The sequence below is a fragment of the Burkholderia sp. AU30198 genome (assembly GCF_020419825.1).
Lineage (GTDB): Bacteria > Pseudomonadota > Gammaproteobacteria > Burkholderiales > Burkholderiaceae > Burkholderia.
In genome coordinates, this window is the sequence record NZ_JAIZSA010000016.1 from 57,305 (window position 1) to 114,975 (window position 57,671).

Annotated in this window: 51 protein-coding genes and 1 pseudogene (2 of these 52 running past the window's edge); 42 read left to right on the forward strand and 10 right to left on the reverse strand. The window is 62.7% G+C overall.

Features of this window, described 5'->3' with window-relative positions; translation table 11 throughout:
• From LGN19_RS29280 to LGN19_RS39840, 8 genes and pseudogenes are all read left to right on the forward strand, one after another.
• On the forward strand, window positions 1–492 hold the 3' end of the coding sequence (locus LGN19_RS29280; protein ID WP_226218609.1) for an adenylate/guanylate cyclase domain-containing protein. Its footprint begins 696 nt before the window's first position; 492 of the gene's 1,188 nt are visible here — the last part of the coding sequence; its start codon lies off the left edge, out of view; it ends in the stop codon at window positions 490–492.
• 379 nt (window positions 493–871) lie between these two features.
• Complete coding sequence (locus LGN19_RS29285; RefSeq protein WP_226218611.1) at window positions 872–4,318, forward strand: adenylate/guanylate cyclase domain-containing protein; 3,447 nt, start codon at window positions 872–874, stop codon at window positions 4,316–4,318.
• A gap of 75 nt (window positions 4,319–4,393) precedes the next feature.
• Window positions 4,394–5,443 carry a patatin-like phospholipase family protein gene (locus LGN19_RS29290; protein WP_175221979.1) on the forward strand — a complete coding sequence of 350 codons (1,050 nt, stop codon included), beginning with the start codon at window positions 4,394–4,396 and terminating at the stop codon, window positions 5,441–5,443.
• A gap of 63 nt (window positions 5,444–5,506) precedes the next feature.
• Complete coding sequence (locus LGN19_RS29295; RefSeq protein WP_226218613.1) at window positions 5,507–6,121, forward strand: hypothetical protein; 615 nt, start codon at window positions 5,507–5,509, stop codon at window positions 6,119–6,121.
• Between the two features lie 140 nt (window positions 6,122–6,261).
• Window positions 6,262–6,561 (forward strand): annotated as a pseudogene (locus LGN19_RS29300) (MFS transporter); the annotation flags it as partial.
• A 339-nt stretch (window positions 6,562–6,900) separates the two neighbouring features.
• Complete coding sequence (locus LGN19_RS29305; RefSeq protein WP_226218767.1) at window positions 6,901–7,143, forward strand: aldehyde dehydrogenase family protein; 243 nt, start codon at window positions 6,901–6,903, stop codon at window positions 7,141–7,143.
• Window positions 7,144–7,637: 494 nt separating this feature from the next.
• A complete protein-coding gene (locus tag LGN19_RS29310) occupies window positions 7,638–8,411 on the forward strand; it encodes an ABC transporter substrate-binding protein (protein WP_122950660.1) in 774 nt (257 codons plus the stop codon).
• Between the two features lie 157 nt (window positions 8,412–8,568).
• A complete protein-coding gene (locus tag LGN19_RS39840) occupies window positions 8,569–9,213 on the forward strand; it encodes a GAD-like domain-containing protein (RefSeq protein ID WP_226218615.1) in 645 nt (214 codons plus the stop codon).
• Window positions 9,214–9,345: 132 nt separating this feature from the next.
• Here the strand turns inward: LGN19_RS39840 and LGN19_RS29320 are convergent, their stop codons facing one another.
• A complete protein-coding gene (locus LGN19_RS29320) occupies window positions 9,346–10,020 on the reverse strand; it encodes a hypothetical protein (RefSeq protein WP_226218617.1) in 675 nt (224 codons plus the stop codon).
• 550 nt (window positions 10,021–10,570) lie between these two features.
• On the opposite strand from LGN19_RS29320, the gene LGN19_RS29325 reads away from it, so the two are divergent.
• Complete coding sequence (locus LGN19_RS29325; protein WP_226218619.1) at window positions 10,571–12,283, forward strand: AMP-binding protein; 1,713 nt, start codon at window positions 10,571–10,573, stop codon at window positions 12,281–12,283.
• Between the two features lie 106 nt (window positions 12,284–12,389).
• On the opposite strand, the gene LGN19_RS29330 is transcribed toward LGN19_RS29325, so the two are convergent.
• Both LGN19_RS29330 and LGN19_RS29335 read right to left on the reverse strand, forming a co-directional pair.
• Window positions 12,390–13,064 carry a dienelactone hydrolase family protein gene (locus tag LGN19_RS29330; RefSeq protein WP_174957583.1) on the reverse strand — a complete coding sequence of 225 codons (675 nt, stop codon included), beginning with the start codon at window positions 13,062–13,064 and terminating at the stop codon, window positions 12,390–12,392.
• Window positions 13,065–13,172: 108 nt separating this feature from the next.
• On the reverse strand, window positions 13,173–15,935 hold the full coding sequence (locus LGN19_RS29335; protein ID WP_226218621.1) for a LuxR C-terminal-related transcriptional regulator: 2,763 nt from the start codon (window positions 15,933–15,935) through the stop codon (window positions 13,173–13,175).
• Between the two features lie 234 nt (window positions 15,936–16,169).
• On the opposite strand from LGN19_RS29335, the gene LGN19_RS29340 reads away from it, so the two are divergent.
• The 27 genes from LGN19_RS29340 (at window position 16,170) to LGN19_RS29470 (ending at window position 43,322) form a co-directional block, all read left to right on the forward strand.
• Window positions 16,170–17,138, forward strand: coding sequence for an SDR family NAD(P)-dependent oxidoreductase (locus LGN19_RS29340; protein WP_226218623.1), 969 nt, complete (start codon window positions 16,170–16,172; stop codon window positions 17,136–17,138).
• 101 nt (window positions 17,139–17,239) lie between these two features.
• Window positions 17,240–18,670, forward strand: a complete 1,431-nt coding sequence (locus LGN19_RS29345; protein ID WP_226218624.1) for an aldehyde dehydrogenase family protein — start codon at window positions 17,240–17,242, stop codon at window positions 18,668–18,670.
• Window positions 18,671–18,720: 50 nt separating this feature from the next.
• The gene (locus LGN19_RS29350) at window positions 18,721–19,773 is read left to right on the forward strand and encodes an alkane 1-monooxygenase (RefSeq protein WP_226218626.1); all 1,053 of its coding nucleotides are present in this window, start codon (window positions 18,721–18,723) and stop codon (window positions 19,771–19,773) included.
• A gap of 103 nt (window positions 19,774–19,876) precedes the next feature.
• Window positions 19,877–20,413 (forward strand): styrene-oxide isomerase StyC, encoded by a 537-nt coding sequence (styC, locus tag LGN19_RS29355; RefSeq protein WP_164462912.1) that lies wholly within the window; start codon window positions 19,877–19,879, stop codon window positions 20,411–20,413.
• Window positions 20,413–21,462 (forward strand): 2Fe-2S iron-sulfur cluster-binding protein, encoded by a 1,050-nt coding sequence (locus LGN19_RS29360; protein WP_226218627.1) that lies wholly within the window; start codon window positions 20,413–20,415, stop codon window positions 21,460–21,462. Before styC ends, LGN19_RS29360 begins: the two co-directional genes overlap by 1 nt.
• Window positions 21,463–21,602: 140 nt before the next feature.
• Window positions 21,603–22,985, forward strand: a complete 1,383-nt coding sequence (locus tag LGN19_RS29365) for an OmpP1/FadL family transporter (RefSeq protein WP_226218629.1) — start codon at window positions 21,603–21,605, stop codon at window positions 22,983–22,985.
• A gap of 32 nt (window positions 22,986–23,017) precedes the next feature.
• Entirely contained in the window at window positions 23,018–24,373 is a 1,356-nt protein-coding gene (locus LGN19_RS29370; protein ID WP_226218631.1) for a phytoene desaturase family protein, read from the forward strand.
• 42 nt (window positions 24,374–24,415) lie between these two features.
• Window positions 24,416–25,732: a protoporphyrinogen/coproporphyrinogen oxidase gene (locus LGN19_RS29375; protein WP_175221970.1), complete on the forward strand. Its 1,317-nt coding sequence runs from the start codon at window positions 24,416–24,418 to the stop codon at window positions 25,730–25,732.
• A gap of 87 nt (window positions 25,733–25,819) precedes the next feature.
• Window positions 25,820–26,608, forward strand: coding sequence for a hypothetical protein (locus LGN19_RS29380; protein WP_226218633.1), 789 nt, complete (start codon window positions 25,820–25,822; stop codon window positions 26,606–26,608).
• 22 nt (window positions 26,609–26,630) lie between these two features.
• A complete protein-coding gene (locus LGN19_RS29385) occupies window positions 26,631–27,251 on the forward strand; it encodes a cytochrome c oxidase subunit 3 (RefSeq protein ID WP_226218635.1) in 621 nt (206 codons plus the stop codon).
• Window positions 27,251–27,532: a cytochrome C oxidase subunit IV family protein gene (locus LGN19_RS29390; protein WP_226218637.1), complete on the forward strand. Its 282-nt coding sequence runs from the start codon at window positions 27,251–27,253 to the stop codon at window positions 27,530–27,532. The genes LGN19_RS29385 and LGN19_RS29390 overlap by 1 nt, the downstream gene beginning before the upstream one ends.
• A 233-nt stretch (window positions 27,533–27,765) precedes the next feature.
• Window positions 27,766–28,974: an NAD(P)/FAD-dependent oxidoreductase gene (locus LGN19_RS29395; protein ID WP_122950343.1), complete on the forward strand. Its 1,209-nt coding sequence runs from the start codon at window positions 27,766–27,768 to the stop codon at window positions 28,972–28,974.
• Between the two features lie 32 nt (window positions 28,975–29,006).
• Entirely contained in the window at window positions 29,007–30,311 is a 1,305-nt protein-coding gene (locus LGN19_RS29400) for an aromatic ring-hydroxylating oxygenase subunit alpha (protein WP_122950344.1), read from the forward strand.
• 10 nt (window positions 30,312–30,321) lie between these two features.
• The gene (locus LGN19_RS29405; protein ID WP_226218639.1) at window positions 30,322–30,864 is read left to right on the forward strand and encodes an aromatic-ring-hydroxylating dioxygenase subunit beta; all 543 of its coding nucleotides are present in this window, start codon (window positions 30,322–30,324) and stop codon (window positions 30,862–30,864) included.
• A gap of 12 nt (window positions 30,865–30,876) precedes the next feature.
• Window positions 30,877–31,821 carry a VOC family protein gene (locus LGN19_RS29410; RefSeq protein WP_226218641.1) on the forward strand — a complete coding sequence of 315 codons (945 nt, stop codon included), beginning with the start codon at window positions 30,877–30,879 and terminating at the stop codon, window positions 31,819–31,821.
• Entirely contained in the window at window positions 31,722–32,597 is an 876-nt protein-coding gene (locus LGN19_RS29415) for an SDR family oxidoreductase (protein ID WP_226218643.1), read from the forward strand. The genes LGN19_RS29410 and LGN19_RS29415 overlap by 100 nt, the downstream gene beginning before the upstream one ends.
• Before the next feature lie 8 nt (window positions 32,598–32,605).
• Window positions 32,606–32,944 (forward strand): non-heme iron oxygenase ferredoxin subunit, encoded by a 339-nt coding sequence (locus LGN19_RS29420; protein WP_122950347.1) that lies wholly within the window; start codon window positions 32,606–32,608, stop codon window positions 32,942–32,944.
• Complete coding sequence (locus LGN19_RS29425) at window positions 32,941–33,675, forward strand: class II aldolase/adducin family protein (protein WP_122950348.1); 735 nt, start codon at window positions 32,941–32,943, stop codon at window positions 33,673–33,675. The genes LGN19_RS29420 and LGN19_RS29425 overlap by 4 nt, the downstream gene beginning before the upstream one ends.
• Window positions 33,676–33,804: 129 nt before the next feature.
• On the forward strand, window positions 33,805–34,422 hold the full coding sequence (locus LGN19_RS29430; RefSeq protein WP_175221966.1) for a TetR/AcrR family transcriptional regulator: 618 nt from the start codon (window positions 33,805–33,807) through the stop codon (window positions 34,420–34,422).
• Between the two features lie 75 nt (window positions 34,423–34,497).
• Complete coding sequence (locus LGN19_RS29435) at window positions 34,498–35,403, forward strand: alpha/beta fold hydrolase (protein ID WP_226218645.1); 906 nt, start codon at window positions 34,498–34,500, stop codon at window positions 35,401–35,403.
• 10 nt (window positions 35,404–35,413) lie between these two features.
• The gene (locus LGN19_RS29440) at window positions 35,414–36,202 is read left to right on the forward strand and encodes a 2-keto-4-pentenoate hydratase (RefSeq protein ID WP_122950350.1); all 789 of its coding nucleotides are present in this window, start codon (window positions 35,414–35,416) and stop codon (window positions 36,200–36,202) included.
• Between the two features lie 13 nt (window positions 36,203–36,215).
• Window positions 36,216–37,160 carry an acetaldehyde dehydrogenase (acetylating) gene (locus tag LGN19_RS29445; RefSeq protein WP_226218646.1) on the forward strand — a complete coding sequence of 315 codons (945 nt, stop codon included), beginning with the start codon at window positions 36,216–36,218 and terminating at the stop codon, window positions 37,158–37,160.
• Between the two features lie 14 nt (window positions 37,161–37,174).
• Window positions 37,175–38,197, forward strand: a complete 1,023-nt coding sequence (gene dmpG / locus LGN19_RS29450; RefSeq protein ID WP_174957567.1) for a 4-hydroxy-2-oxovalerate aldolase — start codon at window positions 37,175–37,177, stop codon at window positions 38,195–38,197.
• Window positions 38,198–38,495: 298 nt separating this feature from the next.
• Window positions 38,496–39,614: a porin gene (locus tag LGN19_RS29455; protein ID WP_122950353.1), complete on the forward strand. Its 1,119-nt coding sequence runs from the start codon at window positions 38,496–38,498 to the stop codon at window positions 39,612–39,614.
• Window positions 39,615–39,787: 173 nt separating this feature from the next.
• A complete protein-coding gene (locus LGN19_RS29460; RefSeq protein ID WP_174957566.1) occupies window positions 39,788–40,936 on the forward strand; it encodes a CaiB/BaiF CoA transferase family protein in 1,149 nt (382 codons plus the stop codon).
• Window positions 40,937–41,080: 144 nt separating this feature from the next.
• Window positions 41,081–42,145 carry an acyl-CoA dehydrogenase family protein gene (locus LGN19_RS29465; protein WP_226218648.1) on the forward strand — a complete coding sequence of 355 codons (1,065 nt, stop codon included), beginning with the start codon at window positions 41,081–41,083 and terminating at the stop codon, window positions 42,143–42,145.
• A 22-nt stretch (window positions 42,146–42,167) separates the two neighbouring features.
• A complete protein-coding gene (locus LGN19_RS29470; protein WP_226218650.1) occupies window positions 42,168–43,322 on the forward strand; it encodes an acyl-CoA dehydrogenase family protein in 1,155 nt (384 codons plus the stop codon).
• Between the two features lie 441 nt (window positions 43,323–43,763).
• On the opposite strand, the gene LGN19_RS29475 is transcribed toward LGN19_RS29470, so the two are convergent.
• Complete coding sequence (locus LGN19_RS29475) at window positions 43,764–45,284, reverse strand: sensor domain-containing diguanylate cyclase (protein WP_226218652.1); 1,521 nt, start codon at window positions 45,282–45,284, stop codon at window positions 43,764–43,766.
• A gap of 345 nt (window positions 45,285–45,629) precedes the next feature.
• Between LGN19_RS29475 and LGN19_RS29480 the strand changes: the two genes are divergently transcribed.
• Both LGN19_RS29480 and LGN19_RS29485 read left to right on the forward strand, forming a co-directional pair.
• A complete protein-coding gene (locus LGN19_RS29480; RefSeq protein WP_226218653.1) occupies window positions 45,630–46,925 on the forward strand; it encodes an MFS transporter in 1,296 nt (431 codons plus the stop codon).
• Between the two features lie 65 nt (window positions 46,926–46,990).
• Window positions 46,991–47,773, forward strand: a complete 783-nt coding sequence (locus tag LGN19_RS29485; protein WP_226218655.1) for a substrate-binding domain-containing protein — start codon at window positions 46,991–46,993, stop codon at window positions 47,771–47,773.
• A 24-nt stretch (window positions 47,774–47,797) separates the two neighbouring features.
• Here LGN19_RS29485 and dctA read toward each other — a convergent pair whose 3' ends face one another.
• Together dctA and LGN19_RS29495 are read right to left on the reverse strand one after the other, a co-directional pair.
• Window positions 47,798–49,126, reverse strand: a complete 1,329-nt coding sequence (dctA, locus tag LGN19_RS29490; RefSeq protein ID WP_226218657.1) for a C4-dicarboxylate transporter DctA — start codon at window positions 49,124–49,126, stop codon at window positions 47,798–47,800.
• 34 nt (window positions 49,127–49,160) lie between these two features.
• Window positions 49,161–50,084 carry a LysR family transcriptional regulator gene (locus LGN19_RS29495; RefSeq protein ID WP_226218659.1) on the reverse strand — a complete coding sequence of 308 codons (924 nt, stop codon included), beginning with the start codon at window positions 50,082–50,084 and terminating at the stop codon, window positions 49,161–49,163.
• Between the two features lie 588 nt (window positions 50,085–50,672).
• Here LGN19_RS29495 and LGN19_RS29500 point away from each other — a divergent pair.
• The 3 genes from LGN19_RS29500 to LGN19_RS29510 are packed head-to-tail and all read left to right on the forward strand — an operon-like array spanning window position 50,673 to window position 53,284.
• A complete protein-coding gene (locus LGN19_RS29500; protein WP_226218661.1) occupies window positions 50,673–51,938 on the forward strand; it encodes a styrene monooxygenase/indole monooxygenase family protein in 1,266 nt (421 codons plus the stop codon).
• Entirely contained in the window at window positions 51,928–52,470 is a 543-nt protein-coding gene (locus tag LGN19_RS29505) for a flavin reductase family protein (protein WP_122950360.1), read from the forward strand. Before LGN19_RS29500 ends, LGN19_RS29505 begins: the two co-directional genes overlap by 11 nt.
• A 1-nt stretch (window position 52,471) precedes the next feature.
• Window positions 52,472–53,284 (forward strand): glucose 1-dehydrogenase, encoded by an 813-nt coding sequence (locus LGN19_RS29510; RefSeq protein ID WP_226218663.1) that lies wholly within the window; start codon window positions 52,472–52,474, stop codon window positions 53,282–53,284.
• A gap of 58 nt (window positions 53,285–53,342) precedes the next feature.
• Here the strand turns inward: LGN19_RS29510 and LGN19_RS29515 are convergent, their stop codons facing one another.
• The 4 genes from LGN19_RS29515 to LGN19_RS29530 all read right to left on the reverse strand — a co-directional run bounded on the left by LGN19_RS29515 (window position 53,343) and on the right by LGN19_RS29530 (window position 56,674).
• Window positions 53,343–53,627, reverse strand: a complete 285-nt coding sequence (locus LGN19_RS29515) for a SemiSWEET family sugar transporter (protein WP_175221959.1) — start codon at window positions 53,625–53,627, stop codon at window positions 53,343–53,345.
• A gap of 31 nt (window positions 53,628–53,658) precedes the next feature.
• On the reverse strand, window positions 53,659–54,669 hold the full coding sequence (locus LGN19_RS29520) for a 2Fe-2S iron-sulfur cluster-binding protein (RefSeq protein WP_226218665.1): 1,011 nt from the start codon (window positions 54,667–54,669) through the stop codon (window positions 53,659–53,661).
• A 14-nt stretch (window positions 54,670–54,683) separates the two neighbouring features.
• The gene (locus tag LGN19_RS29525; RefSeq protein ID WP_122950363.1) at window positions 54,684–55,013 is read right to left on the reverse strand and encodes a non-heme iron oxygenase ferredoxin subunit; all 330 of its coding nucleotides are present in this window, start codon (window positions 55,011–55,013) and stop codon (window positions 54,684–54,686) included.
• 161 nt (window positions 55,014–55,174) lie between these two features.
• A complete protein-coding gene (locus LGN19_RS29530) occupies window positions 55,175–56,674 on the reverse strand; it encodes a PAS domain S-box protein (protein ID WP_226218667.1) in 1,500 nt (499 codons plus the stop codon).
• Between the two features lie 216 nt (window positions 56,675–56,890).
• Here LGN19_RS29530 and LGN19_RS29535 point away from each other — a divergent pair, with 216 nt between their 5' ends.
• Window positions 56,891–57,671, forward strand: the 5' portion of a protein-coding gene (locus LGN19_RS29535; RefSeq protein ID WP_226218669.1) for an acetamidase/formamidase family protein. 560 nt of this gene lie beyond the right edge of the window; 781 of the gene's 1,341 nt are visible here — the first part of the coding sequence; its start codon is at window positions 56,891–56,893; its stop codon lies off the right edge, out of view.

Below are 57,671 nucleotides of genomic sequence, written 5' to 3' on the forward strand. Positions count from 1 at the left end.
CGTCCCGAGCAGCTCGTCGAGATGCTCAACGAGATCTTCACCGGCTTTGACATCATTGCCGATCACCGCGGCCTCGAGAAGATCAAGACGATCGGCGACGCGTACATGGCGGCCGCGGGGCTGCCCGTTCCAGCCGAGGATCACGCGATGCGGGCCGCGAATATGGCGCTCGACATGATCGACGCGATGGCCCGCTTCAACGAGGTCCGGCGCTGCAACCTGCAATTGCGGATCGGCATCAACAGCGGCGAGGTTGTGGCCGGCGTGATCGGCAAGCGCAAGTTCATCTACGACCTGTGGGGGGCGGCCGTCAATCTCGCGAGCAGGATGGAATCGCAGGGCGTCGCCGGGCGCGTGCAGGTGACGGAGGCGACGCGTGCAATGCTGGGTGAATCGTTCGCCTTCGAGGAGCGTGGCTTGATCGCGGCGAAAGGGATGGGCGAATTCCGCACGTGGTTTCTGGTCGGCAGGAACGGCGTGTCGGCAATTTGAGGCTACCTCGGCGGGTCGCCAGGGGAGGCGCAATCGGCTCCCCAGCCTCGCACACATTACGCGACCGCGGCCCCGGATGCTTCGGTATCTTTGACGGTATCGTCGGTACGCGACCGCGCGCAAGGGGGCGAGTCGACGGGCTGCCCGCCGATCTGCGGGGGTGTCGCGCGCCCGGCTGGCGTTCGAATGGCGTGCAGGCGGATGAGCGGGCGCCCGACGCAACGGGCATCTTGCGCGGAGATTTCCGCAGATGATGGAGAGCCCGGGCCGGCCGCGCACACGACGCCAGTCGGCATGCGCAACGGCGCAGTCGGCCTGAATATCTGCAGAGAGTGGCGCATAATATTTTGATGTCGACCCTTGGCTGGAAGAGGGTTTTATGCGCTGCGCACTATGCGGTTCCGAGAATCCTCCCGGTGCGAGGTTCTGCCAGGAATGCCAGGCCGTGTTGCCCCGCACGTGTCCGCAATGCGGCCACGACACAGCGCCGGCGGCCCGCTTCTGCAGCCATTGCGGGGCGTCGCTGGTTGCAACCACGGCTGCGTCGCCGCCGTCCCGGCCACCGGGTCGGGAGCCGCCGCCGACGCCCGTTCATTACACCCCCGATCATCTTGCCGAGCGCATTCGTGCCGAACACGCGGCCATGGAAGCGCGCGGCGAAGCCGCCGGCGAGCGCAAGACCGTTACCGCGCTGTTTGCGGACATGGCCGGGTCGACCGCGCTGATCCACGATCTCGATCCCGAAGTGGCGCATCGCCTGATCGTGCCGGTGGTCGGGCTGATGATGGAAGCGGTCCATTACTACGAAGGGTACGTAGCCAAATCGCTCGGCGACGGCATCCTCGCGCTGTTCGGCGCACCGATTGCCCACGAAGACCACGCACAACGCGCGCTCTTCGCGGCATTGCGCATGCAGCAGGCGATGCGGCAGCATGGCGATCGCATTCGTCTGCAGGAAGGCATTCCACTGCAGATTCGTGTCGGCGTTCACACCGGCGAAGTCGTCGTTCGTTCGATCCGCACCGACGACCTGCACACCGATTACGACCCGCTCGGGCATACGATCCACATCGCGTCGCGGATCGAGGGCATCGCCGCACCGACGTCGATTCTCGTCAGCGAGTCCACCCACCGGCTGGCCGAAGGCTATTTCGAGTTCAAGGCGCTCGGGGCGACGCAGCTCAAGGGCATTCCGGCGCCGCTGCACGTATACGAGGCGCTTGGCCTCGGTGCGTTGCGTACGCGCCTGCAACGGGCGGCACACCGCGGTCTCGCGCGCTTCGTGGGCCGGGAAACGGAAATGGAGCACCTGAACCGGGCTCTGGAGGACGTGAGGGCCGGGCAGGGGCGCATGGTCGGCGTGGTGGGGGAGGCCGGCGTCGGCAAGTCTCGCCTGTTCCACGAGTTCAAGGAACGTTCACGGCGTGGCGCACTCGTGGTGGAGACGTTTTCGGTATCCCATGGCAAGGCGTTTCCCAATTTGCCGCTCATCGAACTCCTGAAGAATTACTTCCAGATCACGACGCAGGACGACGAGCGGCGCTGCCGGGAAAAGGTCATCGGCAAGGTGCTCACGCTCGAGCGCAGTTTCGAGGACCTCGTGCCTTACATCCTCTATCTGCTTGGCATCGGTGAAGGCGGGCCGGTACTCGTCGAGATGGATGCGCAGATCCGGCGCGAGCGTACCTTCGATGCGATCGGACAGCTTCTTGCGCGGGAGAGCCGGAATCAGCCGGTCTATTTGCTGTTCGAGGATCTGCAATGGCTGGACCGCGAAACGGAAGCCTTCCTCGCCTACCTGATCGACCGCGTGCCGGACGCACGCATCCTGCTTCTGGTGAACTACCGGCCCGAGTATCGGCCCGCGTGGGCCCGCGCGGCGCATGGGAGCACGCTCCGGCTCGAACCGCTGGGTCCCTCGGATGCGCAAGGACTGCTCGCGGCGCTGCTCGGCGAAGATCGCTCGCTCGTGCCGCTGAAGCAACTCATTCTGGAGAAGACGGAAGGCAACCCGTTCTTCATGGAGGAAGTGGTCCGGACGCTCGTCGAGGAGCGCTCGCTGCTCGGCGAGGCCGGGCGCTATCGCATCGTGGAGACGCCGGCGACGCTGCACATTCCGACCACCGTGCAAGGCGTGCTCGCCGCCCGGATCGACCGGCTTCCGATCGAGGAAAAGGAACTGCTGCAGGCACTCGCGGTGATCGGCCACGAGTTTTCGTTCAACCTGATCCAGCGAATTTGCGGCGACGAACCGGCGCGGGGCGACGAACTGCGGCGTCTGCTCGCGCATCTGGAGGCGGCGGAGTTCATCTACGAGTGCCCGGCCTTTCCGGAAGTCAATTACTCGTTCAAGCACGCGTTGACCCAGGAGGTGGCCGGGCGCTCGTTGCTCACGGAGCGGCGTACCACGCTGCACGAGCGCACCGCGCAGGCGATCGAGGTACTGTTTCCGACGCGCATCGCCGATTACTGCAGCGAACTCGCGCATCACTACAGTCAGAGCGGCAACATTCCGAAGGCGGTCGAATACCTGCATCGTGCGGCCCAGCAGGCGTTGCGCCATGCAGCCCATCACGATGCGATGCACCACCTCGGCGCGGCGCTGGCGTTGTTGAAGGGCTTGCCCGACACGCCGATGCGCGCGCATTGGGAGCTGACGCTGCTGCTTTCCCTGGGGCCGGTCCTGATGGATGTCCGCGGGTATGGCGCGAACGAGGTGGGCGCGACCTATATGCGCGCCCTCGAGTTGTGCGAGCGCACCGGCGACGCGTCGCAACGCTTCGCGACGCAGTTGGGATTGCGGATGCATCACGTGGTGCGCGGCGAGTATGCACTCGCCATCGAGCTGGGCATGCAGATGCTCAATACGGCCCAGGATGCGAACGATGCGGGCTTCCTCATCGAGGCACACAGCGCGCTGGGTTCGTGCTTCTTCCTGCAGGGCGACTTCGACGCGGCTCGCACCCATATGGAACGGGCGCTGGCGCTTTACGATCCGGAGCAGCATCAGGCGCACGTGTTTGCGCACGGTGTGGATCCCGGCATCCGGGCACTCAGTTTCCTCGTGCTGATTCTGTGGATACAGGGGTATCCCGACCAGGCGCTCAAACGCAGCGGCGAAGCGCTTGCGCTCGCACAGAACCTTTCGTATGGGCCTTCCCTGGCGTTCAGCCTGACTTACACGGCGCACCTGCATCAACTGCGGCGGGAGCCGGTGCAGGCCGCCGAGCGCGCGGAAGCGGTCATTGCCGTGTCGACCGAGCACGGATTGCCGTACTGGCTCGCATGGGGGACGCTGCTGCGAGGCTGGGCGACGAGCGTGCAAGGCAACCTCCAGGACGGCATTGCGCAGATGCGGCTGGGCCTCGACGCGCAACGGGCAGCCGGCGGCGAAGACCAGCGTCCGTATTCTCTCGCGTTGCTCGCCAACAGTTATTGGCGCGCGGGAGACAGGCGGGCAGCAACGGGTATGTTGGAGGAGGCCCGGGCGATCGTCGAGAAAACCGGCGAGCATTGCTACGAGGCGGAGCTGTACCGGCTCACCGGACTCTATCTGGCCGGCGAGGCAGGCACGGCACCTGAACGCGACGACGAAGCCGCCGACTGCTTTCTCAGGGCGATCGCACGGGCGCGCCAGCAGGGTGCCAGGGCGCTGGAACTGCGGGCAGCGTCGGACCTCGCTCGGCTATTGCAGCGGCAGGGCAAGACCGCGGATGCAACTCAAGCGCTGTACGACGTATACGCCTGGTTCACGGAAGGCTTCGATACAAGCGACCTGCAAGAGGCCAAAGCGCTGCTGGACGCATTGGACGCGCACGCGGGATGAATGGACTGCGGCGTACGACGACGCATCGTGTGACCACGTGCTGTCCGCGAACCGCCGCTGCTCGAGGAGGCAGGCATGATAACCAAGCACACTCGACGCCGCCACGATGGTGCGCGCAAACCGATCGCGCTGGCGCTGCAGGGCGGCGGGATGCACGGCGCATTCACCTGGGGCGTGCTCGACCGGCTGCTCGAGGACGGCCGGCTTGACATCGAGGGTGTCAGTGCAACCAGCGCCGGCGCGATGAATGCCGCCGTGTTCGCATACGGGCTGCTGAAGGGGGGCGAGGACGGTGCGCGTGAGGCGCTGCACGACTTCTGGCAGGCGGTCGCCCGATCGGCGGAGCACTACAACCCGTTGCGCTGGGCACCGTGGCTGAAGGGCACGCACAGCTTCGGGCTCGATCACTCGCCGCTCTATGCGTTTGCCGACATGATGCTGCGCGTCTTCTCGCCTTACCAGTTCAATCCGAACAACCTGAATCCTCTGCGCGAAGTGCTCGAAAGCCAGGTCGACTTCGACGCGCTGCGCAAGCATTGCCCGATCCGGTTGTATCTCTGCGCAACCAACGTCGAGACGGGGAAGATCCGCCTCTTCACCGGAGAGGATGTCTGTGCGGACGCGGTACTGGCATCGGCATGCGTGCCGACACTGTTCCAGGCGGTCACGATCGACGGTGAGTTCTACTGGGACGGCGGCTACATGGGCAATCCGGCCATCTATCCGCTCATCTACAACTGCACGACGCGCGACGTCGTGATCGTGCACATCAATCCGCTCGTACGCCGCGGCGTACCCGTCACGGCAGCGGAGATTCTCAACCGGATCAGCGAGATCAGTTTCAACTCGTCGCTGATGCGCGAGATGCGAGCCATCGCGTTCGTCACCGAGCTGATCCAGCAAGGCACGATCAAGCGCGGCGAGATGAAGGAAATGCTGATCCATTCCATTCGCGCCGACGACGCGCTGAGCGCGTTGAGTGTATCGAGCAAGTACAACGCGGACTGGGGGTTCCTGAGCGAGCTGCATGACCACGGACGACGCGAAGCGGATGCGTGGCTCGCGCATCACTACGGAAACATCGGACAGCGGTCGAGTATCGACATTCGCAGGGAATTTCTCTGAGCACATCGCGGTAACGTCGGCGTGCGGCGATCGTATCGTGCCGCCACGAGCCAAGGAGCGAACGTGAACCAGACGCAGGCGCGGTTCGTCGCGTTGTGGGCGTGCAGCGGCGGGAAACATGCCGAGTATGTCTATGACACGCTGGCGCGAAGCTATGCGGAGCCGGCGCGGCATTACCATACGCTCGCGCATGTGCGGCGATGCCTGCGTCATGTCGACCTCGCGCGTGACTGGATTCCCGAGCCGGATGTGGTCGAACTCGCGCTCTGGTTCCACGACGTGATTTACGTGCCGGGCGCGAAGAACAACGAGCAGCACAGCGCCGACTGGTTCCGGCACCTGGCAGCGGGGCAGATCGGCGCGTGCGACCGGATCTGCGCGATGATTCTCGCGACGACCCACGCCGGAACCGTTGCGGAACTGGATACCCGTTTCGTGTGCGACATCGACCTGGCCGCGCTGGGCGCTTCCCGCAGGCAATTTCGCGAAGACGGCCGCCTGCTCCGGGCCGAGCGCCCCGATCTCGACGACCGGGCTTACGACTTTCATGAACGGACGATTCTTCGCTGGCTGCTCGTCCGCCCGCGTATTTATCTGACGGATTTCTTCTATGCGCGCTGCGAAGCGCGTGCGCGCAGCAATCTGAGCTGGCGGCTGGGCCTGCCGATCCGCGAGTGACGACGGGCGTTCTCGATGACGCCATGTGCAAGTGCCTGTCGCGACCTGGCTGGCCTGCGTCACGATTCCGCGGTTGCCGGCGCCGGCACGTTCCGGCTCGAACCGCACCGCGCGACCCCGATCGGCGCGGCACGCCGCAGCACGTGGCGCTGTCGATCCTGTTCCTGACCATCGCCACGTGCGGCATCCTCGCGCTGATGCCGATCTACTGGACCTTTCCGGGGCAGATCCTGTCCGGTACGGCTGCGGCCGCCGGCATTGCGCTGATCAACTCGGTGGGCAACCTGTCCAGCTTCACGGGCTCGATGATCACCGGCATGGCCAAGGAAATGACCGGCAACATCAGCAACGGCACCTATGCGCTGGGCGTCTGCCTGCTGGTCAGTTGCGTGCTGATCGCGTTGATTCCGCACGACGTCCTGCAGCCGCCGGCCAGCCGGCAGGTGCTTCGCAGTCCGCTGCGTTGCGGGGTTTTCGCATCGCGCCGGCCCGGCAGCGGACGCGACAGGCAACGCGTGGGCGGATCGAAACGTTCGCCGCCATCCCGCCGCTGCGAGACAGGTCGACGAAGTTGGCGAGTCCATCCCGGGCCGGATTGAACCGATCGATTCCCGTGCAGTGCAGAAGTTTTATATCAGGGGGGAGCGGAGAGTCTTGCACGCATTGGCTTGGGTCATGGCCACCATTCAAAGTTAAATGAATGGTGAAGTTTTCCGGGTGGTCCGGTCGGGTCCGCAGTAATTCATTCACGCCCGGTCTGACGCTTCGGGGATGCCGACATCGTCTCGTGGACGAACGATTCCGATTATGGTTTGGCGAGTTCCATCTGGATGGCTGATGTCGGGCGTGCCATGCGCGTGAGCGCCGAGCTTCAGTATGGGTGCACATGGGTGATTCGCCATTTCAACCTGATTTCGGAAATGCCGCATGGAGGCATGAAGATTTCGGGCTATGGCACGGATCGTTCGATGTATGCCCTTGAGGACTATAGCTGCGTCCGGCATGTGACGATTGCCAATTAGATCGCTCCCTGGGTGGCTAATACGTTCGACGCGCATATGCAGGACCGCGCGGGATACGGTCGATTATTTTCGATGTGCCGCATAGCAATCGAATGAAGCCAATGCATCGAAATTCTGGATGCTCAATCGGATCAGGCACAATAGAGCCGGAATCGGTGATCTGAAAAGGCCCACGCTTGCGTGTGCCGAATCAAGCATGGCGGAAGCGCCCGCTATTCCTCGAAACAGAGGATGGAAAATCGTCCATCCGGTCGTCGCGTTATCCAATACGAAAGATTGCCTCTGCCGTTGCTTGGCGGCAATGCCGTCGCATTGCCGCGGTGGAGCAATGCTGGGTTGAGGCGGCGCGGCGACCGATGGCGACCGACGGCGGGGGCTCGGTGGCTGTCATGCAGATGTCCGGTTTCGACGAATCAGGCGTCGTCACCCGTTTCGAATCGATCTGTTCGAAGGGTAAACGCCAACGCAGTTATTTCAACTACATGGAGCAAAGAATGAAGAGGATCATGATCGGACTGGTTGCGCTTGCCATATCCGCAACCGGGTTTGCCAAGGAATGGACGACGATTCGCATTGGCGTCGACCCGTCTTATCCTCCGTTCGAATACAAGAAGCCGTCCGGCGAATTGACTGGCTTCGGCGTGGACCTCGGCAATGAAGTGTGCAAGCGCCTCAACGCGAAATGCCTGTGGGTCGAAAATGCATTCGACGGCATGATTCCCGGCCTGAAGGCGCGGAAATTCGACGCGGTCCTGTCGTCGATGTCGATGACGCCTGCGCGATTGAAGCAAATCGATTTTTCGAACAAGACGGCGCACGCACCGACGTTTCTTGTCGCGAAAAAGGGCTCGGGTATCGAGCCGACGCCGGCATCGCTCAAGGGTAAAGCCGTCGGTGTGCTGCAAGGCTCGATGCAGGAGACGTATGCGAAGGCGCATTGGGAAGGTATCGGCGCGCGCATCCTGTCGTATCAGAACCAGGATCAGGTGTATGCCGACCTGACCAACGGCCGGCTCGACGCTGCGTTGCAAAACGGCGTGCAAGCATCGCGCGGTTTCTTGAATACGCCGCAAGGCAAGGACTACGCGTTCGCGGGCGGTGAGCTGAACGATCCGAAGATTTTCGGACCGGGTCAGGGCATCGGCATTCGCAAGGAAGACACGGACCTGAAGGACAAGATCAACACGGCGCTCGCCGCGATCCGTGCCGACGGGACGTATGACAAGATCGCCAGTCGCTATTTCAATTTCGACATCTACGGCAATTGAGCGCGTGCGCGTCCTGCCCGTCGCACCGGGTGACGGGCGCGTGACGTAGCCGGCGCGGCGGAACGAAGCGGCCGCATGACAATGTGTCCGCCGCGCCGAAGCATGTGTGAAGGGTGACCCTGGCCCACAAAACTGTCGTACCCGGAACGAGGCAGAAGTGAGAGACGAAGACTTTGATCTCTTTATCGAGACCTTCTCTGAGGCCACTAGCCGGGTCGAGGTTCCGCACGCGAGTTTCGACAGGTTCGCGAATAGGTTGCCGGATCGGCTCCTGAAGTATTGGGAGCAAGAAGGTTGGGGTGGCTATGCAGATGGCCTGTTCTGGATCGTGAACCCGGAGAAGTATCAATATATCCTTAATATCTGGCTGAAGGGCACGATCTTTGAGGAAGTCGACAACTATCATGTCATCGCTCGAACAGCTTTCGGGAAGCTGTATGCGTGGGGTGAAAAGACTGGGCCGAGCCTGACGGTTTCATGCCCTACGCATTCTCTGATTGCTCTGGAGAAGGATATGAAGGGGCCGCTCAAGAATCCGGACTTTCGTGTTCAAACCTTCTTTGGCGCCAAGACGCGGAGCGAATGTGACTTCAAGGATGAGTCGAAGCAGCCGTTGTTCCAACGCGCAGTCGGCAAGCTTGGGCAGCTTGAGCCAAACGAGATGTATGGCTTTGAGCCGGCGCTGATCGCCGGCGGTCAAATGAATCTCGATCATCTGAAAAAGGTGGATCTCGATGTCCATTTGACGATTCTGCGGCAGCTTGCAGCGCCGAAGATGCCATTCATTAGCAATCCGACTTGATGCCGTGTAGGGTAGGGATGGCAAAGGGGATCAGATGAGGGATGGCGACTTTGAAGTTGTCATCGATCGCCATGCCCTGACGTCTGTTCCCTGACTATGTGCAGCGTATGCACCGGCTGCGCAAGGAGGGCATCACGGCATCTCCAGACGAGACGGTGGATAGGGAGCTGGCATCATCCGCGAATCGTAGGCGGGCTTTTCGACACCCAGCAGTGATAGAAGCGGTGGATCAAAGCAATTCTCCGGAAAGAAGTTGCTGAAGTAGGAAACGTCTTCGCGACGGTCCATCCTCTCGAACATGGCTTCGATGGGCCCCCAATAGTATCGCCAGGACAAAACGTCAAGCTCGCGTTGTCGATCTGGCGGAAGCGCATCGATTGCAATCGCGCTCAACCCGTCACGAGTGAACTGATAGGCACGCCAAAGCGAGTCGATCAGGAAGTTAGGCGCACTCGGCGAGAATGCGACATAGTCCACGCCGGCTCGGTCTCGATATCCTGCAATGCGGGTAAATGCGCGGAAGGACGGGACCGCTGCCATGCTATCTGGATCGCGCAATTCAAGCTGATAGTAATAGAACAAGGTCTCCGTGGCTTCGTCATGCCGGATGACCAGCTTGTTTCCGGGATTGTGGTAGTGCCCGGTTGCCGGGTCTATATAGCCACCTGAACTATCCCGCTGCAGGCCCGGCTTTTTGCCGAAAATGCATCGAACGTCGTCGATCAACGCATCACCCCAGTCTTCATAGAATCGGGTCAACTGTTCATTGCTGATCGCAACTGAAGCATAGATACCAACCGGTTCCATCTGTTCGCTCCGTCAGGTTTTGACCTCATCAATACAGCATGATTATCCGCTCATGCTCAGGCTTCGCACAACGCGTGACGACGCGGACTGCCGGCGCTGAAACCGTACCGCGGGCGAGTTGAATCCTGGCTTCGCGACGCGGCCGGTAGTGACGTTTCCAATGTCAGTAACAAGATGCGTCCCAGGTCACTTTCTCTGCATCGGGTTCGTGCGTTTTTGCATATGAGATGGGTTTTTTCGTCTCTACGCCGTGGAAATCCAAGCCAATACACTCGGTAACGGTATCGCGGAACGGCGCTCTGCGTTTCGCAACCGCGCGTTGACAGGAATGCAGTGCATCTCGCGTGGGATAGCGACCGCGCTGCAGATGCACGATGGTGACTTGCCGGATGATGCGATCGAGTGCCGTTTTTGCCGCAGCGGCTCCACGAGGTACCGCTCGAAGCACAGCGCATGACGATTGTGCGGCGGCCATGACATGACCACCGGCAATGCTCAACGATAAATGAAGCAGATAACAAAGTGTGCGACCGCACTGAGTGAGACAGCGATGACACGATTTACTCCTTCCGCGCAGGCTTTTCTCGACGCGCGCGATCTGCTGCTGCAGCATCGCACCGACTACGAGCGCGCGTACTCCGAGTTCACCTGGCCTGAACTTGAGACATTCAACTGGGCGCTCGACTATTTCGATGTGATGGCCGAGCGTAACGACAATCCGGCGTTATGGATCGTCGACGATCCGGCCGGGTCGGGCAACACGTTCACGTTTGCGCAGATGGCCGAGCGCTCGTCACGCGTGGCCAACTTCCTCAGAGGGCTGGGGGTGACGCGTGGAGACAGGCTGCTGCTGATGCTGCCGAATCGCGTCGAACTCTGGGACGTGATGCTGGCCGCGATGAAGCTCGGTGCCGTCGTGCTGCCAGCCACGACGCAACTGTCCGCGGACGATGTTCGCGAGCGGGTGGAAGTGGCCGGGGCGCGTTTCGTCGTTGTCGATGCGGCGGAACTCGGGAAGTTCGACGCGCTCGATGTCGACATGACGTTCATCGCGGTCGGCGCTGCGCCGGGCGCAGCACGTGGCTGGATCGACTTTGGCCGCGCATATGAGGCGAGCGCCTCGTTCGAGCCGGACGGTCCGACGAAAGCGACCGATCCATTGCTGCTGTACTTCACGTCGGGCACGACGTCGAAGCCGAAGCTCGTCGAGCATACGCATCAAAGCTATCCGGTCGGACACCTCTCGACGATGTACTGGATCGGCTTGCAGCCGGGTGACGTGCACTGGAACATCAGCTCGCCGGGCTGGGCGAAGCACGCGTGGAGCTGCTTCTTTGCGCCGTGGAATGCGCAGGCGTGCGTGTTCGTCTACAACTATGCGCGCTTCGTGCCGAAAGAGACGCTGGATGTACTCGTTCGTTGTGGGGTCACGACGCTCTGTGCGCCGCCGACCGTCTGGCGGATGATGGTGCAAGAGCCGCTTGCGTCGTATCCGGTGAAGCTGCGTGAGATCGTCGGTGCGGGCGAACCGCTGAATCCGGAGATCATCGAGCGGGTGCGGCATGCATGGAACGTCACGATCCGCGACGGCTTCGGCCAGACCGAAACGACCTGCCAGATCGGCAATTCTCCGGGCCAGCCCGTCGTCAACGGATCGATGGGGCGGCCGTTGCCCGGGTACCGTATCGAACTTGTCGATGCAGACGACCAGCCCGCGAGCGAAGGCGAAATTGCGTTGCCTCTCGTGCAGCGTCCGGCCGGCTTGATGACCGGCTATGCGAACAACGAGCAGGCGACCGCGCATGCGATGCGCAATGGCTTGTACCACACGTCGGACGTTGCACTGCGTCTTGACGATGGCTATTACGTGTACGTCGGTCGTGCGGACGACGTGTTCAAGTCATCCGACTACCGGTTGAGTCCTTTCGAGCTGGAGAGCGTGCTGATCGAGCACGAGGCGATCGCGGAGGCGGCCGTGGTGCCAAGTGCCGACCCGCTGCGTCTGTCGGTACCGAAGGCGTTTGTCATGGTGCGCCACGGTTACGATGCCGGCCCCGATCTCGCTCGTGAGGTATTTCGCTTCTCGCGCGAAAAGCTTGCACCGTACAAGCGGATTCGGCGACTCCAGTTCAGCGATCTGCCGAAGACCATCTCGGGCAAAATTCGCCGTGTCGAGTTGCGGCGGCTGGAGATGGAACGCGATTCAGGAGCCGGGCGATTCGCGGACGAGTATTGGGAAGAAGATTTTCCCGAGTTGCGCTGACCTTGTACCTTGGGGGCCGGGCGCCACGCTTTCGCGCCCGGCCCCGATTTCTCGTTGATGCCGCAATGCAGGTTTGCTCGCCGACCGGGGCGATCGATCGCGCGTGTCAGTGACCGCGTACACGCAGGTGCCGGCCGAGGAACTCGACGGTGTGTCCGAAGGCCTGCGAAGCGCTCTCCTCGTGGTAATGAAGAGGGTCTCCTTCACGATCGAATCCGTCTCCGGTCGGGTAAAGGCGAATCTGTACAGACGCGGAACCATTGTCAACGGAGACCGGCTGCGAGGACGGGCATTGCGGGTCCAGCGTGCCGCAATGCGCCAGCACCGGTCCGGTTCCGTCCTGCGGCGACACGGGTGTCGGCACGCCGTAATACACGACGCACGGTAGCGACATCTTGCGGGCTGCGGCGAGCGCAACCGCGCCTCCCCAGCCGTATCCAACGATTGCAATCTCGCCGGCGTGACCGATCGCGTCAGCGGCGGTCGCGACGAGCTCGGCCGCGGTGTCGACTCCGAGTGTCGCTGCGAGCTTGTTGCCACGCAGGTAGTCGTCGGCCGCATAGTGGTCCAGTTCGACTTCACGTTCGACCTGGTCGAACAGTGCGGGCACGACCGTCAGATATCCTTCGGCGGCGTATCGTTCGGCGATGTTGCGCATGTCGGCGTTGACGCCGAATATTTCGTGTACCAGCACGATTCCGCCGACCGGTTTGTCGTCCGGCTCGGCGGACCATCCATTCATCGGTCCATGTGTGCTCACCAGCGTGATCCAGTGACTCATCCATACCTCAGACAATGCGATTGATCGGGAACATCCTGGAGGATTGTGATGCAACCTTCAAAAAATAAACAGTATAGTCTGTTTCTTTTTTTTGCTGGCTTGTTCGCTTCAGTTCAACAGCCCATAGGCGCGCGCCTTGGCGAGCGCCGCAGAGCGGTTTCGCACACCGAGCTTGCCGTAGAGGTTCCTGAGGTGCCATTTGACGGTCGGGAGGCTGAGCGAAAGCTGGTCCGCCAGCGTCTGGTTGCTCAGTCCTTCGTTGACGAGACGCAGGAGTTGCGTTTCGCGCAAGGTGAGCGGCTGGACCACATCGACGGGCCCGGCTGCCGAACTGAAGGCGCCGGTAACATCGCCGTCGTCATCGCTTTGCGATTGACCGCAAATTGCGTGAAGCCGGTCGAGAAAATCGATTTCGGCCGGGCGAATCAACGCGAAATCGCGAGCGCTCGCTTTGGCGATAAGCTTGCCGACGGCCCGTTGATACAGGATGAACGGATAGACGAGCGAGCCGGTGTGTGCCAGACCGATTGCGCGTGACAGTGCTCGCGTCGCTTCCCGCTTTCTTCCCGCGCGGGCATAGGCATCCATCGATGCGAGCAGGAGGGACACGCGATCGCTGGTGCGCCCTTGCGTGGTGGCGAGTCGCATGGCGGCATCGATCGTGTCATGGGCCTGTTTGAACAGACCTTTCGCAATGGCAAGCTCGATACCGACGAGCAACCAGTCGCTGCGCTCGCGCATCCCTGTCGGGTGCGTGCGGTTGCCGGACTGAATGACCCGGCCGGCGAGTTCGATTGAATCGGTCTCGGCTTCGATGCCGGCATGCAGGCGCCGCCGGATGCGTTGTGCCGACAACAGGGTCATGATGCGAGGCGCGTACCGGCGCGCAATTTCGTCGAGGGATGAATCAGTCGTGTCGGCGAATTCGCCATCCGGCTTCATGGCCACGCACGCGCCGAGCCCGAGTTCGGTGGTCATGGGAACGCCGTAATGATTGGCGGGCTGCATGCTGCGCTCGAGCGGCGGGCGTGCGTCGGCAAACTTGCCTTGATCGGTCAGCGCACGGGCATGCACGCTATCGATGATGGCCAGCACGGGAGAGCTTTCCCCGATTTCAGACAGGACGCGGGCTCGCACGTTGCCCAGGATCCGGTCGGCGAGATCCGGTCGCGCGCGAGACAGTGCGAGGGCCGCGCGCAAAATGCCGATCCACGCGCGCAGGAAGATGCTGTGCGATCGTTCGATCGCGCCGTCCGCAGCATCCAGGTGCCGCTCGCTTTCGGCCAGATCCCCGCGGTCCAGGGCAGCCAGGGCGGCCACCGCAGTTACGGTGCCGACCTGAAGCGGGTCGTAGTGCCCGGTGTCGTTCAGCCACGCCAGCGCCTCGTCGTGAGCGGCGTCCAATGCATCCGTCGATACCGCCAGCACGATTCTCAGGAAAGAGAGATCGGCCGTTTCGAGTGCGGCCGAAGGCGGGGCGGGATCTTCCGAGAGGCGCCGATCCAGCATTTCCAGTGCGGATCCCGCTTTTTCGTACTGCATCAAATGGCACAAGGCCCAGACATACCAACCTTGTGCCTGAACCGGCAAATCGCCGCCGAGACTGAGCAATTTTTCAGTCCACTCGACGAACAATGACATTTGTCCGCAGTCTGCCGCAACGTGCCGCGCGATGCGTCCGATCAGACTTTCGGCCCGTTTTACGTCCGGCGCCTCGAGTGCGCTCCCCAATGCCGACACGTAGTCCTTGCGATCCTCGTACCAGCGAGCCGCATTCTTCAATACCTCGGACCGGCGTGCGGGAGACAGGCGGTCTTTCGCTTCCTGCAGCAGGTACTCGCGAAGCAGCGTGTGCAAGCGAAACCATCGACGGCCGACGCCGATCGAAAAGATCAGTAGGTTGCGCTGCAGCAGATCGTCCAGCCAGTCGCGAGCGTTAGGATTGCCCGTGATGAACTCCGCCAGCTCCACGTTGAATTCGCGCACGAGCGCGACCTCCATCAGGAAGTGCACCCGGGCGGGATCGATGATGGACAGGACGCGCTCGGTGAGCACGCGGGAAATGTCTTTCTGGTCACCGTTGAAATCACGCAGCGGCGTTGGCGGAAAGTGCGCCGAAGCGGTGTCGCAGGGAAACTGCTGCTGTTCCGACATCAGAACCTGGGCCAGGCGCACGGCCGCAGGCCACCCCTCGGTGTGCGCATGGATCTCCTGAACCGCCCTGTCGTCAAGCCCCGCGAATCCCGACAACGAGAACAGTTGTCTGGTCTCGTCGCGGTTGAAACCGAGTTGGTCGGGCCCAAGCAACAGACCATCCACCTCGAGTTTCATCCGGACGAAATCGATGGGGAGGTTACGCACGCTGGAGACGACCAGGCGCACATCCGGCACGCGATGAAACGTCAGGCGTTCGATGAAGGCGGAGACCATCGGATCGATGCACACATCGAGGTTGTCGATGAACAGGATCGTGCGCCCGCGCAGCTGGCGCAGGTCGCCGACGATTGCCTCCAGCGCGTGATTGGGGTCAAGAATGTCGACCGGGTCCGCGACGGGACTGGCCGGCTGCGCATGCCGGTCGTCTGTCGTTTGCGACGCGTCCGTCAGGGCCTGTCGAAGGAGCGCCAGGACGGAGCGGACATCTCGCTCCCGCTCGTCGAGCGAGAGCCAAAGGCAACGCTCGTCGCCGGAGCGCAGCCCGCGGTAGATTGCACTCAACAGGACCGTTTTCCCGTAACCGGGCGGTGCCGTGACCACCGTGAGGCGGGGAAGCGCCCGCGCGCGTAGCAGCGCAAACGCGCGGGTCGGCACGCGCTCGAAGCCGAAATCAGGGGGCGCAAGCCGTCCGCGGGACCAATTGTTCCAGTTCATCGAGTTCAGTGCTTCCAGGCGTACGTCATTGACGTGGTTGCCGCGTATGGGATGGATGCGGGTCAGCCGCTCGGGTACCCCAGTTCAACTGCCGGACGGTCTTTCCATTTTTGCGATGCACAAAACCGCGGGTGATATCTGCCGCTTGTGCGCCGCTGGTCAGATTCTGACCGCGCGTCACGACTTCAGGGCCCCGGGTTTTTCCTAGGTCCATACCCGTCCTTTGGGATGGGGATGTCGATCGAAGACAAGGCTTTAATCGTTCTGCAACGAAACGGTGGATATCGATCGTACGAACCATCGAATCCTCCCGGCGGTTGCGGATGGGTTGGGAGTCGGCACATCCCCGTTCTCCGAATCCCGGGACATCTTGAAGCGGCACTATCTGGCACAAAAAAGACAGCTCAGTCTGTCTGTTTTATTGAATCAAACTGGAGCGAGACGATGAGACTTGAAGGCAAGGTGGCAATCGTAACGGGTGCGGCCACCGGTATCGGCAACGCGATCGCGAAGAAGTATGCCGCTGAAGGCGCGAAGATCGTGATCGCCGACGTGAAGGGGGCGGAAGCGGCCGCCGCCGAATTCGGCCCGGGCGTTGCGCTCGGTGTTCAAGCGAATGTGGCCGATCCGGACAGCGTCCGGCAGATGGCAGCCGCGGCAGTGGAGCAGTTCGGGAAAATCGACGTGCTGGTCAACAACGCCGGCATCTTCACCGGACTCAACGGCATTCCGATGGAGTCGATCCCGGTCGAGGACTGGGATCGACTCTATGCGGTGAACGTCAAGGGCCCGTGGCTGTGCACGAGCGCGGTAGCGGCGGCGATGCGCGAAGGCGGCGGCGGCCGGATCATCAATATCGCTTCGGTCATCGCGCATGTCGGCGTTCCGTTCATGCTGCATTACGTGTCGAGCAAGGGGGCCGTCGCGGCAATGACCCGTGCGATGGCACGCGAATTCGCGGCGACGAAGAGCCGGATCCTGGTCAACTCGATCTCGCCCGGCTACACCCATTCGGCGAACGCGATCGCCAACGCCGGCCAGCATGAGCAATTCGAAGGGGTGGCTTCGCAGATGCGAACGATCGAGCGCCCGCAGCAGCCTGACGACATCGCCGGCGCGGCGCTCTGGCTTGCCAGCGACGAAGCGTCTTACATCAATGGCCAGAACGTCGTCGTGGACGGCGGCATTTTCATGAGTCTCTGATCGTTTCTCGGAGGTTCACTACAGCAATCCATCGCAGAGCTAACGCCATGAATGCAAATGTGCCGCACGTTGCGGACCCGACCCGTCTCAGGAACAAGAACTTGATTGGTGGCCAGTGGAAGGATGCGCTTTCCGGCCAGTCGATCACCGTCGAGAACCCCGCGACCGAAGAGATCATCGCGGAAGTGCCTCGCGGCCAACAGGAGGACATCGACGCGGCCGTGAAGGTTGCGCGAGCCACATTCGAGTCTGCCGCGTGGCGCAAGATCCGTCCGATCGACCGCGGCCGGATTCTGGAAAACATCGCTCGCAAGATCGAGGAACATGCCGACGAGCTGGTCTGGCTGGAGTCGGTGGACACCGGCAAGGCGATCTCGTTCGCGAAGGTCATCGATCTTCCGTCGACGGTTGACGTGTTTCGTTACATGGGCGGATGGTGCTCGAAGCTGAGTGGTTCGACGCCGCCGATCTCGTTCGACGGAAAGGAATACCACACGTATACGCGTCGGGAGCCGGTCGGGGTGGTCGGTGCGATCACGCCATGGAATTACCCGCTTGCGCTGGGAGCCTGGAAGATTGCATCGGCGTTGGCCGCGGGTTGCACGATGGTTCTGAAGCCCACCGAGCTGACGCCGCTCAGCACGCTTCGGCTGGCCGAGTTGTGCCTCGAAGCGGGATTGCCCGAAGGCGCGCTGAACATCGTCAACGGTTATGGCCATGAGGCTGGCGAGGCACTGGCGCGTCACCCGGACGTCGACAAGATCACCTTCACCGGGTCGACGGCGGTGGGCAAGAAGATCGTCGAGTATTCGCTCGGAAACATGAAGCGCGTGACGCTGGAACTCGGCGGAAAATCGCCGAGCATCGTCTTCGACGATGCGGACCTGGATCAGGTCGCGCTTGGCGCCGCGCTCGCGGTGTTCTTCAACTCAGGCCAGATCTGCTTTGCCGCGAGCCGGCTGTTCGTGCAGGACAGCGTCTACGATCGCGTGGTCGAGGCGATCGCCGCGGTCGCATCGCAGTTCAAGGTCGGCAACGGCCAGGCAGCCGACACGATGCTCGGCCCGCTGGTGTCGCGCAAGCAGCAGGAGCGCGTGCTGGGTTACGTTCAGTCCGGCATCGAACAAGGCGCGAGCCTCGTGTGCGGCGGCCAGAAGGTGGGCGACAAGGGCTACTTCGTGCAGCCGACCGTGTTTGCTGATGCGAATCAATCGATGAAGATCGTGCAGGAGGAGATCTTCGGGCCGGTTGTCAGCGTCATCCGCTTCAAGGACGAGGCGGAGGCGATTCGCCTCGCGAACGATACGGCGTATGGGCTGGCGGCGAACATCTGGACGCGTGACATCAAGAAGGCACATCGCGTGGCGCACCGGCTGCAGGCGGGTTCGGTATGGATCAACTGTCACGGCGTCATCGACCCGGCCGCGCCGTTCGGCGGGTTCAAGCAGTCCGGCTGGGGGCGTGAAGTATCGGAAGAGGGGCTGGCTGCGTATACCGAAACGAAGACGGTTTGCGCGTTGCTGGACGACTAGTCGATAACCGATTTCCGGGCACTGTGTTTGGGCGGTTGAGGAGACCGATCATGTGGGAATACATTAAGTACTACTTTGCACCGTTCGTGCAGGTGTTGGCGATCTGGGGTTTTTATCGGGGAGGCGACTTCACGTGGATTGCGATCGGCGCGTTTCCGGCCATCGCGATACTTGACGCGCTGCTGCCGCTCGACCTGGCGGAGCGCAGGATGAAGAGTCACTTCTGGGCCTATCTGCCGGTCTGGATTGCGACGCTTCTGTTACCCGTCATGTACTTCGTCTTTGCATGGTCGGTCGGGCATCACGCGCTGACTGCCCTGCAGATGGCGGGCGGTGTCGCAGGTCTGGCCTGGCTGTCGGTCGTGCCGGGCGTACCGGCGACGCACGAACTCTACCACTCGCGCGGGCGTCTCGCCCGTTTCGTCGGGCGCTACGGGCAGATCGCGTTTCTCGACTGCATGCGCATGGAAGTGCACGTGGTCGGCCATCACCGTGATGTGGGTACCGCAGAGGACGTCGACACCGCGCGTCGCGGAGCGACCCTATACCGTTTCGTCGTCCGGTCGATGTGGGAGTCGACCCGTCTCGAGCTCAAGCTTGATGCCGACACGCTCGAGAAGCGCGGCTACTCGCGCTGGTCGATCCGTCACTCCTTGTGGCGCGCGATCCTTGCTGTCGTGGTGTTCGTCGGCATCATCCATGCAATCGGCGGCGTCAGGGCAGCAGGCCTGTGTTTCATCGCCATGGTGATCGCGCGTTTCTGGGTGGAGGCATTCAACTATTACCAGCACTTCGGTCAGACCCGGGTCGTCGGTACCCCCATCGAGAAGCGGCACGTGTGGAATCACTACGGCACGCTTTCCCGGTTGTACGCGTTCGAAATCACCAATCACGCCGAGCACCACCTGAATTCCTACCTCCCGTACTACAAGCTGGTCCCGGACAGGCAGGCGATCCTCATGCCGAGCATCATCGTCTGCTTCCTTTCGGGGTTCATTCCCCCGTTGTGGTACAGCCGAATCATCAAGCCGGCGCTGCGTCGTTGGGATAACGAATTTGCGTCACCGGCAGAGCGTCGCCATCGCGATGGAGCAGAACCGTAGCGTTGGGTGGGAGGACTGGTTTGACGAGCCGCCGACCAAGCCGGGCAAGCCCACCACGACGGCATGGGCCGGCAGCTGAGCGCGTACTGAACGGAGACTACCTGTGACGACGACTCCCCATCTTGTGCAGAGCCAGACGAGAGACCTGCAGCGGCAAATGATCGGGCACGGCATGCTGATTCTGTTGATCGGCATGCTGGCCGGGATCGGGTTGCTGGTGAGCCTGATCGGCGGGCTGGAAACGTGGCCGGGCCGGCTCGTGTCGGTTCACCTGCCAGGAGGCAGCGACGCGTGGGTTCGATTCCACATCGGTCAATTGCTGAACGCCTTTCTGATCGTTCTGGTGGCGCTGACGCTGCCCGTGCTCGGCGTCGAGCCGCGGCTCGGGCGCCGTCTCGGATGGCTCATGGTCGGGACGGGCTGGGCGAACACGCTCTTCTACGGGGCCGCGCTGTTCGCGCCCAACCGTGCGCTTACCTTCGGCAATAACCGGCTGGGAGACGCGAATCTCGCGTCCTTCATCGGACTGGTTCCCGGTTTGGTATTCGCCATCATTTCCATCGTCGTTGTGCTCATCCTGGTCGGACTGTCGTTTCGACGCCCGGTGTGGCCGGCGACCCAAAAGATCAGTGGTGTTTGATGCGAGACTTTCTGAAAGCGGCATTTGGCAAATCGAAGCCCAGGCAATTGCGGATTCTGCCCCAGGACGTGACGATCGAGATCGGGCAAGGACAGACGCTGCTGGAGGCTGCGCTGGCCCAAGGCATCGCCTACCCGCACGATTGCACGGTTGGCACATGCGCGTCCTGCAAGACTCGCCTGAAGCAGGGGCGGGTTCGAGAGGCGACGCCGTTCGGCTACACGCTGTCCAAGCAGGAGCTCGACGCGGGATACATTCTGGCGTGCCAGGCGTTTCCGCGCGACGAACTCACTGTCGTGGAGATCGAACCGGCTGCGGTCGATCTGCAACCGGCGGAAAAATATGCCGCGACCATCGTCGCAAGCGAGCCGCTCACGCACGACATCCTGAAGGTCACGGTGCAGACGGATCGTGCGATCAACTATGCGGCGGGCCAGTACGCGAATCTGCGCAAGGCGGGCGGAGGCAGGGCGCGATCCTACTCTTTCGCGAATGCGCCGCAACGCAAAGGCAGGACGACACTGGAGTTCTATATCCGCAAGGTTCCGGGCGGCGAGTTCACCGAGGCGCTGTTCAGCGGACAACTGGACGGGACATCGCTGGAAATGGAAGGCCCTTTGGGCAATTTCCATTTGCGGGGCGGTGAGGCTCCGATGGTGTGCGTTGCCGGCGGCAGTGGCCTGGCACCGTTGATGAGCGTGCTTGAACATGCGAGGGGAAACCGCATCAGGCGTGACTGCACGCTTTTGTTCGGCGCGCGGACGCAGGCGGATCTGTACCAGCTGGACGCTATCGAGCACATCGCCGCGCACTGGCAAGGCGGCTTCCGGTTCATTCCGGTACTGTCGCACGAACCGATCGACAGCGACTGGCGCGGCGCACGAGGGCTGGTCACCGACCACATCGAAGCAGGGTTCTGCAGCGGGGCCGAGGGTTACCTTTGTGGCCCGCCGCTCATGATCGACGCGGCGATTCCCGCGCTCGGCCGATATGGCATTCCGGTCGACAAGGTGTTCTACGACAAGTTCACCGATAGCGGGACGCGTTGAATGCCTGTCTGCACGGCATAAGTAAATTCAATACGTTATGGAATCCGTATCAAATGGCAAGTGATTGAAATGAAATGCGGTTGAGCGCAGCGATCACGCCGCGCGGTGAGACAAGAGATATAAAAGATCGGAGACAAAGCATGACGGGAGCACGTGCTGCCTTGGCGGCAGGATGTCTGATCGCCCAATGTTCGAGCGGGACCGTATGGGCTCAGGACGCATTCAATATTAGTGCCATCGGCGCCAGTTCGCTCGCGATGGGTGGCGTGGCCGCGGCCAGCAATGTCGGTCTGCCCGGCATGATGGTGAATCCGGCCACCCTTGGGCTCATGAGCGAGGGAAGCTACGGCGAGCTCGGTGCCGGGGTGATCTCGGCTAACGTCAAGGCAAAAAATGAAGCGACCGGGGAGATCGCAGACTCCCATACGCGAGGCAGGAACAACGGGCCCTACTATGCGCCCGAGCTGGCCTACCTGTGGCGATATCGACGTTATGCACTGGGCATTGGGGTGTTTGCGTCGTCTGGTGTCGGGACCGAATATGGCACGGGCAGCTTTCTTTCTCGAACGACGACAAATGGCGTAGACACGGGGCTGGATAATTTTTCCCGTCTCATGGCATTGAAAATCCCCTTTTCAATGGCGTATCAAGTGACCGACAAGCTGACCGTCGGCGGGGCAGTGGAGGCTGTCCTGATCGCGGCGAACATGGGCTTGTTGTTCGATGCTTCACAACTCGGCGTGCTTGGGGCCCAGGGAAGACTCTCGGGAGGATTGTTGTCGTCGTTGATGAGCGTTCCGGGTCTTTCAGGCGCTCAACTGCAATTCAGCAACGGCAAGATCGCCGGCGGCGCGGCCGATGGCTGGGGAGTGAGCGGCAAGCTCGGGTTGACCTATCAGGCTACGCCAAGGACAAGGCTGGGGCTCGCATACCAATTCAAGACGCACGTCAGCGACTTGACCGGGAGTGCGCAGGTTACCGCCGTCAGTGCTTCCGCCGGCAATATTCCGATCGGCGGTACGGTACGCATCGTCGATTTTCAGTTGCCTGCTTCGTTCACGGTCGGTATCAGCCAAGACCTGTCGGATCGGCTCACGGTCGCGGCGGACTATCAGCGCGTGTTCTGGCGCGATGTCATGAGCAGTTTGCAAGTCGCGTTCGCCCAGGATGGATCAGGCAAGGGCATTTCCTTGTCGCTCCCGCTGAACTACAGGGACACCAACGTGTTCTCCATTGGCGCGCAATACCGATACAACCAGAACTGGACTTTCCGTGGCGGCTTCCACTATGCGCAGGAGGCGGCGCCGGGTTCCGGATTGCTTGCCATCATTCCTTCGACGCCGACCACGAGCATCACGGCGGGCGGTGCCTATACGTTCAATCGAGGCGGGACGATCGATTTTGCGCTGGGCTATTCGCTTCCCAAGCGCGTGGCCAGCAGCGGGAACACCGGGAGCAGCGTGCCGATCTCGGTGACCGATTCGATGTTTCACGTCGCGTGTTCCTATACGCAGCGGTTCTAGTGTCGCGTCGCACGTTATTTGATGAGTGATATATGCAAGCTGAATCTCCGAGTTTCGATGTCGTCGTGATTGGTGCTGGAGCGGGCGGGATCTGTGCGGCTGCTCGTCTCGCCCATCTGGGTTATAGAACGCTGCTTGTCGAATCACTCGATCGCGTGGGGGGACGGGCGTCGACCAGGGAAGTCGACGGCTTCCAGTGCAATACGGGCGCACTGATCATCGAAGTGGATGGTGCCGTTGCGAAGACCTACGAGGATCTGGGGCTTGCGCTCGATCTCCATATTCCCCGGCGTGCATCGACTGTTCTGCGAGCGAACGGGAAAGACATCAACCTGTCGGAAGGCATCGGCGGGTGGCTGCGGAATACGGGGCCAAAGGCAATTGCGGCGATGACGGGCCTCATCCCGTGGCTTGCTCCGAAGAAGGGGCAGTCGCTTTCCGAATGGTTGAACCGGTTTACCCGCAGCCCGGCTGTTCATGGCCTGATCGATAACGCGGTAGGCGCGATGTTTGCGGCGAACAGCACGATATTCCAGGCGGACGTCTTTCTGCACTACTTCACAAAGGACACCGCATTCAGGAAGTTCGGACTGCCGCCAGGCGGAACGATCGAGGTGTGGAAGCCGTTGGTCGATCTGATTGCGTCGAAGGGGGGCGAGGTCTGGCTCGATGCTTCCGTGAAGGCACTCGAATTCTCTGGCACGGGCCTGGTCAACGCCGTCGTGATCGAGAGGGGCGGACGATCGACGACGGTTCCCTGCAACGTCGTCGTCAGCAATATCGGCCCGCTGCAGACAGCGCTGCTGGCAGAAGAGGCGCAGTTTCCCCGCGGCTACGTGCAATCGGTTCGCGATGCGACTCATCCCGCTGCAATCATTACGGTCCACTTCGCCAGCCGGCAACCGCTTGCACATTTTCCGGGGCTGGCGTTGTTCGCAAAGACAAGGCGCATGGTGTATGCGGCGAATTTCAGCGCACCGGAGCTCAAGCGCGCACCGCCTGGATGGCACCTGTATTGCGGTGCATCGGTACCTCGACCACCTTGCGGACAGTTCGACGTGGAGAAGGAAACGGCACTGCTGCTTGATGATCTTCGCGAGCATTTTCCCGGTTTCGACAACGCCAGGATCGTCGCCGTTGACGTCACCGCGCATGAATGGCCCGCGCAGCGCGCCGTTACCGGCTACGACCTGCCCAGTCAGACGCCGGTGGGCAATCTCTGGAACGTGGGGGATGGCGTCAAGCCATGGGGATCGGGGGGGACGGCTGCTTGCGCGGAAGTCGCGAGAAGGGTGGTCGAGGATATCCAGGTGCGCTTTCCGTTGTCCTTGCAGGCGTCACGTTTGAATGTGAGCGCGAGCGGAGAACATGAAGCGGTTCGAATGTAAGCCCGGCGACTCCGTTTCGATGAATTCGGGGCGTCGTAGCGAATGGGAGGAACAATTGTGAAGGTTGCAGTCATTGGTGCCGGCCCGGCCGGATGTACCGCCGCATATACATTGCGAAAGCATGGGCATGAGACCGTGTTGTTCGAGAGCCAGGATCATGTCGGCGGGCGAACGAGCCAGGTTCATCGCGACGGATTCAATCTCGGCTCCGGCGCCTTGTTCCTCATGGGGGGAATCTATCCGCGAACGAATGCGATCCTCAAGGAGCTGGGCCGTCACGGCGAATTGGTCGCATGGGACGCCAAGACGCATGTCGTTGATTGGGACAGGCAGCGCTACACCGTGGATTTCGATCAGGTGCTGAGTTTCCTGAAGCTGCCCGTCTTCAGTACGCTCGACAAGCTCCGGATCGGTCTGGGTGTCCTGAAACAACTGCTTTCTCCGGGGCCGAAATCCTGCTTTGACGGTGCGGAGCTGGCCAAGCATGACAACGGCGAGCACCTGGAGAACTGGTCCTTGCGTGTTCTCGGGAAGAAGGGGCATCACTACATTACGGTTCCGTATATGGGATTCCTGTATGCGGTGCCGATGAATTGGCTGTCGACGCCGCTGTATCAGGCCATCATCCAGCAGTTTTACAAACTCTCGCTGCAAGTTCCGCCCAAAGGCGTGGGGCAGATTTGCGACTGGCTCATTGAAGGGGCTTCGGGCGTCGATCTCCGTCTGTCAAGCCCGGTGAGGGGGATCTACAAGAACGATCGGAACTACACGATCGCGTCGAACAACGAGCTTTACACCGTCGATGCGGTCATTCTTGCGTCGGAGCCCGGCGTATCGGCCGATCTGCTCGAGGGCGTGGTATCGGAACAGGCGACCGGGAAACTCAGAAAATGCCTGTATTCCGAATACGCACACGTTCAAGTCTGCTACGCGAATAATCCGTGGCCGAACTTCCCGGTGAGCGTTGCGTTGCCTGCCAACGACCTTCGAAACTGGGGCGCCTGCGTCCTGCAGAGCAAACGACATCCGAATGCGGTTCCGCCTGGCGGCGAGGCAGTGGGTGTCTACTTCTACACGCCGCCGCTGGAACACATGACGGATGACGACATCAAGCGCGAGGCGGTGACCGCGGTAACGGAAGTTTTCGGTGCGGCTCCGGAACCGACATTCGTTCACCTGTTCCGCTACAAGCGCGGTCTTTCGATCGCCGGCCCCGGACACTATGCAATGCTGAACTCGCTGCACGGTGAAATGCCGAAGGGCATCTATCTGGCGGGAGATTATTTCGCCCATGCGGGCGTTGAAGCGGCCGTATTGAGCGGTGAGCTGGCTGCGAACCGCCTGATGGGGCGAGCATAAGCGCATTGGCGAGTCGACGAGTTCAAGACAGGTGATTGGCACTACTTTCTTGTTAAAGACACACAACCAGCACGAAGGAGAGAGATGATGGATTCAACGATGAGCAATCGCGCATATTTCCGGTACTGGCGGCTTTGTGCACTGTGCGGGCCGATTTTTCTGGCTGCCTTCCTGCTGTGCTGGGGCATGCTCGGGTACAACATTCCGCCCATCCCGGCCGATCGAACACCGGAACAGATGGCTGATTTCTTCCGGCATCACTACAACGAAGTGCGTGCCGGCATGGCCGGCGCGATGCTCTTCGGCGTGCTGTATTTGCCGTGGACCTTGTCGATCACCAACGTGATGAAATGGCTCAATCCGGAGGAAAACGATGTCCTTTCGACCTTGCAGATGTGGGGCGGCGGCCTGACGGTTGTGCCCCTGGTGACATCGTCTGTCTTCTGGTTGACGGGGGCGTATCGTCCTGACGTACTGTCGCCGGTCACGCTGCAGATGCTCTACGACATGGGCTGGCTGTTGATCGACATGTTCTATGCGATCACCACCATTCCGATGGTCGCGATCGGAATGGCCGGCCTGACGGACCGGCGTGCGAAGCCGCTGTTTCCTCGATGGGCCTGCTGGTATTCGATCTGGGCTGGCCTGAGCTTTCTCTTCGAGTTGATGATGCCGGTGTTCAAGACGGGACTGTTTGCTCGACAGGGATGGTTGAATTTCTGGGTCGAGTTCCTCGTGTGGTTCGGGTACATCCTGCTGATCACGTTTTATGTTTTCAAGGCAGTGCCGCGGCTCGAGCAGGAGCGCGCGGATCGATTGAAGCTGGCAGGAAACGTCGCGCGCCAATCGGTCGGTGCGCGTCTGTCGAACGCATGACCTCATTGAACGGTGGGTCGATATGACTAGTCTTGGCTCCCCGGCTTCGGCAGACGCAGCGGTCGAAGCCCCGCGACAAGGTGCCCGGCCCGTGTCGGTGCCCGGCATCCTGTTCTTCATCATCGCCGATATTGCGATATTCGGCGCGTTCTTCGTGGCGTTCATGACCGAGAGGCGCGGTCAGCTCGGGGTGTTTGACGTCTCGTCCCGCAGTTTGAATATCGGGCTCGGTCTGCTCAATACGTTGATCTTGATGACGAGCGGCATGTTCGTGGCATTTGCGGTCAACGCCGCACGGCGCGCGCAGGTGGATCAGGTCAGGCGTTGGTTGCTGCTGGCCATGTTGGTTGGTGCCGGTTTTGGGGTGACGAAGCTGACTGAATACTTCGACAAGTTTTCCCACGGCATCAGTATGCTGACCAACGATTTCTTCATGTTCTATTTCGTGCTGACAGGTGCGCATTTCATCCACTTCGTCGCCGGAATGATCATTCTTGCGACGCTCTGGTTCAGGGCTGCCCGCGAGCCGGTGCATGACGGGCCGTTGTTTGAGTGGATCGAGGCAGGCGCACTGTACTGGCATATGGTCGACCTGCTCTGGATCGTTATTTTCCCGATGCTTTATCTGGTAGGAGCGCAATGATGGAGCAGGCTCATACGACTTCGGCCCGGGCGTTCTTCGTGTGGTTGTTTTTGATGGTGGCGACGCTTTGCAGTGGTTTTCTTGCAGAGCACCATGGTTCTGCCAACGGATTGACGGCGGTTGTGGCCATCATGTTCATCGCGGCGATCAAGGGGCGCGCAGTGCTGTTGCACTTTATGGAGATCAAGGCGGCACCGCTGCCGTGGCGTATCGCATTCGAGGCCTGGATGTGGGGCGTGTGTGGCGCGATTGTCGCGATCTGGGCCGGCAGCGGCGCTTGACTTTCGCTTTTACCGGGCGGGCTTGACCCTTGTTCGTCGACTCGCCTGGGCAGGTCGACCGGGAGAGGGCGCGCTTGAGCGGGGCAGTCGTGCTGCTGCATCGCAGCAGCGAAATATGGCCATCCCGAGTTGACACAAACACGCTGCCGCACAACAATTGCGAAAAAACAGACGGGATCGTCTGTTTGTATGTTGTGGGTTGAGGAAGACGGACGCATTCAGACGGGATCGTGATGAACGAAAGGATCAAGAGGATTGTGATCGCTGGAGCAGGTCAGGCCGGAGCGACGGTTGCATTTGGTCTGCGCGAGGGTGGTTTCGACGGCGAGATCGCGTTGATTGGAGAGGAGTCGCACCTTCCTTACGAGCGGCCGCAACTGTCGAAGGAAATGCTGCGGCCAGCGTCGGCCGAACTGCGGTTGATCAAGGCGCGTGCCGAATTCGAACGGCATGGGATTCAGCTCAGCCTCGGTCGCAAGGTCGTCCGGACCGACGCGAGCCTGCGTCAGGTCTTGCTGGACGACGGGGGCGCGATCACGTTCGACCGGTTGGTCATCGCGACGGGCGTGAATCCTCGGCAGTTGCCGGCGACGGTCGCCGACCCCGCGCGGGTGCGCTATCTGCGTACGGTCGAAGATGCCCGCAAGCTGCGGGTGGACCTGGAAGGCGGCGAGCCCATCGCGATCGTGGGCGGCGGCGTCATCGGGCTGGAAGTTGCCGCGGCGGCGCGCGCGCTGGGATGCCAGGTGACGGTGATAGAGAGCGCGGATCGGCTGATGTCGAGAAGTGTGGACGACGTGGTGTCCCGTTACCTCGACAGGGTACATGCACGCGAAGGTGTGGATGTCCGCTACGGGGTACAGGTGACGGGACCATTCGAGGATGGCCGTCTGACATTGTCTGACGGCAGCTCGGTCGCTGCGCGCGTCCTGGTGGTCGGGATCGGCGTCACGCCGAACGTTGGCGGTTTCGACGACCTTGGCATTACGGATGCCGCGGGCGTGCGGGTGGATGCATACGGTCAGACCGCCATCGACGGCATCTTCGCGGCGGGGGATATCGCGTCGCAGCCGGCAGGCAGCGCGTTTGGGCGGATCGAGACGTGGGCCAACGCTCGGGATCATGCGCTGAACGTGGTCAGGAATCTTCTGGGCGAGTCCGTGCGTTACGAATCGCCGGTGTGGTTCTGGTCCGACCAGGGGCGGACAAACCTTCAGGTTGTCGGGAATGCGACGTGCGGGACGCGAGTCATCCGGGGCGACGAAAGCGGAGACGCCTTCAGTATTTTCTGGCTGGACGAAGGCGGTCACGTCACCGGCTGCTCGTCCGTCAATTCGCCCAAGGACATGGCGGTCGCACGCCGCTGGGTGAAACAGGGAAATCGAGTGGACCCGCGGCACCTCGCCGATTCGGGCATCCCGTTACGCAATTGCGTGCTTTGAGCGCGCACGATCCAAATCGAGAGGACAAGAACATGACGAGTGAGACGAAGTGGATGGCGATCGACGAGCAGAATCTCCAGTTCCGGGTGGCCCGGGAGACGTTTGTCAGCGAGCAGATTCTGTTCGACGAATACGAGAAGATCTTCGACACGTGCTGGCTCTATGTCGGGCACGTATCGGAGTTCAAAAAGCCCGGCGACTTCGTCACCCGTACGATCGCGCGTCGCAATCTGCTGGTGACCATGGGCACGGACAACAGCATCAACGCGTTCTTCAACACGTGCCCGCACCGGGGTGCGACGGTCTGTCGAGATCGTTCCGGCAACTCGAAGAACTTCCAGTGCTTCTACCACGGCTGGGTGTTTGGTTGCGACGGCAACCTGAAGAGCCAGCCGGGCAAGGAGCGATATTGCGCGGACTTCATCGCGAGCGGCGCAGGCAACCTCGTTCCCGTGCCGAAGTTCGATATCTACGCCGGCTTCTGTTTTGTCAGTTTCAACGCGGACGTGGAACCGCTGCCCGACTATCTGGCGGGGGCGAAGGAATACCTAGACCTGGTGTCGAAGTATTCGGAGAGCGGCATGGCGATTTCCAGCGGCACACAGGAGTATGCGATTCGTGCGAACTGGAAGCTGCTGGTGGAAAACAGCGTGGACGGTTATCACGCCGTCAGTACGCATGCGACCTACCTCGACTATCTGAAGAACACCAACGGTAGCCTGTCGAGCACGAAGCTCGAAGGGACGAGCTATGACCTCGGCAACGGTCACGCGGTACTCGAGTACACCGCGCCGTGGGGACGTCCGATTGCGTCGTGGGTGCCGCTGTGGGGTGAGGATGGCAAGAAGGAGATCGACGGAATCTATGCGCGCCTCGTCGAACTGCACGGTGAGGAAATGGCCGAGCGTATGGCGCACAAGAACCGCAACCTGCTGATCTTCCCGAATCTCGTCATCAACGACATCATGGCGATCACGGTGCGGACGTTCTATCCGCAGGCGCCGAACTACATGCTGGTCAACGGCTGGTCACTCGCGCCCAACGAAGAATCCGACTGGGCGAAGAAATTCCGGCTCAGCAACTTCCTCGAGTTCCTCGGGCCGGGCGGGTTTGCCACGCCGGACGACGTCGAAGCGCTGGAGTCGTGCCAGAACGGATTCAACAACTATCGTCTCGTTCCGTGGAGCGATATCTCCAAGGGAATGGGCAAGGCGTCGCCCAACTACGACGACGAGTTGCAGATGCGCGCGTTCTGGACGCGCTGGAACCAGTACATCAGCGCTTCGTCCTCGTCGAAGCCGAATGCCGATCAACGCTCGGCGCAAACCGCAGCTTGAGGATACGCACATGAATGCCATCACGATCGAAAAGGAACCGGTGCGTATCCCGTCGTCCCGCGACTTCGCGGAATACGTGACGAGAGTCGAAATCGAGGACCTGCTGTTTCACGAGGCAGAGCTGCTCGATACGTGGCAGCTCCACGACTGGTTGTCGCTGTTCACGGACGACGGCACCTACTACGTGCCGTCGACCGATCTGCCGCGCACTGCAAGTGCGGACGACAGCCTGTTCTACATCGCCGATGACCCGGTGCGGCTGCGCGAGCGGGTGATCCGGCTGATGAAGAAAACCGCACACTCCGAATATCCGCGATCGCGCACCCGGCATCTGGTCAGCAACGTCCGCATCCTCGACGCCGGCCCGGACGAGATCAAGGTCGCGGCGGCTTTCGTGACCTACCGGATCAAGTTCGGCAGCAACGATGCGTATGTCGGGAGCACGCACTATCGCCTGCGGCGTGTCGACGGACAGTTGCGGATCGCGGAAAAGCGCTGTTTCCTGGATCTCGAAGCGCTGCGCCCGCACGGGCGGGTGAGCATCATTCTCTGAGCGAGGCCAATCATGGATATCACGCTTCCTTTCCGCTACAAGAAACTTGGCTACGCCGCGCTCAACGTCACCAACCTCGACCGCTCCATCGCGTTTTATACGGAGATCGTCGGCCTCGAGCTGATGCAACGGAGCGAGGGTGTCGCGTATCTGCGATGCGGCCGGGATCATCACAGCATGCTCCTGTGCGAGTCGCCGGAACATGGGCTCAAGCGGGTGGGTTTCGAACTGGAGCAGGAAAGCGACGTTCGGACAGCGTTCGACCATTTCGAGCGGCTCGACATGGCACCGGCCTGGGTGCCGCAGGAAGAATCCCGGCAGATGAAGCAGGGCCCGGGATTCCGGGTGCGGGAACGCCATAGCGGATTGCTGTTCGAGCTGTTCGTCGGCAACACGCATATGGGCAAGCCGTTCGTGCCGACGGTCGCGAAAATCGCCCGCATCGGCCACGTGGTGATCGGCTCCGAGAACTTCGCGGCGAGCCGGGATTCGCTCGTGAGCGATTTCGGATTCCGGGTGTCGGATCTGATCGAGGATCGCATCGCGTTCATGCGCTGCCATCCGAATCCGTTTCATCACACGTTCGCGGTCGGGCCGGCGAGCAGCAATCATTTCCATCACGTGAATTTCATGGTGACGGACATCGACGACATCGGCAAGGCGCTCTACCGGATCAAGAAGCACGACGTGAAGGTGGTGTTCGGCCCGGGCAGGCATCCGCCGTCCGACAGCATCTTCTTCTACTTCCTCGATCCGGACGGGATCACCGTGGAGTACAGCTTTGGCATGGAGGAATTCGCGGAACACGGCGCCCGGCCGCCGCGCTACATGGAGCCCGTACCCGAGTCGCTCGACGTGTGGGGCGCGGTGCCGGACGGCCAGTTCGGCCGCAGCGGTCCGATCGAGTGCGCAGGAGAAGAGGCGTCGGTGTCGAGGATTCAGAAGGTGATCGGTTGAGCGTGATGAAAAACAAACAGAACAGTCTGGATGAATGTGTCGCGGTGGTCACCGGCGGCGCTCACGGCATCGGGTTGGGCATTGCCGAGCGGTTGCTGCGACTGGGCGCGAAGGTCATGGTGTCGGATCTCGATCGCGAAGGGCTGGCGGCCAGTCGCGAACGCCTCGCGAAGTCGTACGGCAACGCGATTGCCGCGCACGCGGCGGATCTGTCCAGGGAGCGCGGCGTGCAATCGTTGCATCGCGCTGTCACGAAGCGCTTCGGGCCCGCGCAGATCCTCGTCAACTGTGCCGGCGGCGGTGTCATCCGCCCGTTCCTCGAGCACACGCCCGAGACGCTGAAGGCAACCATCGACAGGAACCTGTGGACGGCCATCTGGTGTAGCCGCGTGTTTCTGCCGGACATGGTCGCTGCGGCGTACGGCCGGATCGTCAACATCGGTGCCGATTCGGTTCGCAACGGCCTTCCCGATCACGCGGGATACAACGCGGCAAAGGGCGGCGTGCATGCATTGACGACGGGCCTGGCGCGCGAATTCGCGTTGAGCGGCATCACCGTGAACACGGTGGCGCCTTGCGCGGTGAATACGGACGCGTGGGTGAAAGTGAAGCAGTCGAATCCGGACCTCGCGCAACGGTTCGTGGACGTGATTCCGATCGGCCGGGTGGGGGAGGTCGAGGAAGTGGCTTCGATGGTGGGTTATCTGGCGTTGCCGGAGGCGGCGTTCGTCACCGGTCAGGTAATCAGTGTCAACGGCGGCAGCGCGATGTTGTGAGGATCGGAATGAACACGACAACTGAAATGGTCGAACTCTGTGCGTCAGACGAAGTGGCTGACGGTGAAATCCGCCGCGGCACGCTGCCGTCCGGGCATGCCGTAGCGATCTATCACGTCAACGGAGCGTTCTACGTGACCGACGACATCTGCTCGCATGGGGATGCGTCATTGTCCGAAGACGGGTCGCTCGACGGATATGAAGTCGAATGCAGCTGGCACTTCGGCCGGTTCGACGTTCGTAGCGGCGCGCCGTGCGCGATGCCGTGCGAGCACGCGATCCGTAGCTGGCCGGTGAAGATCGATGGCGGTCGGGTTTTCGTCGACGCCGGAGCACACGCGTTATGAGCGGCGTCGATCTCTCCGTCCTCCAGCGCCGGGTACGCGTGGCGGCAAGAGCGCTCGCGCGCCACGGCCTCGTACAGGCGTGGGGGCACTGCAGCGCACGGATCGACGACACGTCCTTTCTCGTTTGCGCGTCGCGACCGATGGGATGCATCGGCCAGCACGAACCCGGCACCATCGTCCGGATCGATGCGCCGCTGCCGCCGGGCGTGCTCGGGGAGGTGCGTATCCATCAGCAGATCTACCGGATGCGCGAGGACGTCGGCGGCGTGTGTCGTGTGATGCCGCCCAACGTGGTCGCGCTGTCGACGCTGCGCATCGTGCCCAGCCCCCGGCACGGGGTTGGGGCGTTCAATGCGGCCTGCAGGTTCTGGGATGACCCTCGGCTGCTGCGTGACGATGCGCTGGCCGCGCAACTGGCAGCGCATCTGGGCGATGCCCCGTCTCTGGTCATGCGGGCGAACGGCGCCATCGCCGTCGGGCCGAACATCGAACTGGCCGCCGGCTTCGCGTGGTGCCTGGAGGAGGCGGCGCGCGTCGAGACGCTCGTGCGCGCCATGGCGGGCGCGCAAGGCGCGGAGTCGGCGTGCCTGACCCGCGATGAGGTTGCTTCGCGTCAGGTCAGCTCGGGCGCGGTGTTCGAGCGGTTGTGGGAATACCTGACGACAGGGGATCCTGAGGCCATCGCACCGGAAGCCGCGTTTCCGTCACCCGCCTGGGGGACCGTGTCATGAAGTCCGGATATGGCGGGTCGATGGCGCCGACGATACGTCCGCACGGTGTCGGCGCTTGCCGCGAGGTCGTCGTGTGGGGTAGTGTAATGCCGGTTTCAGCCGACTCAACACGTTACGATGACAAAGAAAGTGCCAGAACGACGTCGCAGCCAGGCAGAGCGACGCGAGGAGATGCGTGCGCGGATACTGGAGGCGGCGGTCAGCGAGCTGACGAGCAAAGGCTATGCGGGATTCCGGGTCGAACAGGTCGCCGCGACGGCCAACGTGTCGCGCGGGGCGCAGTCGCATCATTTCCCGACCAAGGAGGCGCTGGTTCTTGCTGCGCTGCAAAAGCTCTACGAGGCATCGACCGAAGCCAGCATGAAGCTGATCGACGGTCTGAAGCCGGAGGACGACCTTCTCGACGCGCTGATGCAGGATTCCGCCAAGTTTTATCTTGGGCCGAATTTCATCATCTCGATGTCGCTGCTGAATCTCGGCGATCACGAACCGGAGTTGCGGCAAAAGGTCCGCACGATCTCGCGCAAGCACCGGCTTCCGATCGAGAAGGCGTGGCTGGACGCGTTGTTGCGCTCCGGGCTGGCGGAAGAGCCGGCGCGAACCGTCCTGAACATCACGCAGAGTATCTATCGCGGGATGGTCATGCGGCGCTTTCTGCGCAACGATCCGGAATATACGCGCTTCACGACCGAGCAGTGGTCGAAGATCGCGCGTGCCTACATGAGCGCGAGCCTGCCGCCGCAGTAACGCGCACCGGCCGGCGCACGGCCCTTTCACACCCTCATTTCGTCTTCCAACGCCACCCCTGCGGATCCCGCAGGGGTGGCGTTGTCGTTTCTGCTTCTTTTCGAGGAAAACCCCATGAGTCTCTGGCTTGACATGCTCGGCGCGGAAATCCGCTACGTCGACACGCAGCACTTCGGTACGATCCGCATCGCCGAGGCCGGGAAAGGCAATCCCGAAACGCTCATCCTGCAGCATGGCATCAACGGCCATCTGGAGGCCTATGCGAAGAATATCGTGCCGTTATCGACGGACTTTCACGTAGTCGCGTTCGACTATGTGGGCCAGGGACTGTCCAGCAAGCCGGTTCGGGAATACAACCCGGTCATGCTTGCGGAGCAGCTTGGCGAATTGATGGATGCGCTCGGTATCGAAAAGGCTCACCTCTCGGGTGAATCGCTCGGGGGCTGGGTGTCCGGACACTTCGCCGCGGCGAATCCGCATCGCGTGCGACGCCTCATGCTGAATACGGCGGGCGGTATCCCGATCGTGACTCAGACGGGCAAGCAGGATCTGGAGACCTTCATCGGGCTGAACAAGCGCAACATCGATAGCACGCCCACCTACGAATCGGTGCAGGCCCGCATGCACTGGCTGATGCATCCGGACAACCGTCACCTGGTGGACGACGAACTGGTCGATCTGCGCCTGCGCATCTACCTGCGCCCGGAAAGCCGCGCGGTGCTGCCGTTGCTCAACGAAATTCTCGCGCATCACGACGACTATCTGATTCCGCTGGAGAAGCTGCCCGAGGGGACGCTGTTCCTGTGGACGCACGACAACCCCATCCACGATACCGAATCGGTGAAAGCCGCACAGGCGAAGGTGCCGGGCAGCATTCTCTATTTCATGAAGGGGAATTCGGCCCACTGGCCCCAGTACGAAGCGATCGACGAGTTCAACGACGTCGCGGTGAAGTTTTTCAAGACCGGCGCGGTCGAGTGAGAGCCCCGACATGACTCTGGAAAACGATATTGCCGAGCTGCTGTGGGATGCGCAGCAACGCAACGCACCCTGTGCGCCCGTGAGGGAGCGCTTCGAAGGGCGGGACGAAAACGCTCAGGCGGCGCTGGCCTATGCGGTACAGCAGATCAACATCCAGCGCCAGGTGCGCAGCGGCAGGCGGATCGTCGGCAGGAAGATCGGTCTGACGTCGCCGGCCGTTCAGCAGCAGCTCGGCGTCGACCGTCCGGATTTCGGCACGTTGCTCGACGACATGGCCATCGTGGACGGTGAGCCGATCGACCCGAATCGCTTGTTGCAGCCGAAGGCCGAGGCCGAGATTGCGCTGGTGCTCGAGAAGGATCTCACCCATGAACGGCACACCGTGGCCGACCTGATCGGCGCAACAGCCTATGCGCTGGCCGCGATCGAAGTGGTGGCCAGCCGCATCGCGGGCTGGAATATCCGTTTCGTGGACACCGTCGCGGACAACGCGTCGTCAGGTCTGTTCGTGCTCGGCACGCAGCCGGTTCCGCTTGCGAGGCTCGATCTGGCCGGCGCGACGATGCGCATGACCGACGGCGAAGAAACGGTATCGCAAGGTGCGGGAGCCGCGTGCCTCGGCAATCCGCTGAATGCCGCCCGCTGGCTTGCGGACACGCTCGTCGAGGTCGGCACGCCGATGCGCGCCGGCGACGTGATTCTTACGGGTGCGCTCGGCCCGATGGTGGCGGTGAAGGCCGGCCATACCTATACGGCGCACATCGACGGCTTTGCGCCGGTACGGGCGATTTTCTCCTGATGAGGTAGTTCCCATGAATTCGATTGACGAAAAACAGGCAGTCGCCATCATCGGATCCGGAAACATCGGCACCGACCTGATGGTCAAGATCCTTCGCTACGGCAAGCACTTGAAGATGGGGGCATTCGTCGGCATCGATCCCGAGTCGGATGGCCTGAAGCGGGCCGAGCGTATGGGCGTGCCGATCGTGACGACGGGGATCGACGGGTTGCTCGCCCACCCCGATTTCGGATCCATGCGCTACGTATTCGACGCCACGAGCGCCGGTGCGCACGCGATGCATGAACGGCTGCTGCGCCCGCACGGCGTGCGCGTGATCGACCTGACGCCGGCGGCGATCGGTCCTTTCGTGGTTCCGGCCGTGAACATCGACCAACATCTGGATGCGCCGAACGTGAACATGGTGACATGCGGCGGGCAAGCGACGATTCCGATGGTCGCAGCGGCTTCCCGCGTTGCGCCGGTCGAGTACGCCGAGATCGTCGCGTCGATTTCGAGTCGCTCTGCCGGCCCGGGTACGCGAGCCAATATCGACGAGTTTACCGAGACCACGTCGAGCGCAATCGTGCAAGTCGGCGGCGCGCAGGCCGGCAAGGCGATCATCGTCCTCAACCCGGCGGAGCCGCCGCTGATCATGCGCGACACGGTGTACTGCCTGGTTTCAGGCGATGCCGACCAGGCGGCGATCGTCGAATCGGTCGAGCAGATGGTGGCTTCGGTTCGTTCGTATGTCCCGGGGTATCGGCTCAAGCAGGTCGTGCAGTTCGACGCGTTCAATGGACGCATGCCGCAGGAACCGGCCGCTCCGCGGGCGCCGCGCATGAAGGTGTCGATTTTCCTGGAAGTCGAGGGCGCGGGGCACTATCTGCCAAGCTACGCCGGGAACCTGGACATCATGACCAGCGCGGCGCTTGCCACGGCGGAACGGATGGCGGCGCGTCAGTCCGTCGTGGCTTAAGGGGGCAATAGATCATGTATGACAAGAGCAAGAAGATCTACGTTTCGGATGTCACGCTGCGTGACGGGATGCATGCCATTCGACATCAGTACAGCGTGGCGGATGCCCGGCGTATCGCTCGGGCGCTGGACAAAGCCGGCGTAGACAGCATCGAAGTGGCGCATGGCGATGGTCTGCGAGGATCCTCGTTCAACTACGGTTTTGGCGCACATACGGATCTCGAATGGATCGCGGCGGTGGCTGAAGTGGTCGAGCAGGCGAAGATCGCCACGCTCCTCCTGCCGGGTATCGGCACGATTCACGACCTGAAGGCTGCCTACGACGCGGGGGCACGCGTCGTGCGCGTCGCGACGCACTGCACCGAAGCCGACATCTCGAAGCAGCATATCGACTTTGCGCGCTCGCTGGGCATGGACACGGTCGGCTTCCTGATGATGAGCCACATGACGACGCCGGAGAACCTGGCGGTCGAGGCGAAGAAGATGGAAAGCTACGGTGCGACTTGCATCTACGTCGTCGATTCGGGTGGCGCGATGACGATGGGCGATATCCGCGACCGCTTCCACGCGTTGAAGGCGGTGCTCGATCCGGCCACGCAGACCGGTATCCACGCGCACCACAATTTGAGCCTCGGTGTTGCGAATTCGATTGCCGCAGTCGAGGCGGGGTGTGACCGGGTCGACGCAAGCCTGGCCGGCATGGGCGCGGGCGCGGGCAACGCGCCGCTCGAAGTGTTCATTGCGGCGGCGGAGCGGCTCGGCTGGAACCACGGGACGGACCTGTATGCGCTGATGGATGCGGCAGACGATATCGTGCGGCCGTTGCAGGATCGCGCGGTGCGAGTCGACCGCGAGACGCTCGCGCTTGGCTATGCGGGTGTCTATTCGAGCTTCCTGCGCCATTCGGAGGCCGCTGCGGAGAAGTATGGTCTGAAGACCGTCGATATCCTCGTCGAGTTGGGGCGCCGGAAGATGGTGGGCGGGCAAGAGGACATGATCGTGGATGTCGCTTTGGATCTCTTGCGCGATACGGCGTGATCGCGAGGGGGGTGTTGCTTCGCCCGTGTGGTACCGGGCCCGGTTGCCGGCACGGCGATCGGTGGTCGGCCGATTCAGAGCGGCGTGGCACGCCTTCACAAATCCGCGTTTCGTTGTATCAGAAACGGTAATTTTTCCTGGCGCAAGGAGGCCGTTTCAACTCGAATAATAAAAACAAGATAGTCTGTTTTTAATAATAACGGTGCGAAATGCCGATATTCGTATCGGCATGAACGCGCTGCCCCCGGATGGAATCGCGCGGTAAAAAAACGAGCCATCACCATGGTCAAGGAGACAAATGAAACATCAACGAGCAGTGTTGCTTGCGGCACTGGCAAGCATCTGTGCGCCGGCATGCGCGCAATCGACAATCACGCTGTACGGCATCGTCGATACGGGCGTGGAGTTCTTTACGCACGCGTCACCAACAGGCGGGGCGATGGTTCGACTCCCGACCATTAGCGGCGGCGATTTGCCGTCCCGCTGGGGGCTGCGAGGCGAAGAGGATCTGGGGGGAGGAATCAAGACGGTATTCACGCTCGAAAGCGGTTTTTCGCCAGCGTCCGGGACCTCGCTTCAGAATGGCCGCCTGTTTGGACGGCAGTCGTTCGTCGGACTGAAGGGCGCATGGGGGCAATTGACTGTCGGCCGGCAAATGAACATGACCATGTACGGCATGGCCGATGCGGATGTGATCGGTCCCGCCGCATTCAGCATGGGCTCGTTCGATGGCTATCTGGCTGCCGCACGGGCGGACAACAGCGTCGAGTATCGCGGGAAATTCGCGGATTTGACGGTCGGGGTCAGTTATTCGTTCGGGCGCGACGGCTTGCCTGCAAGCAACTGCGGCGGGCAGCTTCCGGGCGACACGATGTCGTGCCGCGCGCTAACCACGATGCTGAAATATGACCGGTCGAACTGGGGCGCGGCACTCATCTATGACGAGCAGCGCGGTGGCGCCGGCGCCACGGCGATGACGGTCGTGCCGGGCTTGAGTGGTGTGGCTTTCGGGAACTCGGGCGATACCGATCGAAGATACCAGGCAAACGGCTATTTTCTCGTCGGGAAGGTCAAGGTCGGGGGCGGCTGGCTGCATCGCGAGATCAAGGGAGACGTTCGGACGGTGCGAACCGATCTCAGCTATCTCGGTGTATCGGTCCCGTACGTCGCATGGGTTTTCGACGCGCAAGTGCTTCACGTCAGGAACCGTTCATACGACGCGGACGGCACGATGGGGATTTTTCGTGCCAATTACAACCTTTCCAAGCGGACCGCGCTGTATGGGCTGCTGGCTTACATGAAGAACAGCGGGCACGGTGCAGTGTATTCCGTGTCTTCGAGTAGCCTGGCTCCGGCCGTGCCGGCACCCGGAGTCGGACAGGCCGGCGCGATGGTGGGGATACGGCATCTCTTCTGACGGTCTGTTTTTTTGAAATTCAAGTATTTCGATATCCATATTAATGGAGTGAATCGATCGATTTTGTATTGAGGATTTCCTACACACATGAGATTGACCCGAGTCGATTGAACGAGGCGAGAGCGTGCCGACGCTGAAATCTCGGGCATGACGTTGGGTCATTGGAGGAAGAAATGAGCGACGAAGCGAAAACGAGCGGTCCCTGTTCGGGGCTCCTCGTGCTCGAGCTGGGTTCGATGGTATCGGCTCCGCTGGCAGGGCAGATTCTGGCGGACATGGGGGCGGAGGTGATCAAGATCGAGCCGCCGGAAGGCGATCCGATGCGCAGGGTCGGGCCATTTCACAACGGCATGGGGGCGCTGTTCATGACGGTGAACCGCGGGAAGAAAAGCATCGTGCTGGATCTGAAGACGCCCGGCGATCTGGAAGTCGCTCGGGAGCTGGCGCTGTCGTCCGACGTGCTGCTTCACAACATGCGCCCTCGTGTGATGGAGCGACTTGGCCTGGGCTACGAGCCACTCCAGCGTGCCAACCCGAAGTTGATTTACGCGTCGATTTCCGGTTTTGGCGAGTCGGGGCCCTACGCGTCGAAGCCCGCATACGACCATGTCCTTCAGGGCATGACGGGCGTCATGTATCTCCAGGGGCGCGGCGACGCACCCGAGCCGATCCGCAATCTGATGGTGGACAAATCGACCGCGACGATCACGGCAAGCGCGATTCTCGCGGCACTGCTGCACCGCGAACGTAGTGGCGGGCAAGGGCAGCGCATCGATGCGTCGTTGTTGAACGCGTTCTCGTGGTTCGGGCTCACGGACAACATCGGGAACTATACGTTCCGCACGCCCGATGCACACCAGGCCCCGGCGCTCGACATTCATCATCCGCTGCGCACGCGCGATGGTTGGGTCATCGGTCACATCCAGACCGACGACCAGTTCGCGGCTGCGTGTCGGCTTTTCGACCGGGAGGACCTGCTGAACGACGACACCTGGAAGTCGGCGGCGAAACGAATCGAACGAAACGGCGAGATGTGGCGAGCGCTCGGTGGCAAGGCAGCGACGATGACACGCGCCGAAGTGCTGGCGCGTGCCGAATCCGAAGGGGTGGCGATCGGCCCGATCTATACGCTGGACGAGTTCTTCGACGACCCGCAAGTCAGAAGCAGCCATGTCTATGTCGATCACGAGGATCCTGAATTCGGTGTGATCCGGCAAATGAACTTCCCGGTGCGTTTCAGTCGTTCAGTGGTGGAGGTCGCCGCGCGTGCACCGCTGCTTGGCGAACACACGGCGGAGATTCTGCGCCATACGGATGACTGACCCGCGAAGTCTTGACGGCGGAATGGTCGCGCATTCTCCGCGGTCGACGCGGGCGAATGTCGCGAACGGAACAGCAACGCCGGGTGGGACGGATTTGAACTGCGATGTGCAGGAGAACAGGAGAGAGACTTGATTACATTCGATTTGAGCGAGGAGCAGGAACTGGCACGCAACGCAACGCGAAGCTTCGCGCAAGGGGAGTTGCGGCCGATTGCACAGAAGCTGGACAGGGCTTCGGCGATTCCCGCCTCGACGCTGGACGCGCTGTGGTCGACTGGCCTCGTACAGATGCAAGCCGACGACGGTCAGGAGCGATGTTCGATTCTCAATGCGATCGTGCTGGAGGAGCTCGCCGCGGCCGATGCGACACTCGCGCTTGCACTGGCGACGCCAGTCGCGTTTACCCAGGCGATTCTGGATCAGGGATCGGCTCAGCAGAGGGAGAAGCTGTTGCCGGTGTTTCAGGGGCATGCGTTTCATGCTGCGGCCATTGCGCTGATGGAACCGCATTTCGGCTCGGACGTGTCGTCGCTGACGACCACGGCGGTGCGAGATGAAGACGGATGGCGGCTCAACGGACGCAAGACGCTGGTCCCGCTGGCTTCCGCCGCGAGCCATTTTCTCGTCGTCGCGCAAGCCGACGGCGAACGGGCTGCCTTCATCGTGGAGCGCAACACGGCGGGATGCCATGTCGAGGCGCCGGTCCCGACGGTCGGTCTCCGTGCGCTCGGATTGAGCGACGTCCGGCTCGACGGCGTATGTGTCCCGCATACGGCTCGCCTCGGCAACGGCGCGGGTTCGAACGTTCAGCGCCTTGTCGATTCGTCGCGCGCGGGGCTCGCCGCCGTGATGACGGGCTTGTCGCGAGGCGTCATGGAATACGTCATCCCGTATGCGAAGGATCGGGTGGTTCACGGTTCGGCGCTCGCGAGCAAACAGTCGATCGCCTTCCGTCTCGCGGATATGCACATCGACGTGGCGGCGATGCGTCTGATGGGGTGGCGGGCGGCGTCCGAGCTGGCGAACGGGAAGGACGCCGCACGTTCGGCGCAGCTCGCATACACGTATGCCGCGCGCCAGTCGATGTCGATCGCAGACGAAGGGTTGCAGATCTTCGGCGGTCATGGGTTCGTACGCGAGCATCCGATTGAAATGTGGTATCGGAATGCGCGCGCGGTTTCGATGCTCGAAGGCGTGGCTGGCGTCTGACCTGTCAACAAGGAGATCAAACGTGGTTGACTTTACTCTCACCCCCCAAGACGAGTACCTGGTAAACATTGCACGCGAAGATGCGGAAATCGCCCGCGGATACGCACGCTATTACGATCAGCATCACGAAGAGCTCGAGCCGGTGGAACTTCCCGAGGCTTCGGGGCGCCCGGATCCCTACGCGTTGCTCGCATCCGATCCGGCCGACACGAGCGGGCCGATCGTGACGCAGGCGTTGCTGCAGCTGGAATACCCCGATGTGCGGATGCGGCGCGACACGAATCGATTCCTCGGGACGAAGATCATCCAGTATGCGGGTACGCCGGATCAGATCGAGCGCTTCGGCGACAAGTTGCTGTCGATTGCCATTTCTGAACCGGGCGCGGGATCCGATCCGCGAGCGATGGTCGGGAACGCCCGATACGACGGGGCTACCGATGAATGGGTGCTGAATGGCGAGAAGATCTATTGTTCGGGCTTCGGGGAAGCAGCGGGCGCAGTCGTCCTGCTGAAGGGGCCGCCAGACGAGCGCGGTATCCGTCCGTTCTGTGCATTCGTCGTCGAGAAGGGGATGGCGGGGCTGCAACCGCTGGGGCAAGTCGACAAGATGGGCATGCGCGCGTGGGACACGGCGGATTTCGTGCTGCAGGATTGTCGCGTGCCGTCAACGAACAAACTGGACGCCGACTTCAAGCGCACGATGATGGTGTTCAACGGATCGCGCGCGATGGTGACCGCGTTCGGTCTCAAGACCGCGCGCAACATGCTGGATATGGTGAAGGAGAACCTTCGTCGAACGGACCAGGCACCCAACTATGCGCAAGGGTGCAATGCACGATCCGCCGTGCACAATCGCTTGATCGCGCTCGAAGCGCTGCATGACGCAACCGAGTTGTCGATCCTGCATGCCAAGTGGCGCGAGCAAGCGAGCGGTGTCACGGACGAGCGGACGATGATCGAGGCTTCCATGGTGAAAGCACTGGGTGGTTCGGCGACGCGCCGTATTACGCAGGAATGTATGGAACTCCTTGGACCGCTCGCGCTGACGGAAGATCATCTGGCGGAGAAGTGGTTTCGGGATGCTCGAATCTTCGACATTTTCGAAGGGGCGGGTGAAATCAACCGTCTGATCGTCGCGAGGTGGTTGCTCGGCTATTCCGGCAAGGAACTGAATTGAGCGCCGCGCACACAACTGAATAGTCGACTCGGTAAGCCGCAAGGTACGCGGTCTGCCGGGAAGAAGCAGTGGCAATGAGTGGTGTGCGTTGCTCGACCTGCTGATGGAAGTGGTCGAGCAAATTCGGTCAAGCATGGTGCGCCCGGGTTCGCCAGAATCCGTCCACGCCCCGTCCGACAGTGGAGCGGGAAGCTGTCCTCGCTGTCGGACGCGCGCGGGGTGTTTCTGCGCGTTGATCATCGGGCCAATCTGTGCGACCGGGGCGGTCGCGACGATCCTCTGTCGGAACTGGAAAAGGGCTTGACTGTCGGGCGCAGCCGGCACCGCGGCCCTGTTCGCTGGCGCGGGCGGCCTCCTCGGCTGCGTATTTTTGTAACGTTATCCGAAGCAATCGTTTGCGGTTGTTCTGCTGCCGAAAAAACAGACCCGCCCCGTGGCCGGTCAAGCCAGGCGAGCGAGTGGCTCCGTTTCCGCGCAACACACGCGATTCCTGCCTTCGCGTTTGGCACGATAAAGCGCCATGTCCGCCTGATGTGACAGCGCGTGCACGGTCGCGGGGCGGGCGCGATGACCGGTCGCGCAGCCGATGCTGACGGTGAAGGCCGGAACGGTTTCCGCAAACCCGTCGAGCCGGTTGCATTCGACTGCGCGTCGAATGGCCTCCGCGACCTGCGCGGCACCGCTTTCGTCCGTATCCGGCAGCACCGCGACGAACTCCTCGCCGCCGTAGCGCGCGGCGAGATCACCGCGACGCCGCGTGTGCGTGCGGATGCATTCGGCGAGAAAGCGCAGTGCCGTGTCGCCGTCTGCATGGCCGTGCCGGTCGTTGTATTGCTTGAAGTGGTCGGCGTCGATGAACAGAATCGACAGGCTGCCGTTGCTGCCCCGCTGCAGCCGTTCCCATTCGTCGGCCAGCGCGATGTCGAGCGCGCGGCGGTTGCACAGGCCCGTCAGCGGATCGGTCCGGGTGAGGTCCATGAGCCGCGTCTGCTTGCGCAGGTTGTCCCGGAGCGCAAACGCAAGCAGCCAGACCACCGCGCAGAACAGTGCGCTGATCACGGTTGCGGATATGCCGACCGTCCACGACAGGCGCGTAATGCCCGCCAGCACGTCGCGCTCGGCCGGCGCGACGACGGCGATCAGCGGCGTGCCCCGCACCTGCTGATACGTATACAGCCGCATGGTGCCGTCGATGCTCGACCGTGCGGGATAGAAGCCCGATTCACTGTTCACCATCCGGTTGAAGGTTTTCGAGTGACGCAGGTGGTTCATCTGGCTGTCGTTCAACGACGGATTTCTCGCGAGGATCGTGCCGTCCGCGCGCAGGATCGCGCTGACCCCGTTCGGCCCGACGTCGAGGCCGGACAGGAGCTGCTCGAAATAGGCGAGGTCGATGGCGACCACCGCGATGCCGTTGAACGTATGATCCGGCCGGTCGATGCGCCGCGACAGCGCGATGGATTCCTTGCCGCCGCGCGAGCGCGCGCGATAGGCCTCGGACACGTAGAGGCCGACGTCGTCAGCGTCGCGATGAACCTTGAAGTAGTCGCGATCGCTGAAATCCCAATGGTGGGTCGCGCTGCAGCATCCGTCGATCAACTGACCGAACTTGTCGGTCACGCCCATGCCGGTGACATATTGGGCTGCGGTGCGCTCGAACAGCAGGTCGTGCCGCAGCCCGGCGTCCATACGCTGCACCGGGGGCTTGCCGAGATCGGACGCGAGTGCGACCAGTGCGCTGTTCGACGTTTCGACGGTGCGTGCGATCTGGCTCACCAGCACGGCTGCGACGTTGCGCGACGTCTCATGTGCGTGTTCTATCACTTCGCTCCGGCCGGCCCACAGTGTCGCCGCGCTGATTCCGAGCGCGGCAAGCGACATCAGCGTGCCCAATGCCCCGACGACAAGATAGTTGCGTCCGGCCCAGTCGGCAATTTTCTCGATCGAAGTGAGTGCGGGCATGTTCGTGCTCGTATGGGAGGCCGGCGGGAATGGCTCTGGCGCGGTTCAAATCCAGGTTAACGGCACGGTTAACCGAAAATCGAGGCCGGCGTGGCCGCCAGTCGGCGCGTTCGATCGCGCAACGGGGCGCAAACGTGTGCGACCGGGCACGGGTGAGGGGGCAAGGCAGTCCGGGGCGGAACGATGTACGGCGACACGCACAGCTGCCCCGTCGATTGATAACGAATCGACATTAATCCTTCCAAAAATCGCACTTATCGTCTGCCCGGGATCGAGCGAACATGCCGGAAAACGACAATCGACCCGCCCCTTCCGCGTATTTCAGGATTTTCAGGAGACACCCCGATGCACCCCTCGTCCAGCCTTCCGACCGAACGTTCGAAGGCCGCTGCGGTTTTCCGCGTTACAGCCGGGAATTTTCTCGAGCAGTTCGACTTTTTCTTGTTCGGCTTCTATGCCACGCAGATCGCCAACGTCTTCTTTCCCGCACAAAGCGAGTTCGCGTCGTTGATGATGACCTTCGCCGTGTTCGGCGCCGGCTTCTTGATGCGTCCGCTGGGCGCAATCGTGCTGGGCGCGTACATCGACGACGTGGGCCGCCGCAAGGGCCTGATCGTCACGCTGTCCATCATGGCGAGCGGCACCATCCTGATCGCGTTCGTGCCGGGCTACGCGACGATCGGCTTGCTCGCACCCGCGCTCGTGCTGCTCGGGCGGCTGCTGCAGGGCTTCTCCGCCGGGGCCGAACTGGGCGGCGTGTCGGTCTATCTCGCCGAGCTGGCCACGCCCGGCCGCAAGGGCTTCTTCACGAGCTGGCAGTCGGCCAGCCAGCAGGTCGCGATCGTCGTCGCAGCGGGCCTCGGCTTTGCGATCAATCATTGGCTGAGCGCATCGGCCATCGCCGCATGGGGATGGCGCGTGCCGTTCTTCGTCGGCTGCATGATCGTGCCGTTCATCTTCATGCTGCGCCGCAACTTGGAGGAAACCCAGGAGTTCAAGGCGCGCCAGCATCGTCCGGGCATGAAGGAAGTGTTCGGTACGCTGGTTCAGAACTGGGGCGTCGTGGTTGCCGGCATGATGCTGGTCGCGATGACCACCACGAGCTTTTATCTGATCACGGTCTACGCGCCGACCTTCGGCAAGACGGTGCTGCACCTGAGCACCGCCGACAGCCTGCTCGTGACGCTCTGCGTCGGCGTGTCGAACTTCGTGTGGCTGCCGATTGGCGGCGCGCTGTCCGACCGGATCGGCCGCCGGCCGCTGCTGGTCGGCATGACGTTGCTCACCGTCGTGACCGCCTACCCGGCGCTGTCGTTGCTTGCTCACGCACCGTCGTTCGTCAACATGCTGCTCGTCCTCCTGTGGCTCTCGTTCATGTACGGGATCTACAACGGTGCGATGATCGTCGCGCTCACGGAAGTGATGCCGGTGCAGGTGCGTGTCGCGGGCTTCTCGCTCGCCTACAGCCTCGCGACGGCCGTGTTCGGGGGCTTCACGCCGGCCATTTCGACCGCGCTCATTCACATGACGGGCGACAAGGCCGCACCGGGCTACTGGATGAGCTTCGCCGCGGTGTGCGCGCTGCTTGCGACGTTCGCGCTCTATCGTCGCCGTGCCGCGACGCTGACGCCGGCGCATTGAAGCGGAATCCATCCGGAATGCTCCGTCACTCGAACGAACCAACACGAACTCGCACGACCACGACCATGAGAAATCTGCTCCTGAAGTTTTGCGCAACGGCGCTCGTTGCCACCACGGCCGTTGCTGCCGATGTGCAGGCCGCCGAACTGCACGTGATGAGCTCGGGGGGCTTCACCGCCGCCTACAAGCTGCTCGGCCCCCGGTTTGCGTCCACGACGGGTAACACGCTCGATACCTCGCTCGGCCCGTCGATGGGCAAGTCGCCGGAAGCGATTCCGAACCGGCTCGCGCGCGGCGAGCCTGCCGACGCCGTCATCATGGTCGGCTATGCGTTGGACGACCTGATCAAGCAGGGCAAGGTGATCCCGGGATCGCGGGTCGAGCTGGCCGACTCGCGCATCGGCGTGGTCGTGCGCGACGGCTCGGCAAAGCCCGATATAGGTTCCGCCGAAGGCCTCAAGCAGGCGCTGCTGCACGCGAAGTCGATCGCCTACTCGGACAGCGCGAGCGGCGTGTATATCGAACGCGAGCTGTTCAGGAAGCTCGGCATCGAGGAGCAGGTGAAGTCGAAGGCGAAGATGATTCCGCGGATCCCGGTGGCATCGGTCGTCGCGAACGGAGACTACGAAATCGGCTTCCAGCAGGTGAGCGAGTTGCTGCCGGTCAAGGGGGCGACCTTCGTCGGCAAGATCCCCGAGTCGCTGCAGTCGGTCACGCGCTTCGCGGCCGGCATCCCCGTCGGCGCGCAGCATCCGAAGGAAGCGAAGGCGCTGCTCGACTATCTTGCGTCGCCCGATGTGCAGGCGGACGTGAAATCGACCGGACTGGATTCCGTCCCCGCTCATTGAGCCGGATCGACGGGAAGGTGCGCGTCAGACCGCCTTCCCGTCACCGTCGGCATGGGCCACGGCACCGCCCACATCGGCCCCGTTCGGGGATACCGGCCCCTCTGCGGCGAGCGTCTGCGCAAGACGCGTACGATCGCATGCACCTTCCCACATCGAAACGAAGATCACCGCGCAGGCATTGCTGATCACGCTCGTCAGTGCGCGTGCCTCGGACATGAAGCGATCGATGCCGACCAGCAGTGCCACGCCGGCGACGGGCAGGTCGGGCATGACGACGAGCGTGGCGACCAGCGCCACCAGCCCGCTACCGGAAACACCGGCCGCACCCTTTGACGTGAGCAGCATGATGGCGAGCATCATCGCGATTTGCGACGCGGAAAGGGGCACGTCGCACGCCTGCGCGATGAACAACGCTGCGAGCGTCAGATAGATCGCGGTACCGTCCAGATTGAAGGAATAGCCCGCCGGCAGCACGAGCCCCACGACGCCTTTGTCGCAACCGAGCGACTCCAGCTTGACGATCAGGCGTGGCAGAACGGGCTCCGACGAGGACGTCGCGAGGACGATGAGCAACTCTTCGCGCAGGTAGCGCAAGAGTCGCCACAGCGTGAAGCCGTGCAGCCGTGCGAGCGGGGCGAGCACCAGCACGACGAACAGTGCGCAGGCTACATAGAAGGACACCATCAGCTTCGCAAGCGAGCCGATCGAGCCGATCCCGAATCGGCCCACCGTGAAGGCCATCGCGCCGAATGCGCCGATCGGCGCGAGCCGCATGATCATCGCGAGTACGCGAAAGACGACCTGGGCGATACCGTCGATCAGTGCAAGAACGGGCCGTCCGGCCCGCGGGTGTGCGTTCAGCGAGAAGCCGAACAGCAGCGACAGAAGCAGCACCGGCAACACCTCGCCTTTCTCGAACGCGCCGAGCATCGTATCGGGGATCACGCTCAGCCCGAACGCGACGAGCCCGGGTGGCTGCGCATCCTTCACGTACGGCGCGAGGATGCGCGAATCGAGATGGTGGACGTCGATGTGCATGCCGACACCCGGTCGCAGCACGAACGCGGTGACGAGCCCGATTGCGAGCGCGATGGCGGTCAGCAGATAGAAGAGCGCCAGGGCCCGAACGATCGTGCGACCGATTGCCTGCCCATTCGCCAGTGAGGTGATGCCCGAGACGATCGTGCAAAAGACGATCGGCGCGATGGTCATCCGTACGAGGCCGACGAACGCGTCGCTAAGGGGCTTGAGCATCGCGCCTGCTTCCGGCCAGACGTGACCGACGGTCACGCCGAGCATCATCGCGAGCAGAACCTGTACATAAAGCGATCCAAGCAGCCTGGCCAACCTCACTGTACGGTCTTCCTTCGTGTCTCTGCTGTCGTTGTCACACCGATGCACTGCTGCTTGCGATACCGGCGCGCTTTGCTTCGATGATCATCTGATGAAACGCTTCGGCGGCCGGTGTGAGCGGTCGTCCACGTCGTTTCACGATTCCCACGCGTCGTTTGACGACCGGTTCGACGAGCGGCACGCTCGTGAGAATAGGGTGGTCGTGCCCGGGCATCGCCATCGAGGGCACCGCGGCGACGCCGAGCCCCGCTTCGATCAATCCGAGCAGGGTCGTCACGTGGCGCGCTTCGCACACGCTCGGCCCACGTGGTGCCACGGCGGCAAGTGCCTGGTCGAGCAACAGACGGTTACCGGAAGTCTTGTCAACCGATACGTAATCGTGCTCGTAAAGTTCGTTCCAGGTCACGCGCTTCTTGCGCGCGAGCGGATGGTCGCGGCGGCAGGCGGCAACGAACCGCTCCTGGAGCAGCACCTTGAACTCGATGTCGGCTTCCTGGCTGCCGATGAAGCTCACGCCGAAATCGGCCTCGCCGCTGATGACGGCGCCCAGCACCTCGTTTGCGCCCGCATCCAGCAGCTTGACCCTGATGCGTGGAAAGCGGTGATGATAGCGCGCGATGATGGTGGGCAGAAAGTAGTAAGCCACTGACGGAACGCACGCAATGGTCACATGGCCCAGGCGGCTTGATGACACGTCGCGAATGCCGAGCAGGGCGACGTCGAGATCGTCGAGCAGTTGTTCGGCACTCTGGGCGAACACGCGACCGACGGTGGTGAGGGTGACGCTACGCGTCGTGCGCTCGAAGAGCCGCACGCCGAGCGCTTCCTCGAGCTTGTCGATTCGGCGACTCAAGGCAGGCTGGGAAAGGCTGACCGTCTCTGCGCCTTTTCGGAAACTTCCCGTTTCCACGACCGCGCGAAACGCCTGCAAGTCGGTTAAATCGAAGTTGATTGCCACGGGTCAGTCTCCGCATCTCAGATGCGGAGCATTTTGCATGATTCTGCCGCGACTTTACCGCCGTGATGAAGCAAGACCGTGCAACGCATGATTCATGCGATGAACTGCGGAGCGACGGCGGCGGAACGAAGCAGAAGGGGGGGCGTGGTGCCCGCGGCGACGCGCGGGGGCACCGGATCGCATCCCACGGATTCGCCTGCGCGGAAAGCGCCAGGCAACGGGCGGCCGTGCCCGTCGTAACCAAGAACGCCTGCACTTCGCGGTCGACGGTCGCGGAGCGTGCAACGTCGGCCTGTTTGTAGCCGATCTGCGCGACCGGAACCCGCTGGCATCGGTGCGACATCTGGCCGAGGCGGGCGCTTGGGGATGATGGATGACGATGTGAACGGATCGGCCGCTCGTTTCCACCGTTGCACCGACTCGCCGTGCTGCGGGATGATATTCCGCAACATGGCACCCTTTTTTCGTCGTGCCCGTGCGATGGCGCATAGGTGCTTCCATCTAGGGTCGTAAGTAGCCGAGCGAATTTACCGGCCCTGTCCGGCCTCCTACGCTACGCATAACCCAAACAAACAGGAGGCATGCGACGTGAGAAAGATCGGAATCGTAGGAGGCGGGCAGGCCGGGTTTCATCTGGCATTCGGTTTGCTGGACCGCGGGCATGAGGTCACGGTGTATACGGATCGCACGCCGGATCAGCTGCTGGCGGGCAGGATCCCGAGCACCGCGTTTCTGTTCAACGAAACGCTGGACTGGGAACGCCGGCTCGGCCTGAATTTCTGGGAAGACGTCGCACCCGCCGGCGAAGGAATGCTCGTCGATTTCCGCGAGCCGTCGGGCGCGAGCGTGATGACGGTCAAGGGGCGGCTGCACGACCGGTCGGGTCAGGCGATCGACCAGCGGACGAAGTTTGCGCGCTTGACTGAGGAATTCGAACGACGCGGCGGCACGCTCGTGTTTCGCGCGGTCGACATCGACGAGCTGGACGAGATCGCCGGCGCCAATGATCTGACGTTCATCGCGTCCGGCAAGGGGGCGATCAACGCGCTGTTCGCGCGCGATGCCGCGCGAAGCGTGCACGACAAGCCGCCGCGCAATCTCGCGGCGATGCTGCTCAAGGGGCCGCAGATCGTCGGGGATCGTCCGTGGCCGAAAGCAGACTTCCGGCCGCTGCGGTTCAACTTCGTGTTCGGTGTCGGCGAGTTCTTTTCGCTGCCGTTCTACTCGCATGGCGTGGGCGAATGCCGGAGCTTTCTGTTCGAAGCGCGTCCGGGCGGAGACATGGATCGCTTCCAGGACGCGACGGACGGCAATGAACTGCTCGAGATTGCGCGCGGCGTGATGCGCGACTTCGCACCGGAAGATGCAAGCCTGCTCGACGATGCGCACTTGACCGATCCGAATGCGTGGCTCAAGGGCGCCTTTACGCCGACCGTGCGCCATCCGGTCGGCTGCCTCGCTTCCGGCCGTATCGTGATGGGCGTCGGCGACACGGTTTGCCTGAACGATCCGATTGCCGGGCAGGGCGCGAACAACGCGTCGCGCATGGTGGACCATCTGCTGCGGGCGATCGACGTGCACGGTCGCGAGCCGTTCGACGCCGGGTGGATGCAGCGGACCTTCGACGCGTTCTGGGACACGTCGGCCAGGTATACGACGGCGTTCACGAACGCGCTGCTCGAACCGCCGAGCGATGCGATCCTGCACGTGTTGCGCGCGGCGTCGGGGCAGCGTGCGGTGGCGGACGACTTCGTGCGCTGCTTTCAGCGTCCACGCGAGTTCTGGCCGTGGATCGCCGATTTGTCGGAGGCACAGCGCTTCGTCGCGGAGCGGGTGGCGCGCGATGCGGCATGACCACGACATCGTCGCGCACGCGTGGCGCCATCATCACGAGATTCCGCAGGCACCGGGCGACTTCCGGCGCGCACTCGGCTGCTTCGCGACGGGCGTGACCGTCGTCACGACGGTCGATGACGAGGGCCGCCGGATCGGCCTGACGGCGAATTCGTTTTCGTCGGTATCGATCGATCCGCCGCTGATCCTGTGGAGCCTGGCGCGCCGCTCGCCGAACCTGCGCGCGTTCGAGCGTTGCCGCTTCTTTGCGGTCAACGTGCTGGCCGGCTCGCAGCAGGATATCTGCACGCGCTTTGCCAAGCCGATCGACGACCGGTTTTCCGGCGTCGATACCGTCGACGGGCAGGGCGGTGTGCCGCTGATCGCGGGCGCGGTCGCCCAGTTCGAATGCGAGAACGAGATCGTGCACGCGGGCGGCGATCACGCGATCTTCGTCGGCCGGGTCAACCGCTTCCGCTGGCACGAGCAGGCGCCGCTGGTCTTCTGCATGGGTGCGTTGCGCGAGCTGGACACGAACCGACAGGAAAGCTGACATGAATCCATCGACAAGCTGGGGCATCGAAGGCAAGACCGCGATCGTCACGGGCGGCGCGACGCTGATCGGCGCGGCGGTTGCCCGCGCGCTGTGCGACGGCGGCGCGCAGGTCGCGGTGGCCGACATCGACGTCACGCGCGGCCGTGCGCTGGCCGATTCGCTCGGCGCACGCGCGATGTTCGTCGAGACCGACCTTGCCGACGATGCGGCCATTCGCGATTGCGTGCAGGCCGCGCATGAGCGGTTCGGCCGCATCGACATGCTGGTCAACGTCGCGTGCGCGTATGTCGACGACGCGCTGTCGTCGACGCGCGCGCAATGGCATGCGGCGTTCGACGTCAACGTGATAGGCGCCTGCCTGTTGTTGCAGGCCGCCTATCCGTTCCTGTGCGAGGCCGGCGGCGGCGCGGTCGTGAATTTCGGCTCGACGAGCGCGTCCGCGGCGCAGGCGGGCCGCTGGCTGTATCCGGCCAGCAAGGCGGCGATCCTGCAACTGACGCGCAGCCAGGCGCTGGATCTGGCGCGCGACAATATCCGCGTCAATGCGGTGTCGCCGGGTTGGACGTGGTCGGGCGTGCTGGACGCGATATCGGGCGGCGACAAGCGCCGGACCAATGCCGTCGCGCAGAAATTCCACATGCTCGGCCGCATCGGCGAACCGGAGGAAGTCGCCAACGCGGTATTGTTCCTCGTCTCCGACAAGGCGTCGTTCATCACCGGCGCGAATCTGGCCGTCGACGGCGGCTATTCGGCGATGGGCCCCGAGCAGGGCCTGTCGCCGATCGGTGAACTGACGGCACCGGCCGCCTGAACGGCACGGGCGTGGGGGGGGGGGTGGCCGACCGACGCCCTTTCTCATTCTCCCGAGCTCAATTGCCCGATTTGCCGGCTGCGGCCCGTGCTTCGGCGCGATATTTCAGCACGATGATCGTGACGGCCAGCAGCAGTACAACCGCGTTGTTCAGCGCGACCGGCAACGCGCCGATCGCGATGCCGTAGTACAGCCACAGGCTCACGCCGGCGATGAAGCACGCGTACATCGTGTAGGAAATATCGCGTGCGGAGCCTGAGCGCCGGATCTTGACGACTTGAGGAACGAACGAAATGGTCGTCAGTATTCCGGCGACCAGGCCGACGGTATCGGTCATGTTCATGGTGCGTGACCTGTTACGTGGAGTGGGTGGATCAGAAGAATCGGTCGAAGTGCACTTGCGACGCCGGCACGCCGTGACGGGCAAGCAGCACGTCCAGCATCGCCTGGATCATCGGCGGTGGGCCGGCCATGTAGTACTCGTGGTCGGCCAGGTTCGCGCCGAGGACGTCCTCGACGTATTCGTGCACGAAGCCGGTACGGCCCGACCAGTCGCCGGCGCCGCCGGGCGACGATACCGCCGGGTGGAACACGAGCTGTTCGCCGTAACCGGGCAGCGTGCGCAGTTGCGCGTCGCCGCACACGTCGCGCGGCGTACGCGCGCCATAAAAGAAATGCAGGCGGCGCTTGCCCAGCATGCCGGCGTGAGCCATGCCGCGTGCGATCGACAGCATCGGTGCGAGCCCCGACCCACCCGCGATGCAGACCACGTCGCGAGCCGGTTCGGGGCGCAAGAACGCCATCCCGTACGGGCCGTCGAGCATCACGCGGTCGCCCGGTTTTACGCGCTCAAACAGCGCGGTCGAACCGGCGCCGCGTTCGACGCGGCGTACCTGAAAATGCCAGTCGCCGTCGTCGTTCGGCAGGTTCGCCATCGAATACGCGCGGGTGCCGGCGATTCCGGGCAAGTGCAGCACCGCGAATTGCCCCGGACGAAAGGCCGCGGGCGCATCGGTGCGGAAGCGGAACTCGCGGATATCGTGCGTGACGCCGTCCGTCGCGATCAAGGTGGCGACCTGCTTGCGCGGCGGTTGCTCGGGGCGGCATGCGTCGTCGAGCCGGATCTTGATGCGGCAGTCGCTCGTCGGGCGACACTGGCAGGCGAGGTGCCGGCCCTTCGCGCGATCGCGCGCCGACAGCCCGGGCGCATCGTCCCACAGCACGTCGACGCTGCCGTCGAGCAGTTCGAACTTGCAGGTGCCGCATGCGCCCGCGGTGCATTCGTACGGCATGCCCAGGCCGGCCCGCAAGCCGGCGCCGAGCAGGGTGTCGTCGCGATCGCACGCAAAGCGGTGCACCGATCCGTCGAGAAGGATTTCCTGCATATCGTCGTCCTCCGTCAATCGGCGATGCGAATGCCGATCGCGTCGTCTTCGACGACGACCGCATACGTCTTCAGATCGACGATGCAGGGCGCACCGACGGCCTTGCCGGTGCGAATGTCGAAGGCCCCCTGATGGAACGGACACTCGACGACGTCGCCATCGATTTCGCCGTCGCACAGCGATGCTTCGCCGTGCGTGCAGGTGTCGTCGGTGACATGAAACCGGCCGTCGAGGTTGAAGACCGCGACCGGCGCGCGGCCGTCGAGTGCGACGCGCTTCGCGCATCCGTGCGGCACGTCCGACGTGCGGCAAAGAAAATGGATCGTATGTTCGGCTACCGTCATGATCGTGTTCCCTGGTTGTCGACGTCCATGAACCGGCGTGCGATATCGCGCCGGTTCCGCTGCCTGCGGGACGTCATGGCTTCAGGGTAGTGACGGCTGCCTGACGGGTAAATTGGATCGACTGCTTAGCGAATACAGGTTTTCGCTTATCGTCGCCGCGTTCAGGCCGCACCGGCCGAGCGCGGCAGCATCACGTGGAAACGCGTGCCGGGCGCGGCTTCCGCGCTCGTGACCCACAGGTGCCCGCCGTGCGTATCGACGATCGAGTGGCACAGCGACAGTCCGAGCCCGAGGCCCGTGTGCTTGGTCGAGAAGAACGACGCGAAGATGCGGTCCGGGCTCACGCGCGGCAGGCCGGGGCCGGTATCGGACACGGTGATCTGCACATTGCCGTTGGTGCGCCTCGCGACCGCGATGCACAGTTCGCGGCGCGCGAGCGACGTGCCCGACATCGCCTCGATCCCGTTGACGGCCAGATTGATCACGACCTGCTGGATCAGCACGTCGTCGCACTCGATTTCGCATGGCGCGTCGTCGAGTTCGTACGTGACCGCCACATCGCTTTGCCGCGCGCGCAGCGCGATCAGGTCGGCGATGTCCCGTACCAGCGTGCGCACGTCGATCAACTGGCGCTGGTAGGTCCGGTTGCACGTGAATTCGCGCACCTTGTTGATGATGCGGCCGGCGCGCTCGGCTTCGTGCTGCGCGAGCTCGAGCGCGTGCAGCAGATCGTCGGCCGAAAAATTGCCGGACTGGATGCGCCGCCGGCACCCCGCCACGAAGTTGACGATCGCGAAGAACGGCTGGTTCAGCTCGTGCGCGAGCGCGGTGGCCATCTCGCCGGTCGTCGAGATGCGCGAGATCCGGCTGAGTTCGAGCGCGCGGGCGCGGGCCGTTTCCTCGGCCCTGACGCGTTCGGTGACGTCGCGGAAATTGACCAGGATCCCGTTGACGGCCGGATCGTCGAGCAGGTTCCGGCAGCGCGCTTCGTGGATGCGCCACGTGCCGTTGCGGTGCTGGATCCGGTAGCCGAGGTTGGCGCTCGCGTCCGGCGCCAGCGCGCGCAGCGTGTCGCGCACCGCGTCGACGTTGTCCGGTGCGATGAAGGCATAGACGGAGCGGCCCACCGGCATTCGCGCGGAAACACCGAGCAGCGAATGGATCGATGGCCCGAGGAAGCGGATGATGCCGTTGGCGGAAAGGATCGCAATGCCGTCCGACGAGCGCTCGATCAGCTTGCGGTAGTACCGCTCGCGTTCCTTGAGCGCGGCATGCGCTTCCTTGCGCTCGGTGATGTCGCGCGCCATCGCGATCACACGGTCGACCCCGTTCAGCGTGATGCGCTTCAGGCTCACTTCGACAGGCGTTTCGCGGCCCTGCGCATTGCAGATCACCCATTCGAAGATCACGGTGTCGCCGGAATCGCGCGCCTCCCACACGCGCCTCAGGCCGCCTTCGGTGTCGTACGGAGAGTGGTTCCGGGTCAGCTCGCCGATCGACATCCCGCGCAATTCGTCGATCGTGTGCCCGTACATCTCGCATGCCTTGCGATTGGCCTCGAGGATTTCCCCGCTGTCCATGTCGTGGATCACCATGATGTCGTTCGCGTAGACGAAGACCTCCTGGTAGTTGGTCCGGCTCAATTGACTGACGGAATGCATGACAGGGGCGCCCAGGGGTAATCCGGCTGTCAGCATAGCACCGCGAAAGCGCACAACTCGTGGGCCGGCCGGCCGTTAAGTGTTATCACCTAATGCGCTAATTGACCGACCGGATAACGGCCGGCAGGCGATTTCCTTACGCTTGAGTGCACTGATCAACATGAAGCGGAAGACGTGGCGCGAGGCCCCGTTCCGCATTCGAGCGAGGAGACATCCATGAGCCATCCACCGTCGGCAGAACCGCGGGACGTCGTCGAGGTCGGCGCGTATACGCGCGGCGTCATCGGGCCGCGCCTGACCATGCTCGGTCCGGTCAGGAACGGCGGGCGCATCGTGACGGGTACGCCGCCCGGTTGCTGGGGGCCGATGATTACGCCGATTTTCCAGGGCGGGCACGAGGTCACGCAGCCTGTCGCCGTCGACGGCGCCGAAATCGGCGATGCCGTGGCGCTGAAGATCCTGCGTTGCGACGTGACGTCGCTCGCGACGTCGTCGGGCGTGATGGAGTTCGTCGAGGGCCGCTATGTCGGCGACCCGTTCGTCGCGAAGCGATGCACGACCTGCGGTACCGAAAGCCCGCCGAGTCACGTCGAGGGCACCGGCGACGACGCGATCCATTGCAGCGTCTGCGGCGCCGAGGTCAATGCGTTCCGCTTCAGCCACGGCTACGTGATCGTGCTCGACCACGAGCACCACGTGTCGCTGACCGTCGACAAGGACGCCGCGCAGCGTATCGCCGGGATGCCGGGAAAGATGGCGCGGCTGCCGGCCTCGTCCGAACAGCATTCGATCCTTTCGCTTGCCCGCGCCGACATGAGCGGGCTGGCGGCGCACATGCAGCCGTTTCTCGGCAACATCGGCACGATCCCGTCGGTCGACATGCCGGACTCGCACAACGCGGGCGATTTCGGCGCGTTCCTGATCGATGCGCCGCATGCGTTCGGCATGTCGCGCGAAACGCTCGATGCGAACAAGACCGACGGCCACATGGACACCA

What these genes read in the sequence shown, in the direction of transcription:
- LGN19_RS29285 (WP_226218611.1), top strand. Translation starts at nt 872, where the DNA reads ATGCGCTGCGCACTATGCGGTTCCGAGAATCCTCCCGGTGCGAGGTTC.
- LGN19_RS29290 (WP_175221979.1), top strand. Translation starts at nt 4,394, where the DNA reads ATGATAACCAAGCACACTCGACGCCGCCACGATGGTGCGCGCAAACCG.
- LGN19_RS29310 (WP_122950660.1), top strand. Translation starts at nt 7,638, where the DNA reads ATGAAGAGGATCATGATCGGACTGGTTGCGCTTGCCATATCCGCAACC.
- LGN19_RS29320 (WP_226218617.1), bottom strand. Translation starts at nt 10,020, where the DNA reads ATGGAACCGGTTGGTATCTATGCTTCAGTTGCGATCAGCAATGAACAG.
- LGN19_RS29325 (WP_226218619.1), top strand. Translation starts at nt 10,571, where the DNA reads ATGACACGATTTACTCCTTCCGCGCAGGCTTTTCTCGACGCGCGCGAT.
- LGN19_RS29330 (WP_174957583.1), bottom strand. Translation starts at nt 13,064, where the DNA reads ATGAGTCACTGGATCACGCTGGTGAGCACACATGGACCGATGAATGGA.
- LGN19_RS29335 (WP_226218621.1), bottom strand. Translation starts at nt 15,935, where the DNA reads ATGAACTGGAACAATTGGTCCCGCGGACGGCTTGCGCCCCCTGATTTC.
- LGN19_RS29340 (WP_226218623.1), top strand. Translation starts at nt 16,170, where the DNA reads ATGTCGATCGAAGACAAGGCTTTAATCGTTCTGCAACGAAACGGTGGA.
- LGN19_RS29350 (WP_226218626.1), top strand. Translation starts at nt 18,721, where the DNA reads ATGTGGGAATACATTAAGTACTACTTTGCACCGTTCGTGCAGGTGTTG.
- LGN19_RS29360 (WP_226218627.1), top strand. Translation starts at nt 20,413, where the DNA reads ATGCGAGACTTTCTGAAAGCGGCATTTGGCAAATCGAAGCCCAGGCAA.
- LGN19_RS29365 (WP_226218629.1), top strand. Translation starts at nt 21,603, where the DNA reads ATGACGGGAGCACGTGCTGCCTTGGCGGCAGGATGTCTGATCGCCCAA.
- LGN19_RS29370 (WP_226218631.1), top strand. Translation starts at nt 23,018, where the DNA reads ATGCAAGCTGAATCTCCGAGTTTCGATGTCGTCGTGATTGGTGCTGGA.
- LGN19_RS29375 (WP_175221970.1), top strand. Translation starts at nt 24,416, where the DNA reads ATGGGAGGAACAATTGTGAAGGTTGCAGTCATTGGTGCCGGCCCGGCC.
- LGN19_RS29380 (WP_226218633.1), top strand. Translation starts at nt 25,820, where the DNA reads ATGGATTCAACGATGAGCAATCGCGCATATTTCCGGTACTGGCGGCTT.
- LGN19_RS29385 (WP_226218635.1), top strand. Translation starts at nt 26,631, where the DNA reads ATGACTAGTCTTGGCTCCCCGGCTTCGGCAGACGCAGCGGTCGAAGCC.
- LGN19_RS29390 (WP_226218637.1), top strand. Translation starts at nt 27,251, where the DNA reads ATGGAGCAGGCTCATACGACTTCGGCCCGGGCGTTCTTCGTGTGGTTG.
- LGN19_RS29395 (WP_122950343.1), top strand. Translation starts at nt 27,766, where the DNA reads ATGAACGAAAGGATCAAGAGGATTGTGATCGCTGGAGCAGGTCAGGCC.
- LGN19_RS29400 (WP_122950344.1), top strand. Translation starts at nt 29,007, where the DNA reads ATGACGAGTGAGACGAAGTGGATGGCGATCGACGAGCAGAATCTCCAG.
- LGN19_RS29405 (WP_226218639.1), top strand. Translation starts at nt 30,322, where the DNA reads ATGAATGCCATCACGATCGAAAAGGAACCGGTGCGTATCCCGTCGTCC.
- LGN19_RS29410 (WP_226218641.1), top strand. Translation starts at nt 30,877, where the DNA reads ATGGATATCACGCTTCCTTTCCGCTACAAGAAACTTGGCTACGCCGCG.
- LGN19_RS29420 (WP_122950347.1), top strand. Translation starts at nt 32,606, where the DNA reads ATGAACACGACAACTGAAATGGTCGAACTCTGTGCGTCAGACGAAGTG.
- LGN19_RS29425 (WP_122950348.1), top strand. Translation starts at nt 32,941, where the DNA reads ATGAGCGGCGTCGATCTCTCCGTCCTCCAGCGCCGGGTACGCGTGGCG.
- LGN19_RS29440 (WP_122950350.1), top strand. Translation starts at nt 35,414, where the DNA reads ATGACTCTGGAAAACGATATTGCCGAGCTGCTGTGGGATGCGCAGCAA.
- LGN19_RS29445 (WP_226218646.1), top strand. Translation starts at nt 36,216, where the DNA reads ATGAATTCGATTGACGAAAAACAGGCAGTCGCCATCATCGGATCCGGA.
- dmpG (WP_174957567.1), top strand. Translation starts at nt 37,175, where the DNA reads ATGTATGACAAGAGCAAGAAGATCTACGTTTCGGATGTCACGCTGCGT.
- LGN19_RS29455 (WP_122950353.1), top strand. Translation starts at nt 38,496, where the DNA reads ATGAAACATCAACGAGCAGTGTTGCTTGCGGCACTGGCAAGCATCTGT.
- LGN19_RS29460 (WP_174957566.1), top strand. Translation starts at nt 39,788, where the DNA reads ATGAGCGACGAAGCGAAAACGAGCGGTCCCTGTTCGGGGCTCCTCGTG.
- LGN19_RS29475 (WP_226218652.1), bottom strand. Translation starts at nt 45,284, where the DNA reads ATGCCCGCACTCACTTCGATCGAGAAAATTGCCGACTGGGCCGGACGC.
- LGN19_RS29480 (WP_226218653.1), top strand. Translation starts at nt 45,630, where the DNA reads ATGCACCCCTCGTCCAGCCTTCCGACCGAACGTTCGAAGGCCGCTGCG.
- LGN19_RS29485 (WP_226218655.1), top strand. Translation starts at nt 46,991, where the DNA reads ATGAGAAATCTGCTCCTGAAGTTTTGCGCAACGGCGCTCGTTGCCACC.
- LGN19_RS29505 (WP_122950360.1), top strand. Translation starts at nt 51,928, where the DNA reads ATGCGGCATGACCACGACATCGTCGCGCACGCGTGGCGCCATCATCAC.
- LGN19_RS29510 (WP_226218663.1), top strand. Translation starts at nt 52,472, where the DNA reads ATGAATCCATCGACAAGCTGGGGCATCGAAGGCAAGACCGCGATCGTC.
- LGN19_RS29515 (WP_175221959.1), bottom strand. Translation starts at nt 53,627, where the DNA reads ATGAACATGACCGATACCGTCGGCCTGGTCGCCGGAATACTGACGACC.
- LGN19_RS29520 (WP_226218665.1), bottom strand. Translation starts at nt 54,669, where the DNA reads ATGCAGGAAATCCTTCTCGACGGATCGGTGCACCGCTTTGCGTGCGAT.
- LGN19_RS29525 (WP_122950363.1), bottom strand. Translation starts at nt 55,013, where the DNA reads ATGACGGTAGCCGAACATACGATCCATTTTCTTTGCCGCACGTCGGAC.
- LGN19_RS29530 (WP_226218667.1), bottom strand. Translation starts at nt 56,674, where the DNA reads ATGCATTCCGTCAGTCAATTGAGCCGGACCAACTACCAGGAGGTCTTC.